General features: G+C 71.3%; 44 protein-coding genes and 2 rRNA genes (2 of these 46 running past the window's edge). 14 read left to right on the top strand and 32 right to left on the bottom strand.

The window, feature by feature from the left end; all coding sequences use genetic code 11:
* From OHB04_RS18215 to OHB04_RS18225, 3 genes are all read right to left on the bottom strand, one after another.
* Nucleotides 1–1,244 (bottom strand): 23S ribosomal RNA (locus OHB04_RS18215) (it extends 1,880 nt beyond the left edge of the window).
* A 302-nt stretch (nt 1,245–1,546) separates the two neighbouring features.
* Nucleotides 1,547–3,075 (bottom strand): 16S ribosomal RNA (locus tag OHB04_RS18220).
* The 16S and 23S rRNA genes sit together here, the layout of an rRNA operon.
* A 555-nt stretch (nt 3,076–3,630) precedes the next feature.
* Nucleotides 3,631–5,235: a sensor histidine kinase gene (locus OHB04_RS18225; protein ID WP_326807811.1), complete on the bottom strand. Its 1,605-nt coding sequence runs from the start codon at nt 5,233–5,235 to the stop codon at nt 3,631–3,633.
* A gap of 109 nt (nt 5,236–5,344) precedes the next feature.
* On the opposite strand from OHB04_RS18225, the gene OHB04_RS18230 reads away from it, so the two are divergent.
* Nucleotides 5,345–6,055: a DedA family protein gene (locus OHB04_RS18230; RefSeq protein ID WP_326807812.1), complete on the top strand. Its 711-nt coding sequence runs from the start codon at nt 5,345–5,347 to the stop codon at nt 6,053–6,055.
* Nucleotides 6,056–6,143: 88 nt separating this feature from the next.
* Here OHB04_RS18230 and proC read toward each other — a convergent pair whose 3' ends face one another.
* The 3 genes from proC to OHB04_RS18245 form a co-directional block, all read right to left on the bottom strand.
* Entirely contained in the window at nt 6,144–6,947 is an 804-nt protein-coding gene (gene proC / locus OHB04_RS18235) for a pyrroline-5-carboxylate reductase (protein ID WP_326688755.1), read from the bottom strand.
* Nucleotides 6,948–7,106: 159 nt separating this feature from the next.
* Complete coding sequence (locus tag OHB04_RS18240) at nt 7,107–7,901, bottom strand: ABC transporter permease (protein WP_326807813.1); 795 nt, start codon at nt 7,899–7,901, stop codon at nt 7,107–7,109.
* An 11-nt stretch (nt 7,902–7,912) separates the two neighbouring features.
* On the bottom strand, nt 7,913–8,689 hold the full coding sequence (locus OHB04_RS18245; RefSeq protein WP_326807814.1) for an ABC transporter ATP-binding protein: 777 nt from the start codon (nt 8,687–8,689) through the stop codon (nt 7,913–7,915).
* A gap of 302 nt (nt 8,690–8,991) precedes the next feature.
* Between OHB04_RS18245 and OHB04_RS18250 the strand changes: the two genes are divergently transcribed.
* Entirely contained in the window at nt 8,992–10,572 is a 1,581-nt protein-coding gene (locus OHB04_RS18250; protein WP_326807815.1) for a SulP family inorganic anion transporter, read from the top strand.
* A gap of 195 nt (nt 10,573–10,767) precedes the next feature.
* On the opposite strand, the gene OHB04_RS18255 is transcribed toward OHB04_RS18250, so the two are convergent.
* The 3 genes from OHB04_RS18255 to OHB04_RS18265 all read right to left on the bottom strand — a co-directional run bounded on the left by OHB04_RS18255 (nt 10,768) and on the right by OHB04_RS18265 (nt 13,755).
* A complete protein-coding gene (locus OHB04_RS18255; protein WP_326688759.1) occupies nt 10,768–12,933 on the bottom strand; it encodes an MMPL family transporter in 2,166 nt (721 codons plus the stop codon).
* 181 nt (nt 12,934–13,114) lie between these two features.
* The gene (locus OHB04_RS18260; RefSeq protein ID WP_326688760.1) at nt 13,115–13,405 is read right to left on the bottom strand and encodes a hypothetical protein; all 291 of its coding nucleotides are present in this window, start codon (nt 13,403–13,405) and stop codon (nt 13,115–13,117) included.
* A complete protein-coding gene (locus tag OHB04_RS18265; RefSeq protein WP_326688761.1) occupies nt 13,402–13,755 on the bottom strand; it encodes an ArsR/SmtB family transcription factor in 354 nt (117 codons plus the stop codon). Before OHB04_RS18265 ends, OHB04_RS18260 begins: the two co-directional genes overlap by 4 nt.
* 230 nt (nt 13,756–13,985) lie before the next feature.
* Here OHB04_RS18265 and OHB04_RS18270 point away from each other — a divergent pair, with 230 nt between their 5' ends.
* Nucleotides 13,986–14,546: an NmrA family NAD(P)-binding protein gene (locus OHB04_RS18270; RefSeq protein WP_326807816.1), complete on the top strand. Its 561-nt coding sequence runs from the start codon at nt 13,986–13,988 to the stop codon at nt 14,544–14,546.
* Between the two features lie 257 nt (nt 14,547–14,803).
* Here OHB04_RS18270 and OHB04_RS18275 read toward each other — a convergent pair whose 3' ends face one another.
* The 5 genes from OHB04_RS18275 to OHB04_RS18295 all read right to left on the bottom strand — a co-directional run bounded on the left by OHB04_RS18275 (nt 14,804) and on the right by OHB04_RS18295 (nt 20,080).
* The gene (locus tag OHB04_RS18275; protein ID WP_326688763.1) at nt 14,804–15,337 is read right to left on the bottom strand and encodes a hypothetical protein; all 534 of its coding nucleotides are present in this window, start codon (nt 15,335–15,337) and stop codon (nt 14,804–14,806) included.
* Nucleotides 15,338–15,444: 107 nt separating this feature from the next.
* Nucleotides 15,445–17,298 (bottom strand): dihydroxy-acid dehydratase, encoded by a 1,854-nt coding sequence (gene ilvD, locus OHB04_RS18280; protein ID WP_326807817.1) that lies wholly within the window; start codon nt 17,296–17,298, stop codon nt 15,445–15,447.
* A gap of 142 nt (nt 17,299–17,440) precedes the next feature.
* Nucleotides 17,441–18,163: a TetR/AcrR family transcriptional regulator gene (locus OHB04_RS18285; protein ID WP_326807818.1), complete on the bottom strand. Its 723-nt coding sequence runs from the start codon at nt 18,161–18,163 to the stop codon at nt 17,441–17,443.
* Nucleotides 18,160–19,038: a sugar phosphate isomerase/epimerase family protein gene (locus tag OHB04_RS18290; protein WP_326692796.1), complete on the bottom strand. Its 879-nt coding sequence runs from the start codon at nt 19,036–19,038 to the stop codon at nt 18,160–18,162. Before OHB04_RS18290 ends, OHB04_RS18285 begins: the two co-directional genes overlap by 4 nt.
* 109 nt (nt 19,039–19,147) lie before the next feature.
* Complete coding sequence (locus OHB04_RS18295; protein WP_326688766.1) at nt 19,148–20,080, bottom strand: Ppx/GppA phosphatase family protein; 933 nt, start codon at nt 20,078–20,080, stop codon at nt 19,148–19,150.
* A 139-nt stretch (nt 20,081–20,219) separates the two neighbouring features.
* Between OHB04_RS18295 and OHB04_RS18300 the strand changes: the two genes are divergently transcribed.
* Complete coding sequence (locus tag OHB04_RS18300; RefSeq protein ID WP_326688767.1) at nt 20,220–21,035, top strand: hypothetical protein; 816 nt, start codon at nt 20,220–20,222, stop codon at nt 21,033–21,035.
* 40 nt (nt 21,036–21,075) lie between these two features.
* On the opposite strand, the gene OHB04_RS18305 is transcribed toward OHB04_RS18300, so the two are convergent.
* Nucleotides 21,076–22,956, bottom strand: coding sequence for a hypothetical protein (locus OHB04_RS18305; RefSeq protein WP_326809468.1), 1,881 nt, complete (start codon nt 22,954–22,956; stop codon nt 21,076–21,078).
* 209 nt (nt 22,957–23,165) lie between these two features.
* On the opposite strand from OHB04_RS18305, the gene radA reads away from it, so the two are divergent.
* The gene (gene radA / locus OHB04_RS18310; protein WP_326688768.1) at nt 23,166–24,554 is read left to right on the top strand and encodes a DNA repair protein RadA; all 1,389 of its coding nucleotides are present in this window, start codon (nt 23,166–23,168) and stop codon (nt 24,552–24,554) included.
* Between the two features lie 325 nt (nt 24,555–24,879).
* Nucleotides 24,880–26,001 carry a DNA integrity scanning diadenylate cyclase DisA gene (gene disA / locus OHB04_RS18315; protein ID WP_326688769.1) on the top strand — a complete coding sequence of 374 codons (1,122 nt, stop codon included), beginning with the start codon at nt 24,880–24,882 and terminating at the stop codon, nt 25,999–26,001.
* Nucleotides 26,002–26,104: 103 nt separating this feature from the next.
* Here the strand turns inward: disA and OHB04_RS18320 are convergent, their stop codons facing one another.
* Nucleotides 26,105–26,974, bottom strand: coding sequence for a hypothetical protein (locus OHB04_RS18320; protein ID WP_326688770.1), 870 nt, complete (start codon nt 26,972–26,974; stop codon nt 26,105–26,107).
* Nucleotides 26,975–27,200: 226 nt separating this feature from the next.
* Here OHB04_RS18320 and OHB04_RS18325 point away from each other — a divergent pair, with 226 nt between their 5' ends.
* Nucleotides 27,201–28,172 (top strand): A/G-specific adenine glycosylase, encoded by a 972-nt coding sequence (locus OHB04_RS18325; protein ID WP_326688771.1) that lies wholly within the window; start codon nt 27,201–27,203, stop codon nt 28,170–28,172.
* A gap of 129 nt (nt 28,173–28,301) precedes the next feature.
* Here OHB04_RS18325 and OHB04_RS18330 read toward each other — a convergent pair whose 3' ends face one another.
* On the bottom strand, nt 28,302–30,194 hold the full coding sequence (locus OHB04_RS18330; protein WP_326807819.1) for an MDR family MFS transporter: 1,893 nt from the start codon (nt 30,192–30,194) through the stop codon (nt 28,302–28,304).
* A 114-nt stretch (nt 30,195–30,308) separates the two neighbouring features.
* Here OHB04_RS18330 and OHB04_RS18335 point away from each other — a divergent pair, with 114 nt between their 5' ends.
* Nucleotides 30,309–30,878 carry a TetR/AcrR family transcriptional regulator gene (locus tag OHB04_RS18335; protein WP_326688773.1) on the top strand — a complete coding sequence of 190 codons (570 nt, stop codon included), beginning with the start codon at nt 30,309–30,311 and terminating at the stop codon, nt 30,876–30,878.
* 179 nt (nt 30,879–31,057) lie between these two features.
* On the opposite strand, the gene OHB04_RS18340 is transcribed toward OHB04_RS18335, so the two are convergent.
* Nucleotides 31,058–31,771, bottom strand: a complete 714-nt coding sequence (locus OHB04_RS18340; RefSeq protein ID WP_326688774.1) for a M23 family metallopeptidase — start codon at nt 31,769–31,771, stop codon at nt 31,058–31,060.
* Between the two features lie 349 nt (nt 31,772–32,120).
* On the opposite strand from OHB04_RS18340, the gene OHB04_RS18345 reads away from it, so the two are divergent.
* The 5 genes from OHB04_RS18345 to OHB04_RS18365 all read left to right on the top strand — a co-directional run bounded on the left by OHB04_RS18345 (nt 32,121) and on the right by OHB04_RS18365 (nt 42,508).
* The gene (locus OHB04_RS18345; RefSeq protein WP_326807820.1) at nt 32,121–34,673 is read left to right on the top strand and encodes an NACHT domain-containing protein; all 2,553 of its coding nucleotides are present in this window, start codon (nt 32,121–32,123) and stop codon (nt 34,671–34,673) included.
* Between the two features lie 78 nt (nt 34,674–34,751).
* Nucleotides 34,752–35,975 carry a helix-turn-helix domain-containing protein gene (locus OHB04_RS18350; protein ID WP_326807821.1) on the top strand — a complete coding sequence of 408 codons (1,224 nt, stop codon included), beginning with the start codon at nt 34,752–34,754 and terminating at the stop codon, nt 35,973–35,975.
* Nucleotides 35,976–36,440: 465 nt separating this feature from the next.
* Complete coding sequence (locus tag OHB04_RS18355) at nt 36,441–36,569, top strand: hypothetical protein (protein ID WP_326807822.1); 129 nt, start codon at nt 36,441–36,443, stop codon at nt 36,567–36,569.
* A gap of 74 nt (nt 36,570–36,643) precedes the next feature.
* The gene (locus OHB04_RS18360) at nt 36,644–39,823 is read left to right on the top strand and encodes an NACHT domain-containing protein (RefSeq protein WP_326807823.1); all 3,180 of its coding nucleotides are present in this window, start codon (nt 36,644–36,646) and stop codon (nt 39,821–39,823) included.
* Nucleotides 39,824–39,913: 90 nt separating this feature from the next.
* Entirely contained in the window at nt 39,914–42,508 is a 2,595-nt protein-coding gene (locus tag OHB04_RS18365) for an NACHT domain-containing protein (protein WP_326688779.1), read from the top strand.
* Between the two features lie 105 nt (nt 42,509–42,613).
* On the opposite strand, the gene OHB04_RS18370 is transcribed toward OHB04_RS18365, so the two are convergent.
* The 12 genes from OHB04_RS18370 to OHB04_RS18425 form a co-directional block, all read right to left on the bottom strand.
* Nucleotides 42,614–45,139 (bottom strand): ATP-dependent Clp protease ATP-binding subunit, encoded by a 2,526-nt coding sequence (locus tag OHB04_RS18370; RefSeq protein ID WP_326688780.1) that lies wholly within the window; start codon nt 45,137–45,139, stop codon nt 42,614–42,616.
* Between the two features lie 642 nt (nt 45,140–45,781).
* Nucleotides 45,782–46,120 (bottom strand): histone-like nucleoid-structuring protein Lsr2, encoded by a 339-nt coding sequence (locus OHB04_RS18375; RefSeq protein ID WP_326688781.1) that lies wholly within the window; start codon nt 46,118–46,120, stop codon nt 45,782–45,784.
* Between the two features lie 159 nt (nt 46,121–46,279).
* On the bottom strand, nt 46,280–46,804 hold the full coding sequence (locus tag OHB04_RS18380; RefSeq protein WP_326688782.1) for an amino-acid N-acetyltransferase: 525 nt from the start codon (nt 46,802–46,804) through the stop codon (nt 46,280–46,282).
* A 9-nt stretch (nt 46,805–46,813) separates the two neighbouring features.
* Nucleotides 46,814–47,224: a BlaI/MecI/CopY family transcriptional regulator gene (locus OHB04_RS18385; protein ID WP_326688783.1), complete on the bottom strand. Its 411-nt coding sequence runs from the start codon at nt 47,222–47,224 to the stop codon at nt 46,814–46,816.
* Between the two features lie 81 nt (nt 47,225–47,305).
* The gene (locus OHB04_RS18390; RefSeq protein WP_326688784.1) at nt 47,306–47,476 is read right to left on the bottom strand and encodes a hypothetical protein; all 171 of its coding nucleotides are present in this window, start codon (nt 47,474–47,476) and stop codon (nt 47,306–47,308) included.
* 45 nt (nt 47,477–47,521) lie between these two features.
* On the bottom strand, nt 47,522–48,250 hold the full coding sequence (locus tag OHB04_RS18395) for a hypothetical protein (RefSeq protein ID WP_326807824.1): 729 nt from the start codon (nt 48,248–48,250) through the stop codon (nt 47,522–47,524).
* A gap of 161 nt (nt 48,251–48,411) precedes the next feature.
* Entirely contained in the window at nt 48,412–49,209 is a 798-nt protein-coding gene (locus OHB04_RS18400) for a type III pantothenate kinase (RefSeq protein ID WP_326688786.1), read from the bottom strand.
* Nucleotides 49,209–50,216, bottom strand: a complete 1,008-nt coding sequence (nadC, locus tag OHB04_RS18405) for a carboxylating nicotinate-nucleotide diphosphorylase (protein ID WP_326688787.1) — start codon at nt 50,214–50,216, stop codon at nt 49,209–49,211. The genes OHB04_RS18400 and nadC overlap by 1 nt, the downstream gene beginning before the upstream one ends.
* Nucleotides 50,213–51,985, bottom strand: a complete 1,773-nt coding sequence (locus OHB04_RS18410) for an L-aspartate oxidase (RefSeq protein ID WP_326807825.1) — start codon at nt 51,983–51,985, stop codon at nt 50,213–50,215. The genes nadC and OHB04_RS18410 overlap by 4 nt, the downstream gene beginning before the upstream one ends.
* Entirely contained in the window at nt 51,982–52,857 is an 876-nt protein-coding gene (gene panC / locus OHB04_RS18415; RefSeq protein WP_326688789.1) for a pantoate--beta-alanine ligase, read from the bottom strand. Before panC ends, OHB04_RS18410 begins: the two co-directional genes overlap by 4 nt.
* Nucleotides 52,854–53,984, bottom strand: coding sequence for a Rossmann-like and DUF2520 domain-containing protein (locus OHB04_RS18420; protein ID WP_326807826.1), 1,131 nt, complete (start codon nt 53,982–53,984; stop codon nt 52,854–52,856). Before OHB04_RS18420 ends, panC begins: the two co-directional genes overlap by 4 nt.
* 66 nt (nt 53,985–54,050) lie before the next feature.
* Nucleotides 54,051–54,296 carry a hypothetical protein gene (locus OHB04_RS18425; RefSeq protein ID WP_326807827.1) on the bottom strand — a complete coding sequence of 82 codons (246 nt, stop codon included), beginning with the start codon at nt 54,294–54,296 and terminating at the stop codon, nt 54,051–54,053.
* Nucleotides 54,297–54,427: 131 nt separating this feature from the next.
* Between OHB04_RS18425 and OHB04_RS18430 the strand changes: the two genes are divergently transcribed.
* Nucleotides 54,428–55,549 (top strand): DUF5937 family protein, encoded by a 1,122-nt coding sequence (locus tag OHB04_RS18430; RefSeq protein WP_326807828.1) that lies wholly within the window; start codon nt 54,428–54,430, stop codon nt 55,547–55,549.
* Nucleotides 55,550–55,698: 149 nt separating this feature from the next.
* Here OHB04_RS18430 and OHB04_RS18435 read toward each other — a convergent pair whose 3' ends face one another.
* On the bottom strand, nt 55,699–56,382 hold the full coding sequence (locus OHB04_RS18435; protein ID WP_326688793.1) for a response regulator transcription factor: 684 nt from the start codon (nt 56,380–56,382) through the stop codon (nt 55,699–55,701).
* Nucleotides 56,383–56,535: 153 nt separating this feature from the next.
* A protein-coding gene (locus OHB04_RS18440) for a sensor histidine kinase (protein WP_326688794.1) crosses the window boundary here: on the bottom strand, nt 56,536–57,671 show its 3' portion. It continues 97 nt past the right edge of the window; 1,136 of the gene's 1,233 nt are visible here — the last part of the coding sequence; the start codon falls outside the window, past its right edge; its stop codon occupies nt 56,536–56,538.

Here is a 57,671-nt window from a genome sequence, read left to right on the forward strand (position 1 = left end):
AGCCCCGCTACATTATCGGCGCGGAATCACTTGACCAGTGAGCTATTACGCACTCTTTCAAGGATGGCTGCTTCTAAGCCAACCTCCTGGTTGTCTCTGCGACTCCACATCCTTTCCCACTTAGCACACGCTTAGGGGCCTTAGTCGATGCTCTGGGCTGTTTCCCTCTCGACCATGGAGCTTATCCCCCACAGTCTCACTGCCGCGCTCTCACTTACCGGCATTCGGAGTTTGGCTAAGGTCAGTAACCCGGTAGGGCCCATCGCCTATCCAGTGCTCTACCTCCGGCAAGAAACACACGACGCTGCACCTAAATGCATTTCGGGGAGAACCAGCTATCACGGAGTTTGATTGGCCTTTCACCCCTAACCACAGGTCATCCCCCAGGTTTTCAACCCTGGTGGGTTCGGGCCTCCACGACCTCTTACAGCCGCTTCACCCTGCCCATGGCTAGATCACTCCGCTTCGGGTCTTGAACACGCTACTCAACGCCCTATTCGGACTCGCTTTCGCTACGGCTCCCCCACACGGGTTAACCTCGCAACATGCCGCAAACTCGCAGGCTCATTCTTCAAAAGGCACGCAGTCACGACACCAAGTGCAAGCACTTGATGCGACGCTCCCACGGCTTGTAGGCACACGGTTTCAGGTACTATTTCACTCCGCTCCCGCGGTACTTTTCACCATTCCCTCACGGTACTATCCGCTATCGGTCACCAGGGAATATTTAGGCTTGACGGGTGGTCCCGCCAGATTCACACAGGATTTCTCGGGCCCCATGCTACTTGGGTGGCTCTCAAGTGAGCCGCAATGATTTCAGCTACGGGGGTCTTACCCTCTACGCCGGGCCTTTCGCATGCCCTTCGCCTACCACTACGGTTTCTGACTCACCGACCGGCCGGCAGACCGATCAAGAAAGCTCCCACAACCCCGCATGCGCAACCCCTGCCGGGTCTCACACACATACGGTTTAGCCTCCTCCGGTTTCGCTCACCACTACTCCCGGAATCACGGTTGTTTTCTCTTCCTACGGGTACTGAGATGTTTCACTTCCCCGCGTTCCCTCCACACCGCCTATACATTCAGCGGCGGGTGACAGCCCATGACGACTGCCGGGTTTCCCCATTCGGACACCCCCGGATCACAGCTCGGTTGACAGCTCCCCGGGGCCTATCGCGGCCTCCCACGTCCTTCATCGGTTCCTGGTGCCAAGGCATCCACCGTGCGCCCTTAAAAACTTGGCCACAGATGCTCGCGTCCACTGTGCAGTTCTCAAACAACAACCAGCCACCCACCACCCCGCCACATACGGACGAGTTCACCGGGACCGGCACCGAAGACCCAGCCAAGCGGCCATGCCCTCAGACACCCAACAGCGCGCCCGGCACGACTCCCCCACCCACACCTTCCACACTCCGAAGAGCAGTACCAGCGCAAACAGTTGAACCGTGCCGAATAGTCAACGTTCCACCCATGAGCAACCACCGTCAGACACTCGCTGACGTTGTAGCCCCTGACTGCCTTGCGGCAGCAAGATGCTCCTTAGAAAGGAGGTGATCCAGCCGCACCTTCCGGTACGGCTACCTTGTTACGACTTCGTCCCAATCGCCAGTCCCACCTTCGACGATTCCCTCCCCACAAGGGGGTTGGGCCACCGGCTTCGGGTGTTACCGACTTTCGTGACGTGACGGGCGGTGTGTACAAGGCCCGGGAACGTATTCACCGCAGCAATGCTGATCTGCGATTACTAGCAACTCCGACTTCATGGGGTCGAGTTGCAGACCCCAATCCGAACTGAGACCGGCTTTTTGAGATTCGCTCCACCTCACGGCTTCGCAGCTCATTGTACCGGCCATTGTAGCACGTGTGCAGCCCAAGACATAAGGGGCATGATGACTTGACGTCGTCCCCACCTTCCTCCGAGTTGACCCCGGCAGTCTCCTGTGAGTCCCCGTCACCCCGAAAGGCACGCTGGCAACACAGAATGAGGGTTGCGCTCGTTGCGGGACTTAACCCAACATCTCACGACACGAGCTGACGACAGCCATGCACCACCTGTACACCGACCCAAAGGGGGACCCTGTCTCCAGGGTTTTCCGGCATATGTCAAGCCTTGGTAAGGTTCTTCGCGTTGCGTCGAATTAAGCCACATGCTCCGCTGCTTGTGCGGGCCCCCGTCAATTCCTTTGAGTTTTAGCCTTGCGGCCGTACTCCCCAGGCGGGGAACTTAATGCGTTAGCTGCGGCACCGACGACGTGGAATGTCGCCAACACCTAGTTCCCAACGTTTACGGCATGGACTACCAGGGTATCTAATCCTGTTCGCTCCCCATGCTTTCGCTCCTCAGCGTCAGTATCGGCCCAGAGATCCGCCTTCGCCACCGGTGTTCCTCCTGATATCTGCGCATTTCACCGCTACACCAGGAATTCCGATCTCCCCTACCGAACTCTAGCCTGCCCGTATCGAATGCAGACCCGGGGTTAAGCCCCGGGCTTTCACATCCGACGTGACAAGCCGCCTACGAGCTCTTTACGCCCAATAATTCCGGACAACGCTCGCACCCTACGTATTACCGCGGCTGCTGGCACGTAGTTAGCCGGTGCTTCTTCTGCAGGTACCGTCACTCTCGCTTCTTCCCTGCTGAAAGAGGTTTACAACCCGAAGGCCGTCATCCCTCACGCGGCGTCGCTGCATCAGGCTTTCGCCCATTGTGCAATATTCCCCACTGCTGCCTCCCGTAGGAGTCTGGGCCGTGTCTCAGTCCCAGTGTGGCCGGTCGCCCTCTCAGGCCGGCTACCCGTCGTCGCCTTGGTAGGCCATCACCCCACCAACAAGCTGATAGGCCGCGGGCTCATCCTGCACCGCCGGAGCTTTCCACACCCTTCCCATGCGGGAGGATGTCATATCCGGTATTAGACCCCGTTTCCAGGGCTTGTCCCAGAGTGCAGGGCAGATTGCCCACGTGTTACTCACCCGTTCGCCACTAATCCACCCCGAAAGGCTTCATCGTTCGACTTGCATGTGTTAAGCACGCCGCCAGCGTTCGTCCTGAGCCAGGATCAAACTCTCCGTGAATGTTTACTCGGCCAGCAGACGAATCCACCACCGGTACAACACCACGAGAGCGGAACCAGGAGAGGAATAATCCCCCGGTTCACAGCGTCCTCGCTGTGTGTTTCTTCAAAGGAACCTCAACCCACCGGAAACCCGGTAGGTCGGGGTATCAACATATCTGGCGTTGACTTTTGGCACGCTGTTGAGTTCTCAAGGAACGGACGCTTCCTTCGAAACCATTTCACCGGTTTCTCCGGGCGCTGCCCTTTCGGTGTTTCCGACTCTATCAGATCTTTTCCGGTCCTTTTCCGGGCCGTTTCCGATTCTGATTCCCCTGTCGGCGGGGCGCCTTCCGGCTGACCGCTACTTTAGAGGATTTCCCTCCCGGGCTCAAAATCGAGCCTTCCGCAAAAGAATTCGGCATGCCGAAGAGACCCCTGCGAGGGGAGATCACACTGAAGTAGTGGATTCCGCCGGAGTGGCGGGAGAGCCGCCGGAGAACCGTTAAGGCTCCCTGGCAACCCGTGAGACCTTACGGACCGGTGTCTCACGTGTCAACTTGGCGTCAAGGGGGCGTCAACCGTCGTCCGGAGTCGGGGTCACGCGGTCCTTGTGGGAGAGCCTGCCGTCGGTGAAACAGAGTCTGTAGAGGGGCGAGTTGGTGAAGGTGGCGGTGCGGTAGAAGCGGCACTCGTCCGTGTCTGCGGGGTCTGCCGGGGCGCCCGGGGGTGCCTCGTCGTCGAACTCGTAGCCGGGGAGGCGGGGGGCGATGGCGGGGGTCGGGTCGCTGGTGTGGAGCTCGTCGTAAGTGGCCTTCTTCAGGACGGACTGGTGGGACGTGTAGACCTCGAAGCCGTAGACCAGGAGGAACAAGGCCGCGCCGGCTGCGACGGGGATCCAGATGGCGTCCGCCATCCCCCGGCGTACGCGTTGGCGGGCCTGGGTCAGTTCTCGCTGCGAGATGCCGGCGGTCTCGTCGGGCTGGGCCTGTGGGTGTGCGGCTGTGGGGCCTGGGGTCAGGGGGAGGCGGGCCGTCACGCGGAAGCCCGTGGGGGTGGGGTGGGCCTGGAAGGTGCCGCCTGCCAGGCGTACGCGCTCGTCGAGGCCGATGAGGCCGGTGCCCGCGCCGGTTCCGGAGCCGTTGCCGGAGGCCGCGGGGATGGGGGGCGTGGGCGTGCCCGTCGTCTCCGTGCTGGTGTCGGCGACCGCCACCGTCACCTCGTCGGACTCTGTGGTGAGGGTGACGGTCACCGTGTTGCCGGGGGCGTGCTTGGCGGCATTGGTGATGGCTTCCTGGATGACGCGGTGGACGGCGCTCGCCGTGAGCGGAGGGAGCGGTGGCGGGTCAGGGGTGCCGTGGCGGTGCAGGTGAACGGGGATGCCGGAGGCTGTCGCGCGTTCCACCAGGTCCGTCACGGAGGTGGGTGCGGTCTCGGCGGCGTCCTGGCGGAGGACGCCGAGGATCTCGCGGAGTCGTTCGGTGGCGTCCGCCGCGGCTTGGCGCAGTTCGGCGGCCGAGCCCCGGGCCGCGTCGTCCATTCCCGGTGCGACCTGGAGGGCAGCCGCGCGAACGGCGATGAGGCTGAGGTCGTGGCCGAGGGAGTCGTGCATGTCGCCGGCGATGCGGGAGCGCTCGCGCAGCCTCGTGCGGTCGGCGATCAGCTGCTGTTCGCGCTCCATACGGGCGGCCAGTTCCCAGCCGGTGCGCTGGAGTTCGGCCTGCTGGCGGCGGAAGCGGCCGAGGAGCCAGGGCAGGACGGCGGCGAAGAGGACCGTCGCGACCAGCGTGAACCAGCCCCACAGGTCGGCGCCCGGCAAGGTCAGCGCGAGGAGGAGCCCGGTGGCGCACAGCCCGGCGACGGCCAGCAGCGCGGGGCGGGTGTCCGGGCTTCTGCGGCCGAGGAGGTGGCTGAGGACCGCGAGTGCGGGCGTGAAGGTTTCGGTGAGCAGGTCGGGGGTGAGCGCGAGGCCCAGCGCGGTGGGGACGGCGAGGACCGCGAGCGGGGCGCGGCGGGCCCAGTACGCGGCTGCCGCGAGCAGGGGTGCGGCGGTCAGGCGCAGCCATGGCGGGGCCTCGTCGGACAGGGCGAGGGGTGCGGCCAGAAGCAGCCACAGGAGCAGGGCGGCCAGGGCTTCGCGGGTGCGGGGGCGGTCGTCCAGTAGGCGGCTGAACCTGGTCACGGCGGTCAATGTACGCGGTGCGGTCCGTCGGGACACCTGACGAAAGTGATGGCCGGACGGTGGCGATGGTGCACTGCGGGTGAGGGGGCGCGCTGCCTACGTTCCGGGGATGAACGACGCGATAGTGCATGCGGTCGAGGGCTTTGTGAGCACGCCGTGGGTCTTTGTGGCGCTTTTCGGGATCGCCGCGCTCGACGGGTTCTTCCCGGTGGTGCCGAGCGAGACGCTGGTGATCACCCTGGGGGTGTTCGCGGCCTCGGGGGGTGAGCCGGCGCTGGTGCCGGTGATCGTGGTGGCGGCTGCCGGGGCCTTTGTGGGGGACCACATCTCGTACGCGATCGGGCGGCGGTCCGGGGCCCGGATCTTCGCGCGGCTGAAGGAGGGCAGCCGGGCGCGGCGGGCGTACGAGCGGGTGGGGCGGATGCTGGTGGAGCGGGGCGGGCTGGTGCTGGTGGTGGCGCGCTACATCCCCGGCGGGCGGACCACGGCCACGCTCACCACCGGGGCCACGGGGTTTCCGCGGCGTTCGTTCACGCGGTACGACGCCGTGGCGGTGGTGAGCTGGGCGGTGTACTCGGCCTGTCTGGGCTATGCGGGCGGGGCGGCGTTCGAGGAGACTCCGCTGTACGGGGTGGCGCTGGGGCTGGCCCTGGCGTTCACGATCACGCTGGCGCACGAGGGCGTCAGGAGCGTGCGGCTGCGGATGCGGTCGGGAGCCGGGGCGGGGACGGACGGGGCGGGAACGGACGGAACGGACGGAACGGGGGCGAGCGGGGCTTCGGGGGAGGAGGCCGTCGCCCGTAGCGGCTCCCCGCGTTAGCCCTCGGCCGCTTCCTCGTCCGGTCCTTCGTCCGGTCCTTCGTCCGGTCCTTCGTTCGCCCCCGCTTCGGTGCCCCGCCGGGGCCTCGTCAGCCGCCCAGTTCGCGGCTGCGGTCGCGGGCTGCCTCGATCGCGTCGATGAAGGCCGCGCGGACGCGGTGGTTCTCCAGCTCGCGGATGGCGTTGATGGTGGTGCCGCCGGGTGAGGTGACGTTCTCGCGGAGGGTGACGGGGTGTTCGCCGCTGTCGCGGAGCATCGTGGCGGCGCCGACGGCGGCCTGGACGATCAGTTCGTGGGCCTTGTCCCTGGGGAGGCCGAGCTGGATGCCCGCGTCGGTCATGGCCTCGACCAGGAAGAAGAAGTAGGCGGGCCCCGAGCCGGAGAGCGCGGTCGCGGCGTCCTGCTGGCTCTCGGGGAGGTGGAGGGTCTTGCCGACTCCCCCGAAGATCTCCTCCGCGAGGGCGAGATGGGCCTCGGTGGCGTGGGTGCCGGGAGAGATGACGGACATGGCCTCGTCGACGAGCGCGGGGGTGTTGGCCATGACGCGGATGACGGGGGTTCCCTCGATGAGCCGCTGCTCGATGAAGCGGGTGGTGATGCCCGCGGCACCGCTGATGACCAGGCGGCCGGCGGGGACGTGCGGCACCAGCTCGTCCAGGAGGGCTGCCATGTCCTGGGGCTTGGGGGTGAGGATGAGGGTGTCGGCGGTCTTGGCGGCCTCGGCGTTGGTGACCGCCTCGACGCCGTAGCGCTCGCGCAGTTCGGCGGCGCGCTCGGGGCGGCGTGCGGTGACCAGGAGGTGGGAGGGGGACCAGCCGCCCCTGAGCATGCCGGAGAGCAGAGCCTCGCCGATCTTGCCGGTGCCGAGGACGGCGACTTTCTGGGTGGTCATGGGGTGGTTCACCTCGTGCGCGTGAAGTTGGCCGTTGTGCTGGTGGCTGCCCATCCTCCCACCAGGGGCTCGTCACGAGGATCGGTGTCTCATGAGGGCCCGCATGTCTCACAGATGCCGCCGTCTCACACAGGCCCGCGTCTCACACAGGCCCGCGTCTCATGCCGTGCGGCGGCGGAGGGTGGCGGCGCCGAGGGTGAGGACGAGGAGGGCGCTGCCGGCGACGACGGCGAGGTCGCGGTAGAAGTCGCCGGTGGCGTCGGCGTGGTGGAGGACTTCGGTCATGCCGTCCACGGCGTAGGACATGGGCAGCACGTTGGAGAGGCCCTCCAGGACGGGCTGCATGCTGCTGCGGGGCGCGAACAGGCCGCAGAGCAGGATCTGCGGAAAGATGATCGCGGGCATGAACTGGACGACCTGGAACTCGGAGGCGGCGAACGCCGAGACGAACAGGCCGAGCGCGGTGCCCAGCAGCGCGTCGAGCAGGGCGATCAGGAGCAGCAGCCAGGGCGAGCCGGCGATGCTGAGGTCCAGGAGCCAGATGGCGACGCCGGTGGCGAGGGACGCCTGGACGACGGCCAGGACCCCGAAGGCCAGGGCATAGCCCAGGATCAGGTCGGCCTTGCCCAGCGGCATGGACAGCAGTCGCTCCAGAGTGCCGGAGGTGCGCTCGCGCAAGGTGGCGATGGAGGTGACCAGGAACATCGTCACCAGCGGAAAGATGCCCAGCAGGGAGGCGCCGATGCTGTCGAAGGAGCGCGGGTCGCCGTCGAAGACGTAGTACAGCAGGACGAGCAGCAGCACCGGGACGAGCAGCAGCAGCGCGATGGTGCGGGGGTCGTGGCTGAGCTGGCGCAGGACCCGGCGGGCGGTGGCGAGCGTGCGGGCCGGGCTGATGAGGGGCGGGGTGGTGGGTGCGGCTTCGGGCCGGGGCTGGGGGGTCGTAGCGGTCATGGCGGGCCTCGTCAGCTGGGTGCGGTGGGCTGGGAGCGTGCGGAGTCGACCAGTTCGAGGAAGGCGTCCTCGATGGTCTCGGTACCGGTGCGGTCGCGGAGTGCCTGCGGGGTACCGGCCGCGAGCAGGGCGCCCTCCCGCAGGAGGAGCAGGTGTTCGCAGCGGTCTGCCTCGTCCATGACGTGCGAGGAGATCAGCAGCGTGCTGCCGCGCGCGGCCAGGCGGTGGAAGAGGTCCCACAGGTCGCGGCGCAGGACGGGGTCGAGGCCGACGGTGGGCTCGTCCAGCACCAGCAGCTCGGGGGTGCCCAGGAGCGCGACGGCCAGGGAGACGCGGGAGCGCTGGCCGCCGGAGAGGTTGCCGGCCAGGTCGTCGGCGTGCGAGGTGAGGTCCACGTCGGTGAGGGCCTGGGTGACGGCGGCCGGGCGCTGGGCGCGGGGGATGCCGAGGACCGCGGAGTAGTAGTCGAGGTTCTGCCGGGCGGACAGGTCGGCGTAGACGGACGGGGCCTGGGTGACGTAGCCGACGCGGGAGCGCAGCGGGGCGGAGCCCGCGGGCCTGCCGAGCACGTCGAGGGTGCCGGTGACCTTGGCCTGGGTGCCGACGAGAGCGCGGATCAGCGTGGACTTGCCGCTGCCCGAGGGGCCGAGCAGGCCGGTGACGGTGCGGGGGGCCACGTCGAAGGAGAGGTCGTCGAGCACGGTGCGGCTGCCGCGGACGACGGTGAGGCCGTCGGCGTGGACGGCTGGGGCGCGGAGGTCAGGGGCGACCGGAGGAGAGTTATTCATCGTGTGATGAATTATGAATCCGGCAGCGACGGAGCGTCAAGAGACTGGGCGCGTCCGTGAGGGCCGGCGCCAGGGCGCGCCCCTGGGGCTTCAGCGCGGGCGAGGGGCGCTCGTGGGTGGGGCGTACGCGAGGAGTCCAGGTGCCGGGGTGTGCCTCAGCGCCGGTGCGGACGGCTACTACGCGCCGTATAACCGCCCGACTCCCGCTGGACAGAATGGAGTTCGCTGTCCAGGGCCTCGCGGAAGGGGCCACACACGGTGGCCGACACGGCTCCGCGGAAGGCAGCCACGGAAGGAGATCCATGCGTTCCCCATCCGGATCCATATCCCTCGAACGGACGACCCTGCGCACCACCCTCCGCTCCGACCTCCTCGCCTCGCTCGTCGTCTTCCTGGTGGCGCTGCCGCTGTGCGTGGGGGTCGCCGTCGCGTCCGGGGTGCCGCCGGAGCTGGGGCTGGTGACGGGGATCGTCGGCGGTCTGGTGGCCGGGCTGCTGCCGGGGAGCAGCCTCCAGGTGAGCGGTCCCGCCGCGGGACTGACAGTGCTGGTCTACGAAGCCGTACAGACGCACGGGCTGCCGGTGCTCGGCGTACTGGTACTGGCCGCGGGGCTGCTCCAGCTGGCGATGGGGGCGCTGCGGCTGGGGCGGTGGTTCCGGGCGATCTCGGTCGCCGTGGTCCAGGGGATGCTGGCGGGCATCGGGCTCGTCCTCGTCACGGGCCAGGCGTACGGGCTGGCGGACCTGACGGCGCCGGGTGACGCGCTGGGCAAACTGCGTGGGCTGCCCGGACTGGTGCGGGAGGTCCTCGGCTCGGCGGAGACCCTCGTCGCGCTGGCTGTCGGCGCCGGGACGGTGCTGGTGCTGGCGGTGTGGCCGCGCGTGCGCGCGGTCGCGCGGCTGGTGCCCGCGCCGCTGGTCGCGGTGGGGCTGGCGGCCGGGATCGTGGGTGTGTGCGAGCTGCCGGTGGCGCGGATCGAGGTACGGGGGCTCATGGGCGCGCTCCAGCCGCCGGGCGGCACCGACTTCGCGCGGCTGGCCGAGGTGGGGGTGCTGGGCACGGTGGTGGCCTTCACGCTGATCGCCTCGGCGGAGTCCCTGTTCAGCGCGGCGGCCGTCGACCGTATGCATGACGGCGCCCGTACGGACTACGACAAGGAGCTGATGGCGCAGGGCACGGGGAACGCGGTGTGCGGGGTGCTGGGCGCGCTGCCGATGACGGCCGTGATCGTCCGCAGCTCGGCGAACGTCCAGGCCGGGGCGCGGACCAAGCTGTCGCGGGTGCTGCACGGCGTGTGGCTGCTGGTGTTCGTGGTGCTGCTGCCGCAGGTGCTCGGGCTGATCCCGGTGGCCGCGCTGGCGGGGGTGCTGGTGTACGCGGGCTGGCGGCTGATCCCCTGGCGGGAGTTCGCCGGGCTGTGGCGCGAACACCGGGGCGAGGCCGTGGTGCTGACGGTCACCGCTGTCGCCGTCGTCCTGACGAACCTCTTCGAGGGGGTGCTGCTCGGGCTGCTGCTGGCCGTGGTCAAGAGCGCGTGGGAGACCTCGCACGTGCACCTGGAGATCGAGGAGCCTGTCGGCGACGGGGAGCAGCGGGACGGGGAGCGCTGGGACGGTGGAACCCCGGCCGAGGCGCCGGCCGGGGCCCCGCTGCGGGTCCGGGTCGTGGGGAACGCGACGTTCCTGCGGCTGCCCAAGCTCTTGGACCAGCTGGCCGAACTGCCCCACGACCGCCCCGTGGTGCTCGATCTGTCGGGGCTGCGCCACCTGGACAGGGCGTGCCGTACCGCGCTGGAGGGGTGGGCCGCGGAGGCCAAGTGCGCCGGGAGGGCCGGGGCCGACCTGGCCGGGGCCGACCTGGCGGAGGGCGTCGTGGGGAAGTGAGCGGCGGCGCCCGGCATGTGAACGGCGCGGCGCGGCACCCGGCGGGGGAACGGCGCGGTGCGCCTGGCAAATGAACGGCGCGGTGCCGGACCCGCCGCCCGTCGCGGCAGGTCCGGCACCGTCGGACGCGTGCCCCGTCGTCCCGCCGTGGCGGCGGGACGACGGGAGGGGGCGCCGGACGACGGGAGGGCGCCGTCAGACCTTCTGAAGCTCCTTTTCCTCTCCCGCCCGGACTGCCGCGGCGTCGTCGTGCCGGGACCCGGCGGTCCGGCCCAGCCTGCTCGGCCACCAGATGCGGGCTCCGATGTCCAGGGCGAGGGAGGGGACCAGCACCGTGCGGACCAGGAAGGTGTCCAGCAGGACGCCGATGCCGACCAGCACGCCCATCTGCGCCATGGTCACCAGCGGCATGGAGGCGAACACGGCGAAGGTCGCCGCCAGCACGATCCCGGCCGAGGTGATCACGCCGCCGGTCGAGGTCAGGCCGGCCAGGACGCCCTTGGTGTGGCCCTGACGCACGGCCTCCTCACGGACGCGGGTCATCAGGAAGATGTTGTAGTCGATGCCCAGCGCCACCAGGAAGACGAAGCCCAGCAGCGGGATGGAGTGGTCGACCCCGGCGAAGCCCAGCACATGGGTGAAGAGGAGGTTCGAGGCACCCAGCGCGCCGAAGTAGGACAGCACCACCGTCGCCAGCAGCAGCAGCGGGGCGAGCAGGGAGCGCAGCAGCCAGACCAGGACGAGCAGGACCACGGCGAGCACGATCGGGATGACCGTCCTCAGATCGCTGTCGGCCGCGCGTGCGGTGTCCAGCGACTCCGCCGTCGTACCGCCCACCAGCGCGTCCGCGCCGTCGACCCGGTGGACCGCGTCGCGCAGGCCGTCGACGGTGTCCTTGGCCGCGTCGCTGTCCGGGGCGTGCTCGAGGACGACCGACAGCGAGGTCAGGGCGCCGTCGGAGGTGCGGTCGTCCACCCGGACGGACTCGACGCCCGCCACGTCCGAGGCCGCCTTCCGGGTCTCGTCCCGCGCGTCGCTCTTCACCACGATCGTGGCCGGGTCGGAGGAGCCGGAGGGGTAGTGCGCGGCGAGCTTCTCCTGCGCGACGACGGACTCGGGCTTGTCCTGGTACATCTCCTCCTGGGTGAGGCCCATGGAGATGCCGGCCGCGCTGAGCGCCAGCACGGCCGTCACACCGATCGACATCAGCCAGGACCAGCGCGGACGGCGCTCGAGCAGGGCGCCGATACGGGACCAGACGGTGCGGGCCGTACGCGGCTGGGCGCCGTAGCGGGGGACGAAGGGCCAGAAGACCCAGCGTCCGGTGGCCACCAGCAGCGCGGGCAGCACGGTGATCATCGCGAGCAGCGCGCAGACCACGCCGACGGCGCCGACCAGGCCCAGCGAGCGTGAGGAGTTGATGTCGGCGAAGGCCAGGCAGGCCAGGCCGATGGCGATGGTGCCCGCCGAGGCGACGATGGCCGGGCCCGAGCGGCGCAGCGCGATCCGCATGGCCTCGTGCCGGTCCTCGTGGCGGTGCAGTTCCTCGCGGTAGCGGGCGATCAGCAGCAGGGCGTAGTCGGTGCCGACGCCGAAGACGAGCACCATGAGGATGCCGCTGCTCTGCGGATCGACGGGCAGGGAGGCGTACTTGGCCAGCGCGTACGTGGCGACCTGCGTGAGGACGGCGGCGAAGCCGACGGACAGGACCGGGAAGAGCCACAGCAGCGGGCTGCGGTAGGTGATCAGGAGCAGGAGGGTGACGACGGCGCCGGTGGCCAGCATCAGGGTCGAGTCCAGGTTGTCGAAGACCTTGATGCTGTCGATGAGGGAGCCGGCCGGTCCGCCGACCTCGACGTCGAGTCCGGGTGGCGCGTTGGCCGCCGCGACGGTGCGGATCTCCTCCAGGGTGTCGCTGAGCCCCTCGTCACCGGAGGCGAGCGGGACGACGACCATCAGGGCCTTGCCGTCCTTCGCGGGCACGGGGCCGCCGATCTGCTCGCCCTTGGCGGCGTGCTCGGCGAAGTCCGCGCGGTCGGCGCGGGCCTTGGCGGCGTCGGCCTTGGTCGTACGCGCTTCGTCGCGGGAGTAGACGGCGACCGCCGGCATGATCTCGTCCTTGCCGCGGAACTTCTCCAGCTCGGTGTTGACCTGCGCGGATTCCGCGCCGCGCGGCAGGAAGGCGTTGGAGCCGCTGTCCTCCACCTCGCCGAGCTTCCCGGCCAGCGGGCCGAGAGCCAGAGCGAGGAGCAGCCAGACAGCGAGGATCAGCCATTTGGTGCGGGTTCCGCCGGGGGCCGTGGCCAGGCGGCGCAGTGAGCGGGGGAACCGCCCGGCCGGAGGCTGGGGGAGGGCAGGCATGGGTAATCTCCTGTGGTGTGGGTGCGGGTCGCGCGAGGGGTTCGCGGAAATGGTTCGCGCTCATGAGTACGGCCGGGAGTTGCCGCTCCCGGCCGTACGAGCGCCGGTGACGCCGGTGGTCGTACGGGGCGCCGGTGACGCCGGTTGTCGTACGGGCGTCGGTGGTCGGCGGATCGGGGTGTTACTCGACTTCGCGCATCATCTTCTCCATCGACGCGATCGACTGGCGTGCCTGCGTCAGTTCCTCGATGCTGCGACGGTGCAACTCCACGTTGTCCTCCAGGAGTTGCGCGTACTTCTCGGCCAGGCGCTGGTATTGCTGCTCGCGGGCCGCCAGCATCCGGGAGCGCCAAGTGGCGGCGAGCTGCCAGACGATGACGATGAGCAGGACGAAGAGCCCGCCGGTGCCGAGCGCTGCCGCCCAGACTCCCGCCGCGTCGGTGTCGCCTGCGGCGACCAGCTGCTCGTTCACTGGGCTTCCTCTTTCTCGTCTTGACGGGCCGCGTCCTGGTCCGTGAGGCCGGCCGCCGCGTGGGCGATGGCCTCCGGGGTCAGCACGTAGGCGAACGGCGTCACCTCGAAGAACTTCATTGCCTTGCCGCTGTCCGACAGCTCCAGCGACCCCACGACGAGGCCGGCGGCCTCCAGGCGCTGGAGGTGCATATGGAGCAGCGGACGGCTCATTCCGATCTCGCGGGCGAGCCTGCTGACGTAGTTGCGGCCCTGGGAGAGTGCCGCGACGATCCGCATACGGTGCGGGTTGCCCAGCGCCGCGAGGACCTTCAGCAGTTCGTCTCCTGTCGGGGTCTCGATCGCGCTCACCGCGACCCCTCTCTCTTTGGTGTGTAAGAAGAATCTGACACGTGACTGACCTGGCTGTCGAGGCGAGTCGGCCCATGTCCGGGATAGCTCAGGGATCCCCCTGAGCCGTGTGCGGGAGGCCCCTGACACGGCTGCGCGCCGGGGCCAGGACCGCGCCCGCCAAGTGGTCGCGGAACCAACGGTGCCCCGGGTCGGCCGAGTTGCGCGGGTGCCAGGCCATACCGAGGTCGATGGGCGTCAGGTCGAGGGGAGCCGGTGACGCCGGCCTGGTGACCGCGTCGCTGGCGATGGACGACCTGATCGCCGCCTCCGGTGTCGCCTACGGGGCGGTGACCTGCCCGTCCTTCATGCACAACCTGCTGCACCAGGTCGGCGCCATCAAGGAGAAGGGCATGTTCTTCCTGATGGCCGACCCGGAGCTGAAGTGCCCCACCGTCGCCACCCGCGACATCGCCGCGACCTCCGCGCGGCTCCTGCTCGACGACTCGTGGACGGGATCCGGCGAGGTCGCCTGCCTCGGGCCGGAGGACCTGTCGCCCAGCGAGATGGCGCGAATCCTCTCCGAGGTCCTCGGCAAGGAGGTCGGCTACCGGCAGAACCCGGGCGCGGCCCTCAAGGAGCGCCTCACCGGCTTCGGGACGGCCGACGGGATGGCTCAGGCGATGGTCGCCATGTTCGAGGCCAAGAACCTGGGCATGGACAACGCCGCAGCGCGCACCGCGGAGTCGACGACCCCGACGACCTTCCGGCAGTGGTGCGAGGAGGTCCTCAAGCCGGCCGTGACGGCCTGATTCCGCCACCCCACGGGGAGCCGCTCTGTCGGACCCCCTGCCTCTTGCCGACCCCCACCGCCCCCACCACCGGGCAACCCCGCGCCGGCGAAGTGACGCGGCGCGGGGTTGTCCGGTGGGGGTTGTCCTGTCGGGGGCATCGTTGAGGCCCTGTCCGGGGGGTCCTGTTGGGCGGGGCGTCCTCGCCGTCCCGGGCGGGCGTTCCCGCTGACCCGGGCGGGGCGGGCGCACCCGCCCGAGGAGCCGAAGGGGCTCGCTCAGCCCTTGCGGCTCTTCGCCTTCTTGGCCTTGCCGCCGCCCTTGCTCTTGCCCTTGCCCGCCGGATTCCGCGTCCGCGCGGTGCGCAGGCGCTCGTGCCGGGTGCGGGCCTCCTCGTACTCGGTACGGCGCAGCTTCTCACCGGGCGCCTCCACACAGGTGCGCAGCGCGTAGGCGAGCAGGACGCCGATGAATCCGATGATCCGGATGCTGTGCATCGACGCCTCGACGCCCTCTTCGCGCGCGTCGGGACGGCGGCCGTAGAAGGTGAGGGTGCGGGAGAAGGCGAGCGCACTGCACAGCGCGAAGGCGACGACCAGGAGGATCGTCGCCCAGCTGCCGATGTCGGCGAGCGCCACACCCTGGTACGCGAAGCGCAGCACGAACGCTCCGGCGACCGCCGCCAGCAGCGCCGCGAGGGCGAGGCCGGCGCGGCGCACGGCGTAGCCACCGGAGTGGTCGACCCAGGTGGTGCCGTAGAAGCGGATCGGCTCGGGTTCGGGTTCGCTGGGGGTGTTCGGGCTCTCTCGCACGTTCCGATTATGACGCGCCCCCGGGGCCCGCCGACGCGGGCGCCCGGGGGCGGCTGTCCACACAGGCGAGAGGCTGCGCTCCCTGCCCGGTCGGTGCTCCGTGCCGGTCAGCGCTCCAGCAGCGTCACGTCGCGCACCGCGCCCCGGTCGGCGCTGGTGGCCATGGCCGCGTAGGCGCGCAGCGCGGTGGAGACCTTGCGCTCACGGGCCACCGGGGCGAACCGGCCGCCGAGGGCCTCGCGGCGCGCGGCCAGGGTCTCCTCGGGCACGTCCAGGCGCATCTGGCGGTTGGGGATGTCGATGACGACGCTGTCGCCGTCCTCGACCAGCGCGATGGTGCCGCCGGAGGCCGCCTCGGGGGACATGTGGCCGATGGACAGGCCGGACGTCCCGCCGGAGAACCGGCCGTCGGTGATCAGCGCGCACGCCTTGCCCAGGCCCCGGCCCTTGAGGAACGAGGTGGGGTAGAGCATCTCCTGCATGCCGGGGCCGCCCTTGGGGCCCTCGTAGCGGATGACGACGACGTCGCCCTCCTTGACCGTCTTGTCGAGGATCTTCTGCACGGCCTCCTCCTGCGACTCGCACACCACGGCGGGTCCGGTGAAGGTCAGGATCGACTCGTCGACGCCGGCGGTCTTCACGACGCACCCGTTCTCGGCGAGGTTGCCGTACAGCACGGCCAGGCCGCCCTGCGTGGAGTAGGCGTGCTCGACGTCGCGGATGCAGCCGCCCGCCGCGTCGGTGTCCAGGGACTCCCAGCGCTCGGACTGCGAGAACGCCTCGGCCGAGCGGACGCAGCCGGGCGCGGCGTGGAATTGCTCCAGCGCCTCGGCCGACGGCGAGCCGCCGCGGATGTCCCAGGTCTTGATCCACTCGGCCATGGAGTCGGCGTGGACGGTGTGCACGTCCTCGTTCAGCAGCCCGCCGCGGTACAGCTCGCCCAGGATGGCGGGGATGCCGCCGGCTCGGTGCACGTCCTCCATGTAGTACGTGCCCCCCGGCGCGACGTTCGGGGCGACCTTGGCCAGGCAGGGCAGCTTGCGCGAGAGGGCGTCGATGTCCTTCATGGTGAAGTCCAGCTCCGCCTCCTCCGCCGCCGCCAGCAGGTGCAGGATCGTGTTGGTGGAGCCGCCCATGGCGATGTCGAGGGCCATGGCGTTCTCGAACGCGGCCCGCGAGCCCACATTGCGGGGCAGGACGGTCTCGTCGTCCTGCTCGTAGTGGCGCTTGGCGATGTCGACGACCGTACGGCCCGCCGTCTCGTACAGCTCCTTGCGGGCCGTGTGGGTGGCCAGCACCGAGCCGTTGCCGGGCAGGGCCAGGCCGAGGGCCTCGGTCAGGCAGTTCATCGAGTTCGCGGTGAACATGCCGGAACAGGAGCCGCAGGTCGGACAGGCGTTCTCCTCGATGCGGAGGATGTCCTCGTCGGAGACCTTGTCGTTGGCGGCCTCGGACATCGCGTCGACCAGGTCCAGCTTGCGGACCGTGCCGTTGACCAGCGTCGCCCGGCCGGCCTCCATGGGCCCGCCGGAGACGAAGACGGTGGGGATGTTGAGCCGCATGGCGGCCATCAGCATCCCCGGCGTGATCTTGTCGCAGTTGGAGATGCAGATCAGCGCGTCCGCGCAGTGCGCCTCGGTCATGTACTCGACCGAGTCGGCGATCAGGTCGCGGGAGGGCAGCGAGTAGAGCATGCCGCCGTGGCCCATCGCGATGCCGTCGTCGACCGCGATGGTGTTGAACTCGCGCGGGATGCCGCCCGCCGTCTTGATCGCCTCGCTGACGATGCGGCCCACGGGCTGGAGGTGTGTGTGCCCCGGCACGAACTCGGTGAAGCTGTTGGCCACCGCGATGATCGGCTTGCCGAAGTCCTCGCGCGCTACGCCCGACGCCTGCATAAGGGCTCGGGCCCCTGCCATGTTGCGGCCGTGGGTGACGGTGCGGGACCTCAGCTCGGGCATGACTGCCCCTCCCTTGGTGCGTGCGGCTGTGCTCCGGTGGACGGCCGCTGCTGTACGTAGAAGGTTCCGAGGGTACGCCTCGCGCTCAAGATCCGGACACGGGGTCCGGATCCTGGACGAAACCGCCGTGCGGACGGGGCCTTCAGATTCCGTCGTACGGACGGGGCCCCGTCAGATGGTGCTGCACGACGGGAGCCAGCCTTGCGACCAGCTCCGCCACCGGCTCCGAGGCCACCGGCTCGATCCGGATGACGTAGCGCAGCAGCATGGCGCCCACCATCTGCGCCGCCGCCAGCGTCACCCGCAGCTCGGCGTCCGGGCTCTCCAGCCGGCCCGCGACGCGGGAGAGCAGGTCGCGGGTCAGCAGGCGGCGGAAGACCGCGGCGGCGTGCTCGTTGTTCACCGCCGAGCGCACGATGGCCAGCATCGGGTCGCGGGTGGCCGGGTCCTCCCAGATGCGGAAGAACACTCCCACGACCCGCTCCCCCAGCTCCTCGCGGCTGCCGGCCGCGTCGAGCGCGTCGGGCACCGCGACGGCCGGGGCGAAGGCGGCCTCGATGGCAGCGGCGAACACCTGTTCCTTCGTGCCGAAGTAGTGGTGCACCAGCGCCGCGTCCACCCCGGCGCCGCGCGCGATGGCCCTTACGGACACCTTGTCGTAGCCGCGCTCCGCGAACTCACCCCGCGCCGAGGCCAGGATCCGCTCCCGCGCCCCGGGCCCCTCCGCCTCGCTCTGCCGAGCCGGACGGCCACGCCTACGGGTCCCTTGCGCGGCGGGCTCGCGGGGGTCAGGCCCCGCGGCGGACTCACTACGGACGGGCTCCTGCGCGGCGGGCTCGCGGGTGCCGGGCTCGTCCTGGCTCACGCGTCTCTCCGGCCGAGGCCGTGGGGCCCGCCGTGGCCGAGGCCGTGGGCCCCGCCGTGACCGCCGCCGTGGCCCGGCGCCGTGGGGGCCTTCGCCAGGTGCAGCCGGGTGTACGCCAGGGCCTCGGCCAGGTCCTCCTCGCGTTCGGCCGCCGACATGGCACGCCGCGTGTTGACCTCCACGACCACGTGCCCGTCGAACCCGCGCCGCCCCAGCATCTCCAGCACCTCCGCGCACGGCTGCGAGCCCCGCCCCGGGACCAGGTGCTCGTCCTTGCCCGAGCCGGAGCCGTCGGCGATGTGGACGTGGCCGAGCCGGTCGCTCATCCGCTCCACCATGGCCAGGGTGTCGGTGCGGGACGTCGCGGTGTGCGAGAGGTCGATGGTGAAGTGCCGGTAGTCGTTCTGGGTGGGGTCCCAGTCGGGCGCGTAGGCGAGCATCTCGCGGTCGCGGTAGCGCCACGGGTACATGTTCTCGACGGCGAAGCGCACCTCCGTCTCCTCGGCCATGCGCCACACCCCGCGCTCGAAGTCGCGCGCGTACGAGCGCTGCCAGCGGAAGGGCGGGTGCACCACGACCGTGGAGGCACCGAGCGTCTCCGCCGCCGTCCGGGCGCGCACGAGCTTGGTCCACGGATCCGTCGACCAGACACGCTGCGTGATGAGGAGACACGGTGCGTGGATGGCGAGGATGGGGACGCCATGGAAGTCGGAGAGCCTGCGCAGCGCCTCCACATCCTGGCTGACCGGGTCGGTCCAGACCATGACCTCGACGCCGTCGTAGCCCAGTCGTCCGGCGATCTCGAAGGCCGCCGCCGTCGACTCCGGATACACGGACGCCGTCGACAGCGCTACCTTCGCGTTGGGAACACGCACGGTTTCCTTGCCCACCCCAGCCACCTTAAGACGCCTGGCGCCGTGCTTCCCCCGGACCCCGCTCCCCGGCCCGGCGCCGAGCCCCGCCGCGTCCCCTCCGAAAGGCGGCTCACGCGGCCCGCAGGCGGTCCAGGCGACGCAGAATAATGCCCTCCCGCAGGGCCCAGGGGCAGATCTCCAGCCCCTCCACGCCGAACAGGTCCATGACGCCCTCCGCGACCAGCGCGCCCGCCACCAGCTGGTGGGCGCGTCCCTCGGAGACGCCCGGCAGCGCGGCCCGCTCCTCGGCCGGCATCGCCGCCAGCTTCGGCACCCACTCCTCCAGCGACTCCCTGGTCAGCTCGCGCTGCACATACAGGCCCTCGCCCGAGCGGGGGGCGCCCGCGATCCGCGCGAGCTGCTTGAAGGTCTTGGAGGTGCCGACCACGTGATCCGGCGGGCTGAAACGGTTGAACTCCCCCACCGTCCGGGCGATTTCGGCCCGCACATGCCGCCGCAGCGCCCGTACGTCCCCCTGGTCCGGCGGGTCGTCCGGCAGCCAGCCCGAGGTGAGCCGGCCGGCGCCCAGCGGCAGCGAGACCGCGGCGTCCGGCTCCTCGTCCAGGCCGTAGGCCACCTCCAGCGAGCCGCCGCCGATGTCCAGCACCAGCAGCCGTCCCGCCGACCAGCCGAACCAGCGGCGCACCGCGAGGAACGTCAGCCGCGCCTCGTCCGCGCCGGAGAGCACCTCCAGCTTGACGCCGGTCTCCTCCGCGAGGCGGGCCAGCACGTGCTCGGCGTTGCTCGCCTCGCGCACGGCGGACGTCGCGAAGGGCAGCAGGGCCTCGACGCCCTTGTCCTCGGAGACCTCCAGCGCGTGGGCGAGCGTGGCGGCGATCTGGCCGATACCCTCCTCGCCGATCGCGCCCTCGGCGTCGAGGAGTTCGGCGAGCTTCAGCGTCGCCTTGTGCGAATACGCGGGCAGCGGTCGCGCACCGGGATGCGCGTCCACCACGAGCAGATGGACCGTGTTCGAGCCCACGTCCAGGACACCGAGTCTCATACACAGAACGCTAGCTCGCTTTACGGCGGCCGTGGGCGCGAGGGAGGAGCGGCCGACGGGGGTGCGGGAGCAGCGGCCGACGGGGGTGGGGCAGGAGCGGCGGACGGGGGTACGGGTCCGGGGCCCGTACGCTGGACGCGTGGGTAAGACGAAAGCGGCGAAGCGTAAGAAGCAGGACGGCTCGGAGGAGGCTCCGGCACCCCGGGCCCGCGATGAGGAGGTCGGTCTCGACTTCACCCGCGCCTGGGTGGAATTCCCCGACCCCGCCGACGACGAACAGGTCTTCCGCTGCGACCTGACGTGGCTGACCTCCCGCTGGAACTGCATCTTCGGACAGGGCTGCCAGGGCATCACCGAGGGGCGCCCCTCCGACGGGTGCTGCACCCTGGGGGCGCACTTCTCCGACGAGGACGACGAGAAGCGCGTCGCCGGGCATGTGGCGAGGCTCACCCCGGAGACCTGGCAGTTCCACGACGTGGGCACCGGGCCGCGCGGCTGGGCCGAGGTCAACGACGAGGGCGAGCGGCAGACGCGGCGCTGGAAGGGCGCGTGCATCTTCAACAACCGCGCCGGGTTCGAGGGCGGCGCCGGGTGCGCCCTGCACACCCTCGCGCTGCGCGAGGGCCGGGAGCCCCTGGAGACCAAGCCGGACGTGTGCTGGCAGGTGCCGGTGCGGCGTACGTACGAGTGGGTCGAGCGGCCCGACGGCGAAGAGGTGCTGTACGTCTCGATCGGCGAGTACGACCGGCGCGGGTGGGGCTCCGGGGGGCACGACCTGCACTGGTGGTGCACGTCGGCGCCTTCGGCGCACGGGGCGGGTAAGGCGGTGTACGAGTCGTACCGGCCCGAGCTGATCGAGCTCATGGGCGAGGCCGGTTATGAACAGCTCGCGCGGCTTTGTGAGCAGCGGCTCGCCTCGCAACTGCCGCTGGTGGCCCCGCATCCCGCGGATTAGCTGTCGGCCCTCGCCTTGATGCTGTCGGCCCTCGCCTTGATCAGGACGGGGACGGGGCCGGGGTGTGGGTCTCCGTGGGGCTGGGCGTGGGCGTGGGCGTCGGCGTCGGCGTCGGGGTGGGGTCCGGGGGCGGGGTCGAGGGCGGGGACGTCGGTGGGCGGGAAGGGGAGCCCGTCAGCGTGATGACCGCTCTCGCCGGGTCGACCTGTACGTGCGCCGTCCACGCGGAGGCGGGCTCGCGGGTGTGGTCCACCATGACGCGGACCGCCGCGCTCTCCCCGGGCCGCAGCATCCCGCCCGCACGGCTGAGGACCAGCCACGGCGCGTCCGGCGACGCCGACCAGCGCACGGGGGCGCCGCCGGTGGCGGTGAGCGTGATGAGGGAGCCGTCACCCAGCGGCTGGGCCTCGACCGTGAGGCGGCCGGGCCCCTTGCCCGGGGTGCGGGTGCCGCCGCCGGGGTACTCGACCTCGACGCCGACGCCGACGCCTGTGCCGGGCGAGCTCGAACGTCTGCCCTGGCCAAGGGATTTGGCGCCGGATCTGTCGACGCGGCCCGCCTTCTCGAACGGTGGGCTGTCCAGGCTGTCGAGCCCGGTGCCGCCCGAATCCCCGTTCTTCTCCCGGTTCTTCTCCTCGGTGGCGGAGGCGGAACGGTCCGCCTGGGGCTCGGCGGTGACCGGGGTGCCGCGGTAGGCGGCCCAGAGCGCGAGGACGGGCGCCGCCAGCACCGTGGCGACGACGGTGGTCATCAGGGCCCTGCTGCGCAGCCGGTCGCGGCGCGCCGCGCGGTCCCTGTCGTCGAGCGGGAAGCCCGCGCGGTCGAAGCGCGGGGCACGCTGGGCCCGTGCCCGGCGGGCCAGCGCGGCGGCGGCGTGCACCGCGGGGGCGGGCGCCTCCAGCATGGCGAGCGCCGCGACGGCCGGCGCGGTGCCGGGCCAGGAGACCCCGGCCATGGCGCGCTCGGCGGCACGGCGGCACTGCGCGCACTCGTCCACGTGCCGCACCAGCTCGCGGCGCAGGGCGGTGCCGAGCAGCAGACGGTCGTCGCCCGCGAGGCGGGAGACGGCGGGGCAGCCGCCGGACTCGACGACGCACAGGGCCGCACGGGTGCGCTCGACCTCGCATGCCGCGTGGGAGAGGAGGTCCTCCATGACCTCGGGGGCGAGCGAGAGCACGCGCGCGATCTCCTTGGCCGGGAGCCCGTGGCGTACGGACAGCTCCAGGGCCTCACGCTGCTCGGGCGAGGTACCGGCGGCCTCGGGCCAGGCGAGCGCGGCCAGTTCGCGTCGCCGCCGCGCGCGATCCGCCTCGCTGAGCGGCGGGGCGGTGAAGGCGGAGGAGGGCGCGGCGGGGATGGTCCGAGCCTGGTCCGGCGCTGGTGAGGACGACGCAGGCGAGCCGGACGACGCAGGCGAGCCGGACGGGGCAGACGAGCCGGATGAGCTGGACGACGCAGAGGAAGAGGGCCGGGCGGCGGGACCCTTCGCGAAGGGGCCGCCGCTACGTTTCTGCCGCTGGGCCGGGCCGCGTTCCCCCGGACCGGAGCCTCCCGCCGGCCCGCGCCCCTCGGCGACCACCGCGCGCTCCCTGGCCTTCTGCTCGACCAGCCGTCGTGAACAGGCCCAGCGCGCCAGGGCGTAGAGCCACGGGCGGTGCGCCTCGGGCGCGGCGGGCGCCCGGCCGCGCGAGCGCTGACGCCCGGCGAGGGCGAGCGCCTCGCCGACGGCCGCGATCGCGGCCTCGTGCTCGCACATCACCGACAGGCAGTACGTGAACAGGCCGTCCAGATACGGCTCGTCGCACCGGGCGCCGCCCTCGGCTTCCGGGGCGCACTCGGCTTCGCGGGGCGTCGACCGGTTCACCGAACGCGCTGGAAGTGCGCCGGTGGAGTTCGTGGGGTGCTCGCGCCTGCTCGTCATCACCCGGCGACGGTAGGCGGATGATGGCGCTTTACTGGACCCGCTGGCACGGGATTACTTCCTTTGGGTGATGTTCTCCTTCAAAAGGGGACATGCGGCTCGGGTTTGACGACAGCGGAGGCGGTATAGGGCGCGCAGAGGGCGCATACGCCTGGGGCGGCCGACGGCGCGCGGCCGGGCTGTCGGTACGCGCCTATACGGTGGCCGTCATGGCAACCCGTAAGACGTCCGCGAAGGACCGCCCCACCTATCGCTGCACCGAGTGCGGCTGGCAGACGGCCAAGTGGCTCGGCCGCTGCCCGGAGTGCCATGCCTGGGGCACCGTCGAGGAGGCAGGCGGCGCGCCCGCCGTGCGGACCACGGCGCCGGGAAGAGTATCCGTCTCCGCGCTGCCCATCGGCCAGGTCGACGGCAAGCAGGCCACCGCGCGGGAGACCTCGGTGCCGGAGCTGGACCGGGTGCTGGGCGGCGGCCTGGTGCCCGGCGCCGTGGTATTGCTCGCCGGTGAGCCGGGCGTCGGGAAGTCGACGCTGCTGCTGGATGTGGCCGCCAAGGCGGCGAGCGCCGACCACCGCACGCTGTATGTGACCGGCGAGGAGTCGGCCGGGCAGGTGCGGCTGCGCGCCGACCGGATCGGGGCGCTCAGCGACCACCTCTACCTCACGGCCGAGACCGACCTGTCTGCCGTGCTCGGACACCTGGACGAGGTCAAGCCCTCGCTGCTGGTGCTCGATTCGGTGCAGACGGTGGCCTCGCCGGAGATCGACGGGGCGCCCGGCGGCGTCGCCCAGGTCCGCGAGGTGGCGGGCGCGCTGATCCGCGCGTCCAAGGAGCGCGGCATGTCGACGATCCTGGTCGGCCACGTCACCAAGGACGGCTCCATCGCGGGCCCGCGCCTGCTGGAGCACCTGGTGGACGTGGTGCTCCAGTTCGAGGGCGACAGGCACGCCCGGCTGCGCCTGGTGCGCGGGGTGAAGAACCGCTACGGGACGACGGACGAGGTCGGCTGCTTCGAGCTGCACGACGAGGGCATCACGGGCCTGGCCGACCCCTCGGGCCTCTTCCTCACCCGCCGCGCCGAACCGGTGCCCGGCACCTGTCTGACGGTGACGCTGGAGGGGCGCCGTCCGCTGGTGGCCGAGGTGCAGGCGCTCACGGTCGACAGCCAGATCCCCTCCCCCCGCAGGACCACCTCGGGGCTGGAGACGTCCCGGGTGTCGATGATGCTGGCGGTGCTGGAGCAGCGCGGCCGGATCAGCGCCCTGGGCAAGCGCGACATCTACAGCGCGACGGTCGGCGGGGTGAAGCTCTCCGAGCCCGCCGCCGACCTGGCGGTGGCGCTCGCCCTTGCCAGCGCCGCCAGTGACACGCCGCTGCCCAAGAACCTGGTGGCGATAGGGGAGGTCGGCCTCGCGGGCGAGGTCCGCCGGGTCACGGGTGTCCAGCGGCGGCTGTCGGAGGCGGCCAGGCTCGGCTTCACCCACGCGCTGGTGCCCTCCGATCCGGGCCGGATCCCCGAGGGCATGCGGGTGCTGGAGGTCGCCGACATCGGAGAGGCCCTCCGCGTCCTTCCGGCCCGCCCGGCCCGCACCGGCTGAGCCCGCGCACACCACCCCGCCCGCCCGGTGTCCGGGGGCGCCCGCACGCCGCCCCGGGCCCTGCCCGTGGGGCGTCGGCCCTGCCCGTGGCGGCGCCCGCACCGCCCTGTTCCATGCCCCTTGGGGCGCCCGTAAGCCGTGCCGCCGCATACGGTGGGTGAGGCGCGGCGGGGCCCTCGCGGGGGCGCCGGTAGACTTTGCCCCGGTCTCGACCGGCCGCGCGCCCCACGGGGGCCGTGCACGGCGCCACGGGGGAAGCGGTTACGGCGTCCGTCGACGTGGTCGAGGAAATGCCGACAGGCACCCGCACGACCGAAGGAGTGCAGTGGCAGCCAACGACCGGGCAGCGGTCCCCGGCAGGGCCGAGGGGGCGTCCGGCCTGATGCGCGCGACACTGAGCGCGGTCGCACCGGGCACAGCCCTGCGCGACGGGCTGGAGCGCGTCCTGCGGGGGAACACCGGCGGCCTCATGGTCCTCGGCATGGACAGGACGGTCGAAGCGCTGTGCACCGGCGGCTTCGTCCTCGACGTGGACTTCAGCGCGACCCGGCTGCGCGAGCTGTGCAAGCTGGACGGCGCGCTCATCCTCGACGGGGACATCTCCAAGATCGTCCGGGCCGGTGTGCAGCTCGTCCCCGACGCCTCCATCGAGACCGAGGAGACGGGCACCCGGCACCGCACCGCCCAGCGCGTCTCTATCCAGACCGGCTTCCCGGTCGTCTCCGTCAGCCAGTCCATGCGGCTGATCGCCCTCTACGTCGAGGGCCAGCGCCGCGTCCTGGAGGACTCGGCGGCGATCCTCTCCCGTGCCAACCAGGCGCTGGCCACCCTGGAGCGCTACAAGCTGCGGCTCGACGAGGTCGCCGGCACGCTCTCCGCGCTGGAGATCGAGGACCTGGTGACCGTCCGGGACGTCACGGCCGTCGCCCAGCGCCTGGAGATGGTGCGCAGGATCGCCACGGAGATCGCCGAGTACGTCGTGGAGCTGGGCACCGACGGACGGCTGCTCTCGCTCCAGCTCGACGAGCTGATCGCCGGGGTGGAGCCCGAGCGCGAGCTGGTCGTGCGGGACTACGCGCCGCAGGCGGGCGGTTCGGGCCGCCGCGTGCGCACCGTGCCCGAGGCGCTCAGCGAACTGGACCGGCTCACCCACACCGAGTTGCTCGAACTGCCCACGGTGGCACGGGCACTGGGCTACAGCGGGGCCCCCGAGACGCTGGATTCCGCCGTCTCGCCGCGCGGCTTCCGGCTGCTGGCGAAGGTGCCGAGGCTGCCGGGGACCGTCATCGACCGGCTGGTGGACCACTTCGGCGGGCTTCAGAAGCTGCTCGCCGCGAGCGTGGACGACCTCCAGGCGGTGGACGGCGTCGGCGAGGCCCGTGCCCGCTCGGTCCGCGAGGGCCTCTCGCGGCTGGCCGAGTCCTCGATCCTTGAGCGCTACGTCTAGGCGTGACGTTTACCCACCCATCCGGAGCGCCACCTCCGAGCGGCCCCGGGCCGGCCGCACCATGAGGTGGGCGGGCCGTGTCAAGGGCTGGGGCCTCGGCGGGCTACTTGACGATCTTGAAGGACGTGTGGACCTTCTTCAGGCCCTTGACCTTGACCTCGATCTCGTAGGTGCCGGGCTTCGGCGACTCGAAGGTGGGGGTGCCGCAGTTGGCGGCGCTCGCCTTGCGGAACCAGGTGAGGGTGTGGACCGAGTCACCGTTCGCGGGGACCTGGCGCAGCATCGGCTTCTTGTCCGGCGGACAGTCGTCGGAGGCCCAGAACTTGGCGTCGTCGGAGTTGGTGATCGTGACGATCGTCGCGGTACGCCCCAGGTCGATCTTGCAGTCGCTGTCCCGCTCGTTGACGGCCTTCAGCTCGAACTTCGGCTTCTCGCCGGGCCCGTACTCCTTCTCGACGCTGCGCAGCTTCAGCTTCACGTCGGACTTCTCGCAGCTCGCGAGGCTCGGGGGCGCCGGAAGAGCGGCATTCCCGCCGCCGCCCGCACCGCCCGCGCCGCCGGACCCGCCCGCGCCCGAACCTCCGTCGGCCGCGCCGGTACCTGTGCCGGTGCCGGGGCCCGCGCCCCAGCCGGTGCCGCCCGTCGAGGACTGGTCGTCGGCTCCCGAACCGGATGAGGAACCCGATCCGCCGGAGCCGCCCGAGCCCTCGGAGCCGCCGTCCTCCTCGTCACGCCCGCCGGGGCGCTGACTGTTGACGGGGCCCGAATCCGTGGGGCCCGGAGTGATCGTACTGGCGGGGCCGTTGCCCTTGCCGCCCTTGCCCTCGTTCCGGGAGCTGTTGTCGCCGTCACCGGAGAACAGCGCCCAGACGACGACCAAGGCCAGCAGCGCCAGGACGACAAGGGCAACTGCCCTCCGTCGCCAGTAGATGGAGGAGGGAAGCGGCCCGATCGGATTGCGCAGAGATCCCACGCGGAAACCTTACGAGACATCAGGGGCACCACAGACCCGTACCCGCCGCAGCGAACGCGAATTGTTGTGATGAGCGCCAGTCGGCACTCACTCTGAGGCACGGCTCATGACGGTACGTAAGGGCGCAAATCCGCTTCGCGCGTTTTGCGGTGAACGCCGAGCACAAGCTTTCGTGCCGCGTGTGCGTTTTTCGGATGAGGAGTGCCGTGCCAGGATCGGTCGTGCCATGACTGCGACCACCGAGACCTCCCCAGCCGCTTCGGCCGGCGCCGCATCCGAGCGCACCGCCGACGCAGAAGCCGTCGATCCCGCGCTGCGCGAGACCGCGCGCGCCCTCCACTCCCCCGTCGTCGACTGGTTCGCCGCACACGCCCGCGACCTCCCCTGGCGCCGCCCGGAAGCGGGCGCGTGGGGCGTCATGGTCAGCGAGTTCATGCTTCAGCAGACTCCCGTCAACCGCGTACTGCCGGTGTACGAGGAGTGGATGGAGCGCTGGCCGCGACCCGCCGACCTGGCCGCCGAGGCACCCGGCGAAGCCGTACGCGCGTGGGGCCGCCTCGGCTACCCGCGCCGCGCGCTGCGGCTGCACGGCGCCGCAAAAGCCATAGCTGAACGACACAAGGGCGAGGTGCCCGTCGAGCACGCCCAGTTGCTCGCGCTGCCCGGGGTCGGGGAGTACACGGCGGCTGCCGTGGTCTCCTTCGCCTACGGCAAACGGCACGCGGTGCTCGACACCAATGTGCGCCGTGTCTTCGCCCGGGCCGTCAGCGGGCAGCAGTATCCGCCCAACGCGACCACGGCCGCCGAACGGAAGCTCGCCCGCACGCTGTTGCCCGAGGACGAGGCCACGGCCTCGCGCTGGGCGGCGGCGACGATGGAGCTGGGCGCGCTCGTATGCACCGCGCGCAGCCCCGAGTGCACACGCTGCCCGATCGCGGCGCAGTGCGCCTGGCAGCTGGCGGGCGCCCCCGAACACCAGGGCCCCGCCCGGCGCACCCAGTCCTACGCGGGCACCGACCGCCAGGTCCGGGGCCGGCTGCTCGCCGTTCTGCGCGCAGCGAAGGACCCGGTGCCGCAGTCCGACCTGGACCAGGTGTGGCACGAGCCGGTTCAGCGCGCCCGAGCACTTGACGGCCTGGTGTCCGACGGCCTGGTGGAGCCCCTGGACGGCAACCGCTACCGGCTGCCGCTGACCTAGTGCCCCGCATATCCCCCGGGTGCGCGCCCTGGCGCGTGTCCTGCGCCTGACCTCATTTCGTCAGGCGCAGGACACGCGGCCGGGGTACGCAGCTGGGGCGGTCACGCGCCGGGGGGTAGTGCGCCGGGGTCAGGCCCTGACGCTGGTGCGATCGTCCGCCACGGGCCCGGTGGCCTCCTCGTCGGCGGCGCCCCTGGGCGCGTCCGTCGCCGCGAGCTCCTCGGCGGAGGACACGGATATGTCCTGCACCGCATCCGGGTCCTGCCCGGCATCCGGCTGGCCCTTCTGCGCCTCGGCGTCCTTCAAGGGGACTTCCTTGATGAACCACGCCGCGAGGAAGGCGATCAGGGCTATCCCCCCGGCCAGCAGGAAGACACCGTTGATACCGCTGGCGACCGCGTGCTCGTACGCCTCGCGCACCTTCGCGGGGAGCTTGGCGAGGGAGTCCGCGTCGAGCTGAGCGCCGCCCTCGGTGAGCTTGGCCATGGACCCGCCGCCCTGCTGGCCGCCCGCCGCTGCCGCGCTCTCCTTCATCGAGTCCTCCACCTTCCCGGAGAAGACCGTGCCCATCAGGGCCACACCGAACGAGCCGCCGATGGTGCGGAAGAGCGTGGTGGTGGAGGAGGCGACGCCCATGTCCTTCAGCTCCACGCTGTTCTGCGCTATCAGCATGGTGAGCTGCATCAGGAAGCCCATGCCCGCACCGAGCACCGCCATGTAGAGCCCCGAGGTGAGGCGGGCGGTGCCCACGTCCATCTGGGCGAGCAGGAAGAGACCGGCGGGGATGAGCGCGCCGCCGATGATGGGGTAGGCGCGGTACTTCCCCGTCTTGGTGGTGGCACGGCCGGTGACCACGGAGACGATCATCATCGGCAGCAGCACCGGGAGCAGCAGCAGCCCGGAGTTGGTGGCCGAGGCGCCCTGGACGCTCTGCTGGAAGAGCGGCAGGAAGGTCATCGCGCCGAACATCACAAAGCCGAGCAGGAAGCCGATGACCGTGACCAGCGAGAAGTTGAGGTTGCGGAAGACACCCAGCGGCAGGATCGGCTCGGCGACCCGGCGCTCCACGAGGGGGAAGGCGACCAGCGCGGCCACCGCCAGGACGGAGATCCCGATGATGGTGCCCGATCCCCAGGCGTACTCCGTGCCGCCCCAGCTGGTGACGAGGACGGCCGCGGTGATGCCTGTGGTCAGCAGCGCGGCGCCGAGATAGTCGATACGGCCCTTGGTGCGCTTCTTGGGCAGGTGCAGCACGCTCGTGATCATGGCGAGGGCTATGGCACCCAGCGGCAGGTTGATGTAGAACGCCCAGCGCCAGCCGAGGTGATCGGTGAGGGTGCCGCCGACGAGGGGGCCGCCGATCATGGCCAGCGACATCACGCCCGCCATCATGCCCATGTACTTGCCCCGCTCACGGGGCGCGATCAGGTCGCCCATGATCGCCATGGCGCCGACCATCAGGCCTCCGGCGCCCAGCCCCTGGAGGGCGCGGAAGCCGATGAGCTGGCTCATGGTCTGCGCGGCGCCCGAGGTCATCGAGCCGGCGAGGAAGAGGACGATCGAGGTGAGGAAGACGCCCTTGCGCCCGAACATGTCGCCGAGCTTGCCCCACAGCGGGGTCGAGGCCGCTGTGGTCAGGGTGTAGGCCGTCACGACCCAGGACAGGTGCTCCAGGCCGCCGAGCTCGCCGACGATGGTGGGCATCGCGGTGCCCACGATCATGTTGTCGAGCATCGCGAGGAGGACGGCGATCATCAGGGAGAAGAGAACGAGGCGCACGCTGCGCGGCTTGGGCCCGGCACCCGCGCCGCCATCCCCCGCCGTGCCTCCGGTGCTGTCTTTGCCCTCAGCACCGCCCTCGACTCCCGTGGCGGATCCCGCCGCCGCGCCCGGCTCGGCCCCCGGTCCGTCCTCGGTCCTGGTCTCCGCCTTGGCGTCTGCTTGACCTGTGCTCAACTCGCTCTTGCCTCTGGCACCCCCCATGCCCGCCTTTGCCCCGTTTTTCTCGCCACTCGCACTCATGCGCGGCCACTCCCCTTTTGCTTGCCACTTACTTGCCGCACGGCTAGTTCAGTACGATGGACAAGCTAAGGCGGCCACTAGCCGGTCGTCAAGTAAGTTTTGAAGGGATCGGCCATGAGCAGGGGCAACACCCGTCAGCGCATTCAGGACGTCGCCCTGAAGCTGTTCGCTGAGCAGGGCTACGAGAAGACCTCGCTCAGAGAGATCGCCGAGCAGCTGGGCGTCACCAAAGCCGCGTTGTACTACCACTTCAAAACGAAGGAGGACCTGGTCAGCAGCATCTTCCAGGACCTCGCGGTGCGGCCGGCCGACGAGCTGATCGCCTGGGCCGAGGAGCAGCGTCCGACCACGCTGGAGACGAAGCTGGAGATCCTGCGCCGCTACAGCGCCAACTTGAGCCAGGCCGTACCGCTCTTCCGCTTCATGCACGAGAACCAGGCGGCGCTGCGCGAGCTGTCCATCGGCGACCAGATGAAGGCCCGGATCTTCCGGCTCCTCGAACTGATCAAGGACTCGGACGCCCCCCTCTCGGACCAGGTCAGATGCTCCTCGGCACTGTTCACCATGCACTCGACGCTCTTCGTCCTTGACGAGGCGGAGGCCGACCCCGAGGAGAAGCGCAAGGCAGCCCTGGAGGTCGCCCAGGAGCTGGTCACCTCGGCGCACCGGGGCAGCGGGAGCTGAGCGGCGGCCCCGTCCGCACGCACGAGAGCCGGACCCCGTCCGCGCTCACGAGAGCCGGACCCCGTCCGCACGCACACAAGCGGGCCGCGCATACACGAAAGAGCGCCCGTCCACGGTGGACGGGCGCTCTTCCCAGCGCTCAGCGCTCAGCGCTCAGCGGCGCGGTGGCGGGCCGTGCCTCAGAGGCTCACACCCAGCGAGCGCATCGCGCCCTTGGGGTCGACGGCCGAGCCGTAGTCGGCGCTCTTACGCACCTCGAAGTGCAGGTGCGGCCCGGAGGAGTTACCGGTGTTGCCGGACTTGCCGATCGCCTGGCCGGTCTTCACCTGCTGGCCGGGCTTCACGCCGATCTGCGACAGGTGCGCGTACTGCGAGAACTCGCCGTTGCTGTGCCGGATCACTATCGCGTTGCCGTACGCGGAGCCGTCGCCCGCGCCGTTGCCGCCCGCCTTCACGACGGTGCCCTTGTGCACGGACTTGACCGGGGTGCCGATCTTCACGGCGAAGTCCTGGCCCGAGTGGTTGTGGGACCAGCGTCCGCCGGCCTTGCCGAAGGAGGCGCTCAGCTCGTACTTGACCGAGACGGGCTTGACCCAGGCCAGCTGCGCCCGCTTGGCGTCCCGGGCCGCCTTCTCGGCGGCGCGCTGCTTTGCCTTCTGGGCGGCGTCCGCCGCCTTGTGCTGCTGGTCGGCCTGGTGACGCGCGGAGTCGGCGAGCGTGCCCGCCAGGCTCGACGAGAAGACGTCACCCTTGGCCTTGCCTGCCACGCCGGCCTCGTCCGACTTTCCGGCCGCCGTCGCCGCGCCCGCCCCCAGGGCCATCGACGCGCCGAGCCCGGCGACAAGTACCGCCGCCATGGTCGCGGCGCTGTTGGTGGTCCTAGACCTCGTCATAGGGGTGCTACCTCCGGATGGGGGTGTGGGATCCACGCCCTGAGTGGACGCACGACCTTGGTAACCCGCCAGAAAAAGGACATCAAGGGACCCAATTACTAAAGACCCCCGTAGTAGGCGGAGCGACCTGCGTCACTCGGCGCCCCGTGGTGGCGCCCAGCCCCGGCCCGTCCGCACCCCGAGCCCCTCACGGCTCCTATGCCGGGTAGTACACCCCTCTTCCCCTGTGCCTCACCTCACCCGGAGGCCCCGCCGAGTGTGGTCGCGCTCATATGACGCCGCTCACCTTGTCCGCTCACCTTGCGCCGATCCCCGGCACACATCGCCGCCGGTCACCTACGATCCGCGCATGGAGCCGTCGACCCTCGCAGCGCGCCTGGCCTCCAGTGCGGTAGCGCCCCTGGTCAGAAAGCTGTTCGTGGCCGAGGGACCGGGCGCGGGGCTGGTGGCGGAGCCCGTACGGATATCGGCGCGGCTCTCCTTCACCGGCGAGCGGCGCACCCTGTCCGAGCGGGAGCTGCGCAAGCTCGCCGAGGAGCTGGTGGCCCGCTCCGTACACGCGGCGGGGCCGCACGAGGAAGCGGACGCGGTCACCCGCGCCGAGCTGGCCGACGCGCTGGTCACGGCCCTGCACAGCCTCGGCGACCTGGACATGGACGACGTACAGGCCGTGCGGCTGGGCCCCGAGGGGCTGGCGGCCCGGCTCGCCACACCCCGGGGGCTGTCCGAGGCCGCCGAGGCGCGCTTCCGGCCGCTGCTGCACACCGCCTGCCTGCACATCCTGCACTTCTTCACCCAGCGCTCCACCTTCGTCGCGCGCACCGTCACCGAGCAGGCCCGCGCCCTGGACCACCTCATCGCCGCCACCGACCTCCTCATCGAGCGCCTCCCCTCGCGCACCGCCGAGGACGCCCGCTTCGAGGAGCGCTACGCGCAGCACATCGCCCGCAAGCACGGCGAGCTGGTCATCTACGGCCTGGACCTGCACCACGGGCGGGAGTGGCGGCTCGATTCGACATACATCTCCCTGGAGGCCACCTCTCTGGAGGCCGCGCAGGAGGCGGGCCCGCCGCTGCCGGCGGACCGGGCCCTGGCCGGGCGCGAGCGGGTGCTGCTGCGCGGCGGGGCCGGAAGCGGCAAGACCACGCTCATCCAGTGGCTGGCGGTGGCCACGGCCCGGCAGGAGTACGACGAGCACCTCGCCCACCTCCTCGGGCGCGTCCCTTTCGTGCTGCCGCTGCGGCGCGTGGTGCGCGAGGGGCTGCCGCCCACCCCCGACCGCTTTCTGCACGCCGTGGGCAGCTCCCTGGCCGGATCCCAGCCGCCCGGCTGGGCGGACAGGGTGCTCGGCGCCGGACGCGGGCTGCTGCTGGTCGACGGGGTGGACGAGCTCCCCGAGCGGGAGCGGGAGGCGGTACGGCGCTGGCTGCGGGAGCTGGCCGCCGACTTCCCCGGCAACCTGTGGCTGGTGACCGCGCGCCCCTCCGCCGTACGCGAGGACTGGCTGGGCCCCGAGGGGTTCGCCGAGCTGTCGCTGGCACCGATGTCGCGCGCCGACGCCGCCGCGTTCATCCGCCGCTGGCACTGCGCGGCCGACGCGGACCCGGGCGCCGCCGAGGCGCTGCTGGCCGCGATCCGCTCCAGCGGCGACCTGCGGCGGCTGGCGGTGAATCCGCTGATGTGCGGACTGCTGTGCGCGCTGAACCGGGAGCGGCGCGGCGCGCTGCCGTACGGGCGCCGGGAGCTGTACGACGCGGCGCTGTCGATGCTGCTGGAGCGGCGGGACACGGAACGCGGCATCGCGGCCCCGGACGATCTGCGGCTCTCCAAGGAGACCCGGATCCAGATCCTCCAGAAGCTCGCCCACTGGCTGATCCGCAACGACCGCGCCGAGATGAACCGGGCCGACGCGGTGGCGCAGGTCGGCAGGGCACTGGCCGTCATGCCGCAGCTGCGCGCCGAGCCCGAGACGGTCTTCCGGCACCTGCTGGAGCGCTCCGGCCTGCTGAACGAGCCCGCCGAGGGCCGGGTCGCCTTCGTCCACCGCACGTTCCAGGACTACCTGGGCGCGAAGGCCGTCGTGGAGGAGGGCGACTTCCCTCTCCTGCTGGACAACGCGCGCCGCGCCCAGTGGGAGGACGTGGTGCGGATGGCCGTGGCGCTGGGGCGGCCCGCCGAGCGCGAGCGGATCCTGACGGGGCTGACCGAGCCGGACGAGAGCGGCGAGGTGGGGCTGGAGGAGCTGGTGCTGGCCGCGTCCTGTCTCGAACACGCGGTGGAGATCTCCCCCGCGGTCCACGAACGGATCCTCACGCTGACCTCCCGGCTGCTGCCGCCCGCGACCCGGGAGCGCGCGCGGACGGTGGGCCGTGCGGGGCCCGTGGTCCTGGGGCTGCTGCCGGGCCCCGAGGACGTGTCGGAACTGACGGCGGAGCACGCAGAAAACATCGTCATCACCGCCACCCGCGTCGCCACCGACGCGGCCCTCCCCCTCCTGTCCCGCTACGCGGCACACCCCGGCCTGGGCGTACGCCGTCAACTCGCCTGGGCCTGGCGCAGGTTCGACACCGACGCGTACGCCGAGCAGGTCATCTCGCGCCTCGCGGAGACGGACCTCTATTTCACCGCCCACACCACCGCGCACCTGCGCGCCCTGAAGGCCCTGGGCGGCCGGGCGCGCGTCCAGCTCGTGGGGGAGTTCGACATCGGGGAGCTGACGGAACTGCTCGTACCCGAAAGGCTGACCCACCTGTGGCTCACCGGCCCCGAGCCGTCCGACGGCGCGTGGCTGTCGGCCTTCCCGCGGCTGAGCACGTTGGTGCTGCCCGAGGACGCCCCGGAGCACCGGCCGGGTACGGTGCCCGGTCACCTCACCGTCGTACGTGGTCAACTCCCCGGCTGAAGATCCTCCTTCGCGCAACATCAGGTCCGTACCACCCGGGTACTTTGCAGGTGTCTCTCACGGAACGGGATCACCACCATGCCCCAGCCCGATGACGCCCACATCGGAGCGCGGATCGCCGCCCACCGCAAAATGGCGGGCTACACCCAGCACGGTCTCTCCGCGCACGCCCATCTCTCGCTCGGCTGCGTCCGCAAGGTGGAGCGCGGCGAGCGGCTGCCGACCGCCGGGGTACTGACCGCCGTCGCGCGTGCCCTGCGCACCACGGTCGAGGACCTGAGCGGCCAGCCCTACCGGCGTGAGCCGCGCGACGACCGGGTGCACGCGCCGATCACCGCCGTACGCGCCGCGCTGCGCCACTGGGATCTGCCCGGCGACTGGTTCCAGCTGCCCCGTCCGCTGCCCGTGCTGAAGGCGGAGCTGCGGATGGCCTCCACCTACCGCCTGGCGGGGCGCCTGACGCAGCTGGGCACCGGGCTGGCCGGGCTGCTGGAGGAGCTGACGGCCGCCGTACACCTGCGCGAGAACGCGGCCGAGCGCCGGCAGGCGGCCCGGCTGCTGGCGCTCGCCTACGACCTGACGCACACCCTCGCCTACCGCCTCGGCTACCCCGACCTGCGCGGCCAGGTCGAGGACCGGCTGCGGTGGGCGGCCGGTCTGGCGGGGGACCCGCTGCTGGTGGCGCTCGCGGACTACAAGCGGGTCGAGGCGTTCAAGTCGGCACACGAGTACGACGCGGGGCTGCGCGCGATGGCGGTGGCCCGCGAACGCCTGAGCGAGGCAGCCCCGGCGGCCGACGACGCGGCCTTCGTGACCGTGCTGGGCGGGATGCGGCTGCGCGAGGTGACGATAGCGGCCAGGATGTACGACGCCGAGGCCACCGCGCACCATCTGGAGGAGGCCGGGGCGCTCCTCGGCCGGCTGCCGACCGGGGAGGACCGCAGGCACCACACCCTGGTGTTCGGCTCCGGCAACCTGGCGATCCACGAGATCCAGGCCCGGCTCGAACTCCAGCACATGTCCGAGGCCGAGCGCCTCATCCGCACCACGCGCCTGCCCGGCACCCTCCCGCCCACCAGGGTGAGCGCCTGGCACATCAACGCGGCCCGCGTGCACCTCGCGGCGGGCAAGCGCGAGCGTGCCCTGCGCGAACTCCAGCACGCGCGGCGGGCATCCCCGCAGATCACCCGCTACAAGCCGATGGCGCGGGACACGGCCCTGCTGCTGATGATGAAGTACCGCCGCACGACAGAGGAAGTGCGCTCCCTCAACACCTGGTTCGGCCTGGAGCCGTCTGCGTGACGGGGCCGGGATGTCCGGCGCGTCCGGGAGATCCGGAGGGCCAGGAACACCCGGAGCGCCCGGAGCGCCCGTCAAGCGGGGCACGCGCGAAAAGTACCCCGCCTTGGGGTACTTCCGCCCTTCCCACGGCGGAAGGCTTGGAGCCAGCAAGTGCCCCGTGTCCCGCGCCGCAGACGGGCGGCGGCGGGCCGCCGGGCGAGGCACCAGCCGCCGCAGGAGCACGACCATGCGTCAGGCCGTCCATCGGCTCCAGGTCCCGGCGTCCCCTCCGGGCGGCGCCGCATGATGACGATCAGCGTGTACCGCGTACGCCCGGACGGCACCCGCGTCCGCGTACTGCCCCGCACCACCGTGGCGCCCAGGGACCCCGAAAGACCGCCACCGCCGCTCTCGTTCCCGCCCTGCCGCTGTGCGCGCTGCCTGCCCCTGCCTCACGACGGAGGATCGCCCGCGCCGTCCCGGCCGATGCCACCGACCCCGGTCCTGGCCAAGGGGACGGCCAAGGATCTGGCCAGGAAAGCGGCCAGGGACATGGCCAAGGAGTCCGCCAAGGAGGCCGCTTCCGCCCGGGCCGTCATCGACGCGGAGACCTGATCGTTCTACGCTGCTCGCCGTAAGCGACCCCGTACTGCGGGGAGTTGGCCGAGCCGGGTGGCGGGGGTAAGCGGATGGATGCCGGGGTGGTGGGGGCGCGGATCGCCTCCGGCGTGGTGGCGCCGCTGGTCAAGAAGCTGTTCGTGGCGGAGGGAGCCGGGGCCGGGCTGGTGGAGGCCCCCGTCCGGATCTCGGGCCTCGTCTCCTTCACCGGGGAGAAGCGCACCCTCACCGAGCGGGACCTGGAGAAGCTCGCGGCGGAGCTGGTACGCCGCGCCGTACGGGACATCGGGCCGCACGAGGCGCCCTCTCCCGGCGAGACGGAGCGGGCCGTCCAGCGGCTCGCCCTCACCCTGCACGCGCTCGGCGACATCGGCCTGAGCGACGTGGAGGCCGTCCACCTGGGCCACACCGACTTCGCCCGCGCCCTGCACGCCCAGGCCACCACGAGCCACCCGCGCCCCCACCCCTCGCACCTGGACCCCACCCCGGCGGAGGACACGCTCTACCACCGGGTACTGGACACCGCCTGCCTGCACATCCTGCACTTCTTCACCCAGCGCTCCACCTTTGTCGCCCGCACCCTGGTCGAGCAGAGCCGCCGGCTGGGCGAGCTGATCACCCTCGTCGACGTCCTCATCGAGCGCATCCCCTCCCAGTCGGCGCGGGACGCGGAGTTCGAGCAGAGCTACGCGCGCTACATCGCCAACAAGCACTGCAAGCTGACCATCTACGGCATCGACCTCCAGCAGGCCAGCGAGTGGCCGCTGGATACCGCCTACCTCAGCCTGGAGGCGGCCCCGTCCGTCGAGCGGCCCGGCACCGACGACCCCGCCTGGCAGGCCGCCGCCGAGCCGCAGCCCGTCGACCAGGCGCTCTCCGGCCACCACCGGGTCCTGCTGCGCGGCATCGCGGGCTCCGGCAAGACGACGCTGGTGCAGTGGCTCGCCGTCACCACGGCGCGCCAGGCCGAGCTGACCGGACGGCTCGCACACCTGATCGGCCGGATCCCGTTCGTGCTGCCGCTGCGCAGCCTCACCCGTGGCGGGGCCGAACTGCCGGTGCCCGCCGAGTTCCTGGCCGCCGTCGGCTGCCCGCTGACCGGCTCCCAGCCGCCCGGCTGGGCGGACCGGGTGCTGGCGGCCGGGCGCGGGGTACTGCTGGTCGACGGCATCGACGAGGTACCCGAGGAGGAGCGGGAGCGCACCCGCCGCTGGCTGCGCGACCTGATCGCGGCGTTCTCCGGCAACCTGGTCCTCGTCACCTCCCGTCCCTCCGCCGTACGCGAGGACTGGCTGGGCCGCGAGGAGTTCACCGAGCTGTCCCTGTCCCCGATGCGCCCCGCCGACGTGGAGGTGTTCATCCACCGCTGGCACACGGCCGCCGAGGCCGGCGGCGAACTGGAGGAGGCGCTGCGCGACGCCGTACGCGCCAAGCCGGACCTGGGCAGGCTCGCCACCAACCCGCTGATGTGCGGCCTGATCTGCGCCCTCCACCGCGAGCGGCGCGGCTTCCTGCCGCGCGGGCGCAAGGCCCTCTACGACGCGGCGCTCAGCATGCTCCTGGAGCGCCGCGACCGCGAACGCGCGATGCACACCCAGCCCGGCGCGATCGAGCTGGACGAGGAGTCCCAGGTCGAGCTGCTCCAGAAGCTGGCGTACTGGCTGATCCGCAACGGCCGCTCCGAGATGGAGCACGCCGACGCGCTCGACCTGCTCGGCCGCGTCCTGCCCTCGATGCCGTACGCCGCGGGACAGGGCCCGGCGGAAGAGATTTTCCGCCACCTCCTCGTCCGCTCGGGGCTGCTGCGCGAGCCGGCGCACGGGGCTGTGGAATTCGTCCACCGCACCTTCCAGGACTACCTGGGCGCCAAGGCAGCCGTGGAGGAGCGCGACTTCGACCTGCTGGCCCGGCACGCGCACCTGGACCAGTGGGAGGACGTGATCCGCATGGCCGTCGCCCACGCACGCGCCGACGAACGGGCCCGTCTGCTGCGCCGCCTGGTCGAGCGCGGCGACACCGAACCCGAGGTCCGCACCCGCCTCCACCTGCTGGCGATGGCGTGCCTGGAGCACGCGACAAAGCTGGACCCCTCGGTGCGCGCCGATGTGGAGACCCGCGCCCAGGCCCTCATCCCGCCGCGCAGCCTGGACGAGGCGAAGGCGCTGGTCCAGGTGGGGCCGGTGGTGCTGGAGTTGCTGCCAGGGCCGGAGGGACTGGAGACGGACGAGGCACAGGCAGTGGCGCACACGGCGGCCCAGCTGGGCACGGACGCGGCGCTCGTCCACCTCACCCGCTTCCGCTCCCACCCCGACCGGGCGGTGCTCGACCAGCTCGGCGGGCACTGGGACCGCTTCGACACCGACGCGTACGCCGAGGAGATCATCAGCCATCTCAAGCGCAGCCCCGCCGCGCTCATCGTCGTACGCACCCGCGAGGAGCTGGCCCGCTGGAGCGAGCTGGGCGGCAGCGAACGCGTCCGGATGACCGGCGACTTCACGCTGGAGGAGATCCTGGACGCCGCCCCGGTGGGGAAGCTCAAGATGCTGGGCATCGCCCGCAACCCGGTGCTGACCGACCTGAGCCTTCTGTGGGCCTTCCCGAACCTTGAGGAACTGCACTTCTTCGACTGCCCGCACATCCGGGACCTGTCCCCGCTGGAATTGCTGCCGCTGAGGGCGCTGGCGCTGGAGGAAGTGCCCGAGCTGGCCGAGCTGGGCCGGTTGACCGAGCTGGAGCTGCTGTACATCAAGGAGGGGGTCCCGTGGCCCGGCTGGGACGGACTGCCGCCCGCGCCGCGCCTGGAGACCCTGCACATGCCGCACGATGTGCCGGACCTGTCGGGCCTCTCGGCGTTCCCGAAACTGCGGAGCCTGAGCTTCGACTTCAACACGTCGGGGTTCACGGTGCTGGAGGAGGACGACTGGCAGGCCCTCGCCGAACACCCCGGGATCAAGTTCCTGTCCATTGACGGGTGGGCGCTCACGGAGTCGGAAAGGCCGCCCCGGCCCCTCACCGGCCTGACCGCGCTGCACCTGGACGCGGACGTCCGGTGCTCTTTGCACCCGGACGACTTCCCGTCGGTGACACACCTCTCCTTGACCGAGCCGCGCGCCGAGACGGATCTGGCGACGTCAGGAACTCTTCCGAGCCTCCGTCACCTCACCCTCTTCCGCCCCGACAAGCGCCTCGACCTCACCCAACTCCCCCCACACATCGAGGTCACCGTCATCCCCCGCCCCCGCAGAGCCTGACGCGAACTCAGGGTGACCGAATCCACACAGGCGGCCTAGGCTGGATCTCGACCAGTCAACCCCCTGCCCCCGTCAGGGAGCCCGCACGCCATGGATCCCGCAGTCCGCCTCGCGTCCACCGTCGCCGATCCCCTCGTCAGCCAGCTCCTCCTACCTGTCGAAGCCACCCCCGACAACGCCCAGACCGAGGACGAACTCCTCGCCCGGCTCGTCTCGTTCAGGGGCGAGTCGCCACCGATGTCCTACGAGTCGCTGCTGTCGCTCGTCGGGGAGCTGGTCGCGCTCACCGCGTCCGGCTACCGGCTGCTGCCGCAGGACGAGGCGCCCGTCGCCGGCGTGCTCTCCCGCACGCTCTGGATCGCCGGGGAGCTGGACACCACCGATGTGCAGGCCGTCCGCCTGGGCCCGCAGGACTTCGCGCGCAAGCTGCGCTCCGCCGTGCCCGGGGCCGACCGGGAGCTGAGCCCGGACGCCGCCTGGTTCCACGACCGGCTGCTGGTCACCGTCTGCCTGCATCTGCTGCACCACCTGATCCGCCGCTCGCCGCGCCTGGCCGAGCGGATGCCCGAACGCGCCCACCGGATTCGCCAGTTGATCGACCTGAACGATGTGGAGGCCGTACGCGGCCGTCCTGAGCCATCCGCCATAGACGCCGAGTTCGAGGTGCGCTACGCCCGTTCGGTGGTCGAGCAGTACAACCGCGTGACCATCTACGGCATCGATCTGCCCAACCCCAACACCCCCGACAGCTGGTCCCTGGACGCCACCTACCTCAGCCTCAGCGCGGAGTTCGACAATCCGGAGGACCGGACCGAGACGGCACCGCCCCGCGCCGACGGCGACAGCGGCGAGCCCGTGCTGCCCGCCGACCGCGCCCTGGGCGGACACGAACGGGTACTCCTGCGCGGCGTGGCGGGCTCCGGCAAGACGACGCTGGTGCAGTGGCTGGCCGTCTCCACGGCACGCGACGCGCTGCCGCCGGAGCTGGCGTCGCTGCGCGGCCGTATCCCGCTGGTGCTGCCCGTGCGCCGCTTCGCCCGCGAGGGCTTCCCACCACCGGATGACTTCCTGCGGGCCATACGCCACCCCCTGGCCGACGAGGCGCCCGACGGCTGGGTCGCCAGGGTGCTCACCGAAGAGCGCGGGCTGCTGCTGGTGGACGGGATCGACGAGGCCCCCGAGTCGGAGCGCACGGCCCTGCGCGGCCAGCTGCGCCGGCTGATGCGCATCTACTCGGGCAACTTCTGCCTGGTCACCGCCCGTCCCTCGGCCGTGGAGCCCAACTGGCTGGCCGACGAGGGCTTCGACGAACTGGCCCTGGCCCCGATGAACCGCGACCAGGTCGCCGCCTTCATCACCGCCTGGCACGCGGCGGCCGGCGACGACGAGGGCAAGGACCACCGCCGCCTGGAGGAGTACCGCGATCGGCTGCTGGCCTCCATCCCGCTCTACCGCGAGCTGCGCGGCCTGGCCACCAACCCGCTGATGTGCGGCCTGATCTGCGCCCTCAACCGCGACAGGTCCGGCTCGCTCCCCCAGGGCCGCAAGGAGCTGTACGAGGCGGCGATGGAGATGCTGCTCCAGCGCCGCGACCCCGAGCGCCGGGTGCTGTACGCCGACGCGGTGAAGCTACAGCGCGGCGCCCGCGAGCGGCTGCTGCGCAAACTGGCCTACCGGATGCTCGTGGACCGCAGGGTCGAGCTGACCATGGACGAGGCGCTGGAGGAGATCGCCCGCCAGCTGCCCGCCATCCCCTCCACATCCGGCCAGGGCGCCCCCGAGGACATCTTCAACCACCTCCTGCTGCGCACCGGGCTGCTGCGCGAACAGTCCGACCGCGCCGTGGAGTTCGTCCACCGGACCGTGCAGGACTACCTCGCGGCGAAGGAGGCCGTCGATCAGGGCGCCTTCGATCTGCTGCTCGCCCACGCGCACGAGGCGGAGTGGGAGGAGGTCATGAGGATGGCCGTCGCGCACGCCCGCCCCGGCGAGTGCGCGAAGCTGCTGGGCGGCCTGCTGGCGCCGGGCCGCACCGGAATGCAGCGCAACCGCCGCCGGCTGCTGGCCGCCGCCTGCCTGGAGCATGTGACGGAGCTGGATCCGGACACCCACGCCCGCATCCGCCGCGAGACGCGCCACATGGTGCGCCCGACGACCGTGGAGGCGGCCCGCAGTCTGGGCTGGGTGGGGCCGATAGTGCTGGAGATGCTGCCCGATCCCTCCCGGGTCACCGACCGCGAGGCGCACCGGCTCGCGGTCACGGTGACCCGCATCAACGACGACGCCGCCATCCACTACCTCGCGCAGCTGCGCAACCGCGCCTCGCTGGAGCTGCGGGCCGAACTCGCGCGCGGCTGGCACAACTTCGACACCGACCGCTACGCCGAGGAGATCATCGGGCACCTCGACCCGGAGGGGCTGTACTTTCCCGTCTCGGACCGCTTCGAACTGGCCGCGCTGCGGAAGCTCGGAGGGAGGTCGCGGGTCCAGATCGTCGGCCAGTTCACACCCGACGAACTCCTGGGCGGGCTCTCCCATGACCAGCTCACCCACCTGTGGCTGGCCTACGACCTCCGCGTCCCCATGGGCTGGCTGGCCGCCTTCCCCCACCTCACGACGCTCCGCGTCAACCCCCGCCTGCCCCGCGTGAACGGTGTCCCGGACGGCATCCGGATCCTCAGCTGACTCCTCAAGCTCCCCCAGCCCCGAAAGAAACCGGAAGGGGAGGGGCAGGGGCCGAAAACAAAGCGGGACCGACCACAAAGGTCGGTCCCGCTCAGGCGTGAAGCGTCAGGCTTCCTTGGAGAGGTTGGGCCCGCCACCCGCGGCGGACTCGACCGGCGGAGCATCCGGCAGAGCCGACTTCTCCTCACCCCGGAAGGTGAAGGTCTTCGACTCGCCCTCCCCCTCGGTGTCCACGACCACGATGTGTCCGGGCCGCAGGTCGCCGAAGAGGATCTTCTCGGAGAGGATGTCCTCGACCTCGCGCTGGATGGTCCGGCGCAGCGGCCGGGCACCCATCACGGGGTCGTAGCCCTTCTTCGCGAGCAGCTCCTTGGCATCGGTGCTCAGCTCGATGCCCATGTCCCGGTCCTTCAGCCGCTCGTCGACCTGGGCGAGCATCAGGTCCACGATGCGGATGATGTCGTCCTGCGTGAGCTGGTGGAAGACCACCGTGTCGTCGACACGGTTGAGGAACTCGGGCCGGAAGTGCTGCTTCAGCTCGTCGTTGACCTTGGCCTTCATCCGGTCGTAGCCGGCCTTGGTGTCGCCCTGTGCGGCGAAGCCGAGGTTGAAGCCCTTGGAGATGTCCCGGGTGCCGAGGTTGGTCGTCATGATGATGACCGTGTTCTTGAAGTCGACGACCCGGCCCTGGGAGTCGGTCAGGCGACCGTCCTCCAGGATCTGCAACAGCGAGTTGAAGATGTCCGGGTGCGCCTTCTCGACCTCGTCGAAGAGGACCACGGAGAACGGCTTGCGCCGCACCTTCTCGGTGAGCTGGCCGCCCTCCTCGTAGCCGACGTATCCGGGCGGGGAGCCGAAGAGCCGCGAGACGGTGTGCTTCTCGCTGAACTCCGACATGTCGAGCGAGATGAGCGCTTCCTCGTCCCCGAACAGGAACTCGGCCAGCGTCTTGCTCAGCTCGGTCTTACCCACACCGGACGGGCCGGCGAAGATGAACGATCCACCGGGGCGCTTGGGGTCCTTCAGACCCGCACGGGTGCGCCGGATCGCCTGGGAGAGCGCCTTGATGGCGTCCTCCTGGCCGATGACGCGCTTGTGCAGCTCGTCCTCCATGCGCAGCAGGCGGGAGGACTCCTCCTCCGTCAGCTTGAAGACCGGGATGCCCGTGGCCGTGGCCAGGACCTCGGCGATCAGCTCCTCGTCCACCTCGGCGACGACATCCATGTCGCCGGCCTTCCACTCCTTCTCGCGCTTGGTCTTCTGCGCGAGAAGCTGCTTCTCGGTGTCCCGGAGGGAGGCGGCCTTCTCGAAGTCCTGCGAGTCGATCGCGGACTCCTTGTCCCGGCGCACGTTCGCGATCTTCTCGTCGAACTCGCGCAGGTCCGGCGGCGCGGTCATCCGGCGGATGCGCATCCGGGAGCCGGCCTCGTCGATCAGGTCGATGGCCTTGTCCGGAAGGAAGCGGTCCGAGATGTAGCGGTCCGCGAGCGTCGCGGCGCCGACCAGGGCGGCGTCCGTGATGGAGACGCGGTGGTGCGCCTCGTAACGGTCGCGCAGACCCTTGAGGATCTCGATGGTGTGCGGCAGCGACGGCTCCGCGACCTGGATGGGCTGGAAGCGGCGCTCAAGAGCGGCGTCCTTCTCCAGGTACTTGCGGTATTCGTCGAGCGTCGTGGCACCGATGGTCTGGAGCTCGCCGCGGGCCAGCATCGGCTTGAGGATGCTCGCCGCGTCGATCGCGCCCTCGGCGGCGCCCGCGCCGACCAGGGTGTGCAGCTCGTCGATGAACAGGATGATGTCGCCGCGCGTGCGGATCTCCTTGAGCACCTTCTTCAGGCGCTCCTCGAAGTCACCGCGGTAGCGCGAGCCGGCGACCAGCGCGCCGAGGTCCAGGGTGTAGAGGTGCTTGTCCTTGAGGGTCTCGGGCACCTCGCCCTTGACGATGGCCTGCGCCAGCCCCTCGACGACGGCGGTCTTGCCGACGCCGGGCTCACCGATGAGCACGGGGTTGTTCTTCGTCCGGCGGGACAGGACCTGCATGACCCGCTCGATCTCCTTCTCGCGCCCGATGACCGGGTCGAGCTTGGACTCACGGGCGGCCTGCGTCAGGTTGCGGCCGAACTGGTCCAGAACGAGCGAGGTGGACGGCGTGCCCTCGGCGGGTCCGCCGGCCGTGGCGGCTTCCTTGCCACCCGAGTATCCAGAAAGCAGCTGGATGACCTGCTGGCGCACCCTGTTCAGGTCGGCGCCCAGCTTCACGAGGACCTGGGCGGCGACGCCCTCGCCCTCGCGGATCAGCCCGAGCAGGATGTGCTCGGTGCCGATGTAGTTGTGGCCGAGCTGAAGTGCCTCGCGGAGCGACAGCTCCAGCACCTTCTTGGCACGGGGCGTGAAGGGAATGTGGCCGGACGGAGCCTGCTGGCCCTGCCCGATGATCTCCTCCACCTGCTGGCGGACAGCCTCAAGCGAGATCCCGAGGCTCTCCAGTGCCTTAGCGGCGACACCCTCACCCTCGTGGATCAGGCCCAGAAGGATGTGCTCGGTGCCGATGTAGTTGTGGTTGAGCATCCGGGCTTCTTCCTGAGCCAGGACGACAACCCGCCGCGCGCGGTCGGTGAACCTCTCGAACATCGTTAATCGCTCCTCAGAGCGGTCAGGCAGTGAGGGGACGCTCCCCTCGCTGTCCTTCCGCAGCTTAGTCCCGCAACGGGGGACCGCTCATTCCAACTGCCGACTGCGGCCCGGTCGACCCGATCGATCATGCGCCTCCTGCCCCGGACAGCCGACAACAGTTCCAACCCGATAGTGCGAGACGATGTTCCCGCAGGCCAGGCGTATTCACCTGGATCCACTACGCCGACGGCGAACGCCCCCGTACCGACACGCCCGCCTCTCGTGCGCACCGCCGCTCCGCACCCCCGTTCCGCCCGCTGTCACCTGGGCTTCCGGCCCGTCAGAGCCTTCTTACCCGCTCAGTACGACAGTCCATGCGGCCTTGGACGGATACGGACCCGCGCATCCGCTGTCGGCGAACAGCCGGACATTCGTCCGGGCCCGCGCTCGCAAATCAAGCACCGTGAGTAGTTACCCTCAACGCAGCGTCACAACATCGGCGTTCGGGCGGGCACCTGGGAGGCCGCCACCTGCCTGCGGCCTCCCGAGCCGGGTGCGCACCCGGGACCCTGCCCCGGGCTCCCTCTCGTGCTGCTGGCGAGTGCGGTGGAAGAGAGGGGCCCACCGCCCCCTGGTCCGGCCCCTCGGGCCCGGAACTGCTCAGCCGTTGGCCTTCTCGTAGGCCTCGCGAATGCTGGCGGGGACCCGGCCCCGGTCATTGACCTCGTAACCCTGCTCCTTGGCCCACGCGCGGATCTTCGCGGTGTCCTGGCTGCTGCTGCCGCCGGAAGCGGCGCGACCGCCCTTTCCACGGGCGGACCTGCCACCGGTACGGCGGCCACTCTTGAGATAGGGCTCCAGCGCACTCCGGAGCTTGTCGGCATTAGAGGTGGTGAGGTCGATCTCGTAGGTCTTCCCGTCGAGCGCGAACGTCACGGTCTCGTCCGCCTCGCCACCGTCGAGGTCATCGACAAGAAGAACCTGAACCTTCTGTGCCACCGCTACTCCCATTCGTCATCGATAACGGATTACTGATACTGCCGACGAAAGCAAACCGCTTTTCCGGGAGAAACACAAACCCTCGGCTGAGTTTGCCCTGCGGCCCGCTGGGATTGGCGGGACCTTTCGGACATAGTGGTGGCAGTTCTGCGGAGGGCTTCAGAGATGCAGCAGCATGCGGCTGTTGCCCAAGGTGTTCGGCTTCACTCGTTCGAGACCCAGGAACTCGGCTACTCCTTCGTCATAGGAACGCAGCAGCTCGCTGTAGACATCGCCGTCGACGGGAGTCTCGCCGATCTCCGTGAAGCCGTGCTTGGTGAAGAAGTCCACTTCGAAGGTGAGGCAGAAAATGCGTCGCACACCGATCCAGCGCGCGGTCCGCAGGAGCTTCTCCAGGAGCAGATGTCCGAGTCCGGTTCCGCGCTGGACGGGATCGACCGCCAGTGTTCTGACCTCGGCGAGGTCTTCCCACATGATGTGCAGTGCTCCGCAGCCGACGACTTCCGCGTCCGCGTCCCGTTCCGCCACCCAGAACTCCTGGATGTCCTCGTAAAGCGTCACTGTGGCTTTGTCGAGGAGGATCCGCTCGCGGGAGTACGCGTCGATGAGCCGGCGCACCGCTGGGACATCGGCCGTGCGTGCCCTGCGGATGGTGACTTCGGATAGCGGTGCGCGTTCTGGCATGAACGGACGCTATCGCTCCTGACCCCCGCCCCCCTCGGCGGGGGCATCGAGATGGACGCCGTTCAGTTGTACGACACGCAAGGCATCACGCAGCACCTCGACCTGTTCCGGCGACATCATGCCGAAGAAGTCCACAAGAGCGGCGGCAGGGTTGTCGCTGGCCGACCACGCCTCGTTCATCAGAGCTGCGGAGTACGCGGCACGGGTGGAGACCGCCGCATATCTATAGGCGCGGCCTTCTTGATCCCTCCGGAGCCAGCCCTTCTGGCGCAGGTTGTCCATTACGGTCATCACCGTCGTGTAGGCGACGGTGCGTTCCTTCTGTAGATCTTCGAGGACTTCCCGCACGGTGACCGGGCGGTTCCAGCGCCATACCCGGGTCATCACGGCATCTTCCAGCTCTCCCAATGGCCTCGGCACGGAAGAATAATAGTGGAAAATGTCCGAATCGAGGGAATTAGGGAGAACAGGGGCCACGTCAGCCCCCGCGCTTCCAGCGGGTCAGCTCCCGCGCTTTTGACTGGTGCCTTCGGCCTTGGCCAGCGCGGCGTCGACGATGCCGTCTTCCTTGGCCTTGTTGGCGCCGCCCTGGCTCTTGACGATCGTCACGATGAGCGCGGTGAACGCCACCGCCATCACGAGCGGTGGGGTGAGCGCGGCGACGTAGTCCATGGCCGTCCTCCTCGGTGAGCAGGCGTCCAGAGTAACCCTGCCCCCTCAGACGGGAACGGGGTCCCTCCGCTTCGCCGACTCCTCGGTGCCGGGCCGCTCCGTCTCCGGGTCCGGCCCCGCGGGCGGGGAGTCCGGCGCCTCCGGCCCCTGCGGGGGCTGAGGAGAGGGGCGCCGGGGCGGGAAGACCTCGGCCGGGGTGGGGACGGGCCGCGAGGGCGCGGGGCCCGGCCGTGCGGGCGCCGGCCTGCCGGGGCCCGGCTTGTTCCCGGGCTCCGCCTCGCGGTCCGGTTCGTCCGCCTCCTCGGCCGCGACGGGGGCCGGAGGGCTCTCGTCCCAGGGGCGGCGGCCACGGGGGACGATCCGCGGTCCGGGGCGTACGGCCCGCTCCGCGAGGCTCTCGCAGCGGTGCAGCAGCGCCCGTCTGCGGGCGCTCTCGCGCTCACCGGCGGCCTCCGCGCACAGCGAGCGCAGCGCGGCCAGGTCGTCGGGTCGTGGGAGGTGTCCGGCGGTGAGGGCGCCTTCCAGCTGGTCGAGATAGCCGGTGGCGGCGCCGGGGAGGGCCTCGCGGTACCGCGCGAGGTCCGCCAGCAGGAAGGCGCGCAGTCTGTCGCCCTCGCGCGCCGCCTCCTCCACGGACCGCGCGAGGCGCAGATACTCCCTGGACCGTTCGGGAGCGGGGTCGGACTGGAGGGCGATGGCGAGGGCGCCGCCGAGCACACGCAGCTCGTCCGCGCTGAACGCCACGCCGCCTCGTGAACCGCAGGGCGTGGGCATGAGGCGAAGATAAGGGGAGTTACGACTAAATGTGCTTATCTACCGGGTACCGGGCGTGGCGCCCAGCTGGTACCCGCCGGTATCCGCCAATACCCGACCGCCCCTTCGGCCCGGGCCACTCCCCGTCCGGCCCCGAACCGCCCCTCCGGGCAGCAGCCCCCTCAGCTCCGGTCGACGTTGCGCTCGTACACCAGGCGCAGGCCGATCAGAGTCAGCCAGGGCTCGTGCTCGTCGATGACGGCGGACTCCCCCAGCACCATGGGTGCCAGGCCGCCGGTGGCGATGACGGTGACGTCGTCGGGGTCGGCCGCCAGTTCGGCCGCCATCCGGTTCACGACCCCGTCGACCTGGCCGGCGAAGCCGTAGACGATGCCCGCCTGCATGGCCTCGACCGTGTTCTTGCCGATGACGCTGCGCGGGCGGGCGATCTCGATCTTGCGCAGCTGCGCGCCGCGTACGCCCAGCGCGTCCACGGAGATCTCGATGCCGGGCGCGATGACGCCGCCGACGTACTCGCCGCGCGCCGAGACCGCGTCGAAGGTGGTGGCGGTGCCGAAGTCGACGACCACACAAGGGCCGCCGTACAGCTCGACGGCGGCCAGCGCGTTGATGATCCGGTCGGCGCCGACCTCTTTCGGGTTGTCCATCAGGATCGGCACACCGGTCTTGACGCCCGGCTCGACCAGCACGGCGGGGATGTCGCCGTAGTAGCGGCGGGTCACCTCACGCAGCTCGTGCAGGACGGAGGGGACGGTGGAGCAGATGGCGATGCCCTCGATGTTGTCGCCCAGCTCCTCGCCCAGGAGGGGGTGCATGCCCATCAACCCCTGGAGCAGCACGGCCAGTTCATCGGCCGTGCGGCGGGCCTCCGTGGAGATGCGCCAGTGCTCGACGATCTCCTGGCCGTCGAACAGGCCCAGCACGGTGTGGGTGTTGCCCACATCGATGGTGAGCAGCATCAGACGGACTCCTCTCGCAGATCCAGGCCGATGTCCAGGATCGGGGAGGAGTGGGTCAGCCCGCCGACGGACAGGAAGTCGACGCCGGTTGCGGCGTATTCGGCCGCGTTCGCCAGGGTGAGGCGCCCCGAGGACTCCAGCCGCGCGCGGCCCGCGACGAGCGTGACCGCCTCTGCGGTGAGCCCCGGGGTGAAGTTGTCGAGCAGGATCAGATCCGCGCCCTGGTCGAGGACCGGCGGGATCTGGTCGAGCCGGTCGACCTCCACCTCGATGGGCAGGTCCGGGAATTCGGCCCGGACGAGGGCGAACGCCTCGGCCACGCCGCCTGCGGCCACCACGTGGTTGTCCTTGATGAGCGCGGCGTCCGACAGCGACATCCGGTGGTTGACCCCGCCGCCGCAGCGCACCGCGAACTTCTCCAGCGCGCGCAGTCCCGGAGTGGTCTTGCGGGTGTCGCGCACCTCGGCCTTCGTGCCCTCCAGCGCGTCCGCCCAGGCGCGCGTCGCGGTCGCGATGCCCGACAGGCGGCACAGCAGGTTGAGCGCGCTGCGCTCGGCCGTGAGCAGGTCGCGGGTGCGGGTGCGGACGGTCAGCAGCTTCTGGCCCGGCTCCACGCGGTCGCCGTCCAGGACGTGCCGTTCGACCTCGAACTCGTCGGTGCACACGACGGACAGCACCGCCTCGGCGACCCGCAGCCCGGCCACCGTGCCCGCCTCCCGGGCGGTGAAGTCGCCCGTGGCGACGGCCTCTTCGGGGACGGTGGCGACGCTGGTGACGTCCACCCCCCGGTCCAGGTCCTCCTCGACGGCCAGGTGTGCGATGTCCTCGACGTGTACGGGGTCGAGCCCGGCGTCGGCCAGGAGCGCCGCCAGGTCGGGGTCGAGGCCGCACTCCAGCGGGTCGAGGCCGGGCTCCTCCGACGAGCAGCCGCAGCCGTCGCCGCAGCCACCGCCCGAGGCGCCCTGGGGGGCCTGGCCGATCTGGAGGAGAGGGAGGTCGTCGGTCACTGTTGCTGCTCCTTGGGCGGGACGGCCTGGGGGCTCTCCGGGCCGGAGGCCGTGGAGGGGAAGGCGGTCGTCTGGGTCGTACGGACGGTGAGGGGTGCGTCGGGCGCGCGGCCGACGATCAGGTGACGGCGCCAGGTGGTGTCGTCGCGGTCGGGGTGGTCCTCGCGCCAGTGGCAGCCGCGCGTCTCCTGGCGTAGTGCCGCGGCTTCGACCAGGACCTGGGCGACCAGATGGAGGTTGGTGGTCTCCCAGGTCTCGACGCCCGGCTCGGCGGGTTTGCCGGCCGGCGCCGCGGCGAGAGCGGCCAGTTGTGCGGCGGCGGTGGCGAGGGAGCGCTGTGAACGGAGCACTCCGGCTCCGTTCGTCATGATGCGCTGGATCTCGGTGCGGGCCCCGGCGGGGAGGAGAGCGCCCGGCCGTCCGCCGGCTGCCGGAAGAACCGGCTCCAGGTTCGGTTCCGCGTTCCGCGGGAGGGGCTGGAGCTGCTCGGCGATCCGTTCCGCGAAGACCAGGCCCTCCAGGAGGCTGTTGGAGGCGAGACGGTTGGCGCCGTGGACTCCCGTGCAGGCGACCTCGCCACAGGCGTAGAGGCCGGGCACGGTGGTGCGGCCGTGCAGGTCGGTGCGGACCCCGCCGCTGGCGTAGTGCGCGGCGGGGGCGACCGGAATCGGCTCGGTGACCGGATCGATGCCGTGCGCGCGGCACGCGGCGAGGATCGTGGGGAAACGGGTCTCCCACATGGCGGCGCCGAAGTGGCGGCCGTCCAGGAACATGTGGTCGGTGCCCTGCTCGGCGGCCCGGCTCATGATCCCCTTGGCGACGATGTCGCGGGGCGCCAGCTCGGCGAGGGGGTGGCGGCCCGCCATGAAGCGCACGCCCGCCGCGTCGACCAGGTGTGCGCCCTCGCCGCGCACCGCCTCGGAGATCAGCGGCTGCTGGCCCTCGGCGTCCGGGCCCAGGTAGAGCACCGTGGGGTGGAACTGGACGAACTCCAGGTCGGAGACCTCGGCCCCGGCGCGCAGCGCGAGGGCGACGCCGTCGCCGGTGGAGACGGCGGGGTTCGTCGTCGCGGCGAACACCTGTCCCATGCCGCCGGTGGCCAGCACCACGGCCGGGGCGTGGACGGCGCCGACGCCGTCGTGCTGGCCCTCGCCCATGACGTGCAGGGTCACTCCGGCCGTGCGGCCCTCGCCGTCCTTGAGGAGGTCGAGGACGAGGGCGTTCTCGACGGTGCGGATGCCCCGCTCGCGTACGGCGGCCACCAGCGCGCGGGAGATCTCGGCACCGGTCGCGTCGCCGCCCGCGTGGGCGATACGGCTGCGGTGGTGGCCGCCCTCGCGGGTGAGCGCGATGTCCCCGGTGGTGGCGGAGGTGTCGAAGGTGGCGCCCGCGCGGATGAGGCGCCGTACGGCGTCGGGGCCCTCGGTGACCAGGGTGTGGACGGCGGCCTCGTCGCACAGCCCGGCGCCCGCCTCCAGGGTGTCGTCGCGGTGCTGTGCGGGGCTGTCGCCCTCGCCGAGGGCCGCGGCTATGCCGCCTTGCGCCCAGCGCGTGGAGCCGTCGTCCAGGCGCGCCTTGGTCACCACGACGGTGCGGGCTCCGGAGGCGGCACAGCGCAGCGCGGCGGTGAGACCGGCCACGCCGGAGCCCACGACGACGACGTCGGCCTCGACGGTCCAGCCGGGCGCGGGCGCCGCCAGGGGTCCCACGGAGCCGCCTGGTCCGGCACCGGATCCGACGCTGGAGCCCGTCGCGGGGCCGGGGCTCATCGCGGGGATCCCGTGGCCGGGAAGCGGAGGGGGACGTTGTCGATCAGCCGAGTGGTGCCCGCACGGGCCGCGACGGCCAGGACCGCCTCGCCCTCCCAGGTCTCACCCTCGATCGCGGTGAAGCTCGCGGGGTCCACGAGTGCCGCGTAGTCCACGTCCAGCCCGCCGGCCTCCTCCAGCACCGCGCGGGCCGCGTGCAGCGTGGCGGCCGGGCCGCGGTCGGCCGCGCGTTCGCCCGCGGCCAGCGCACGGGAGAGCGCCAGCCCGTCTTCGCGCTCGCGCGGGGAGAGGTAGCGGTTACGGCTCGAGAGGGCGAGGCCGTCGTCCTCGCGGACGGTGGGGACGGCGACGATCTCGGTGGGGAAGTTCAGATCGCGCACCATCCGGCGTACGAGCGCAAGCTGCTGAGCGTCCTTCTGACCGAAGAACGCCACGTCGGGCGCCGTGAGATGGAGCATCTTGGCCACGACGGTCAGCACCCCGTCGAAGTGCCCCGGCCGCACGGCGCCCTCCAGCACCGTGCCCATCGGCCCCGCCGCGACCCGCACCTGGGGCTCGCCGCCCGGGTAGACCTCGTCGCCGGACGGCGCGAAGATCACATCGGCGCCCTCCTTGCCCGCGACGAGGAGGTCGGCCTCCAGGGTGCGCGGATAGCGGTCCAGGTCCTCTCCGGCGCCGAACTGGAGAGGGTTGACGAAGACGGTGACGACGACCTGCCCGCCGGGCCCCACCCGCTCCCGTGCCGCGCGGACGAGGGCGGCGTGGCCCTCGTGCAGGGCGCCCATCGTCATGACGACGGCGCGCTCACCGGTGTGCGGGAGGGCGCGCAGCCCCGCCGCGGTGGCGACGACCTGTGGTGTCGCGGGTGTCATGAGTCCGTCTCCTCGCCGCCGGTCCCCTCGCCGTCGCTGTCGCCCTTGCCGTCGCCCCTGCCGTCGCCTTCGCTGTGCGGGCGCGGGCCGTCGTCCTGGGGAGGCGGGCTTCCCTTGGGCGGCCGGCCCTCCTTGGGGGTGCCGGCCGCGAGTACGTCGAGCAGGTCCTCGGCCAGTTCGGGTTTGAGGAGACCGTGTGCCAGCGCCCGGTCGGCGGTCGCGCGGGCCATCGCGAGGTATCCGGCGACGGTCTGCGGGGCGTGCTTGCGCAGCTCGGTCACGTGTGCGGCCACCGTGCCCGCGTCGCCCCTGGCGACCGGCCCTGTCAGCGCCGAGTCGCCCGAGCGCAGCGCGTTGTCCAGGGCGGCGCCCAGGAGCGGGCCGAGCATCCGGTCGGGCGCCTGCACGCCGGAGGCGCGCAACAGGTCCATGGACTGGGTCACCAGCGTGACCAGGTGGTTGGCGCCGATGGCGAGAGCCGCGTGATAGAGCGGACGGGACTCCTCCGCGACCCACTCGGGCTCCCCGCCCATCTCGATGACCAGCGCCTCGGCCGCGAGCCGCAGCTCCTCCGGCGCGGTGACCCCGAACGAGCAGCCCGCCAGGCGCTGGACGTCGACGGGGGTCCCGGTGAAGGTCATCGCCGGGTGCAGCGCGAGCGGCAGCGCTCCGGCGCGCAGCGCGGGCTGGAGGACGCCGGCGCCGAAGCGGCCCGAGGTGTGCACCAGCAGCTGTCCCGGCCGGACGGCCCCGGTCTGCGCCAGCCCGGACACCAGGCCGGGCAGCGCGTCGTCGGGCACGGTCAGCAACACCAGCTCGGAGCGGGCCAGCACCTCGGCCGGGTCCACGAGGGGGACGTCCGGGAGGAGCTCGGCGGCTCTGCGCCGCGAGGCGTCCGAGACGCCGGAGGCCGCGACGGGGCGGTGTCCGGCCAGTCGCAGGGCCGCGGCCAGCGCGGGTCCGACCCTGCCGGTGCCGACGACGCCGACCGAGAGCCGCGCGGGGCGGTCCTCGGCCCGCGCGGCGCCCGAGGGGTCGGGCGCCGGGCCGGATCCGGTCGCGGACGGGCCGGGCCCGTGCGGAAACGGGCCCGGCCCGTCCGCCGGAGAGGGGTGGTGTGCGTTCACGGAGTGGCCTTCCGTATGCGTTCCGGTCCGCTCATTGGTGCCGGTACCGGACGTGACCACGCCATGCTAAGCCCTGCGCGCCGAGCCCCTCGGCGGACGGTGCGCCACGGGCCCGTTCACCGGGGCGGCGGAGGACGGCTCTCCCCCGCGGCCCGCCGAGCGCTCTTTGCCCAGCTCCTTTCTCGCTTCTTTGCGGGCCACCCACCAGGCCCGCAGGATCCTGGCCTCGTGCGTGCCGGGGGCCGGGGGCTCCGGCACGCCGTGACCACGAAGCCGCCAGACGTCCATCGCGTACTGCTCGGAGATGCTCATGCCCTCGACGCTGCGTCCGCTCCGGGCCGGACGCACGCGGATTGACCAGGGACGTCAATCGGCGGGGCCCCGATTGACGGACCCCGTCAATCGGGGCGGTAAGCGCTTGGCCAGGACGGCAGGATGGGGGCATGAGCGTCACCATCCACATCGCCGGGCTGCCTCATGAGCGGATCACCTTCGCGCCGTCTCCCCTGGCGGAGCTCGGCACCGCCCTGCACGCGCTGTCCGAGCCCGCCCACCACCCGGGGGTGCACGGCTGGGCGACGGCCACGAACGCCGGACTCAAGCAGGACCTCGCCGACCGGCTGTGCGAGGCGGAGTTCCTGTGGCGCACCACCTTCTCCGACGTCATGCTGGGCTTCGCCGGACTGCGGGACGCCTCCGCGCAGCCGGGCGAGACGCTCGCGGAGGACCTGGACCTCCTCGACCGGCTCGACGACGAGGAGTTCGTCTCCGCCTCGCTGGAGTTCACCTGCTCCACGCACTACGGCTCGGCCGAGCTGCGCTCCCCGCTGTCCGACCCCGCGCTGCACGAGCGTGCCGTCGAGCTGGCCGCGGCACGCGGCCCGCAGCAGCGGCAGTTCACCGAGTGGCTGCTGGCTGACCCGCCCGCCGTGCGCGCCTGGGTACGGCGCCTGTTCGAGGACTGTGACCAGGCGTTCTTCGCCGACACCTGGAACCGGGTGCGCTTCCAGCTGGCCGCCGACGCCCGGGAGAAGACCGAACTGCTGCGCCGCAGGGGCCTGGCGGCCACCGTGGAGGCGGTCTCGCCCGCGCTGTCCGTGGACGAGGCGTGCACCCGTATCGACGCGGACAAGCTCGCCAGCGCACGGGCCACGGCGGTCGACCCGGCGGTCGGTCCCGGGGTCACCTTCATCCCTTCCGTGTACCAGTGGCCGCACCTGATGGTGCTGCACCGGCACGGCTGGCGGCCCGTCGTCCACTACCCGATCGCGGCGCCCGAGCTGCCGGGACCGCTCTCGGTCGAGCAGTTCGAGCTGCGGATGGAGGCGCTGGCCCACCCGACGCGGATGCGGCTGTGCCGCAACCTCGCCCGCGCTCCGTACACCACCGGCGAGCTGGCCGACCACTACGGGCTCAGCGCGCCGGAGGTCTCCCGGCACCTGGCGGTGCTGAAGAAGGCCGGGCTGATCACCCCACGGCGGCGAGGCCGCTATGTGCAATACCAGCTCGACGTGAAGGTCGTCGCCCGGCTGGGCAGCGACTTCCTGGAGACGGTCCTGCGATGACGCGGCGTCGCTGCGCTGTGCTTTGGGGGTACGGGGTGCGCCGTCGACGGTTCGGTCCCGTCGCCGGGTGCGGGTTGTCCGTGGCCGGTCGCGCGCGCCCGGCGGAGCCGCACATGTCACAGCCCCGCGCCCCTTCGGGGCGCGCCCTCTCAGGCGCCGCCGCCCGCGCGCACCAGGCCCGTCTCGTAGGCGAGGACGACTGCCTGGACGCGGTCGCGCAGGCCTAGCTTGGCGAGTATGCGGCCCACGTGCGTCTTGACCGTCGCCTCGGACAGGACGAGATGGGCGGCGATCTCCCCGTTCGACAACCCCTGCGCGATCAGCGTGAGGACCTCCCGCTCCCTGTCGGTCAGCCGCTCCAGCTCCTTGGCGACCGGCTCGGAGGCGGTGGCGGGCAGCACGGAGGAGAAGCGGTCGATCAGCCTCCGGGTGGTGCTGGGCGCGACCACGGCGTCCCCGCTGTGCACGGCGCGGATGGCCTCCAGCAGATCGGCCGGGGGCACGTCCTTGAGCATGAAGCCGCTGGCCCCGGCCTTGAGCGCGGAGAAGGCGTACTCGTCCAGGTCGAAGGTGGTGAGGATGAGCACCTTGGGGGAGCCGGGGCCGCCCTGGCCGTCCTCGCAGATACGGCGGGTGGCCTCGACCCCGTCGACGTTCGGCATCCGCACGTCCATCAGCACCACGTCGACCGGCGTCTCACGCAGGATGGCGAGGGCCTCCGCGCCGTCGCTCGCCTCGGCCGCGACCTCCATGTCCTGCTGCGCGGTCAGCACCATCCGGAAGCCGGTGCGCAACAGTGCCTGGTCGTCGACGAGCATCACGCGGATCGTCATGCGGGGTCCCTTCTGGGGTACGGCGGGGGCGGGTCTGGGTACGGCGGGGCGGGCTGCGAAGTGCGGTCGGGGGCTGCGGGGATTATCGGCTGCCGGGGGAACTGCGGGGAGTCCGGGAGGGGCTGGCGACTGCTACGGGCCGGGCTGTGAGCGTCAGTCGGCGCCCTTGAGAGGAAGGGCGGCGTTGATGCGGAAACCACCGCCGGGGCGCGGGCCGGCCTCCAGCGCTCCCCCGACCATCCCGACGCGCTCGCGCATCCCGATCAGCCCGTGGCCGAGCCCGTCGGTGCCGCCGTCCTGGTACAGCTCCCGCTGCGCGCCCCGGCCGTCGTCCTCGGCGAGCACGGACAGCTCGTCGTCGCCGTAGCGCAGCAGTACCGAGGCCCCCACGTCGGGGCCGCCGTGCTTGCGGGTGTTGGTGAGCGCCTCCTGGACGATGCGGTACGCCGTCAGCTCGACGCTGCTGGGCAGCGAGCGCGGAGTGCCCTCGATCCGGAAATTCACGGTGAGGCCCGCACCGCGCACCTGCTCGACCAGGTCGGCGACCTGCTCGACGCCCGGCTGCGGGACGTACTCCCCGCCGTCCCGCTTGCCCCCGTCGCCGGTGCGCAGCACGCCCAGCAGGCGGCGCATCTCGGCGAGGGCCTGGCGGCCGGTGCCCGAGATCGTCTCCAGGGCCATGCGGGCCTGGTCGGGTGCGGTGTCGAGCACATAGGCGGCGCCGTCGGCCTGGACGACCATCACGGACACGTTGTGCGCCACCACGTCGTGCAGCTCCCTGGCGATGCGGGCGCGCTCGGCGGCGACGGCGACCTTGGCCTGTGCCTCGCGCTCCTTCTCCAGGCGGGTGGCGCGCTCTTCGAGCTGGGAGTAGTAGGCGCGGCGGGTGCGCAGCGAGTCTCCCAGCACCCAGGCCAGCACGAAGGCCAGCGTCATGAAGAGGGTGCCGAAGACCTGGCCGGTCACTTCCACGTGCTCGTTGGGCCAGCGCGCCGTGTCGATGGCGGGGGCCAGCAGGGAGCCGGCCAGCGCGAAGCGCGAGGCCCAGCGGGTGTGGCGGGAGGCGACGGTGAAGATGATGACCAGGAAGGCCAGGTTCCCCGGGAACGGCTCGACGTCGGTGATCACCTGGGCGAGTCCGGCGCCGGTGGCCAGCAGCAGCATCTTCTCCGGAGCCCGCCGCCGCAGCGCCACCACGACGCACATCGTCAACGCGATGGGGATGGAGGCGATCTGCTCCTTGGGGCCGTAGGGCAGCCCCGAGGTCTCGTCGGGCGCGCTGATGCTGG

Source organism: Streptomyces sp. NBC_01775, assembly GCF_035917675.1.
Taxonomy (GTDB): Bacteria; Actinomycetota; Actinomycetes; order Streptomycetales; family Streptomycetaceae; genus Streptomyces.

Coding starts and splice junctions, on each gene's coding strand:
- OHB04_RS18230 (WP_326807812.1), top strand. CDS start 5,345: ATGAACGACGCGATAGTGCATGCGGTCGAGGGCTTTGTGAGCACGCCG.
- proC (WP_326688755.1), bottom strand. CDS start 6,947: ATGACCACCCAGAAAGTCGCCGTCCTCGGCACCGGCAAGATCGGCGAG.
- OHB04_RS18240 (WP_326807813.1), bottom strand. CDS start 7,901: ATGACCGCTACGACCCCCCAGCCCCGGCCCGAAGCCGCACCCACCACC.
- OHB04_RS18245 (WP_326807814.1), bottom strand. CDS start 8,689: ATGAATAACTCTCCTCCGGTCGCCCCTGACCTCCGCGCCCCAGCCGTC.
- OHB04_RS18250 (WP_326807815.1), top strand. CDS start 8,992: ATGCGTTCCCCATCCGGATCCATATCCCTCGAACGGACGACCCTGCGC.
- OHB04_RS18255 (WP_326688759.1), bottom strand. CDS start 12,933: ATGCCTGCCCTCCCCCAGCCTCCGGCCGGGCGGTTCCCCCGCTCACTG.
- OHB04_RS18270 (WP_326807816.1), top strand. CDS start 13,986: ATGGGCGTCAGGTCGAGGGGAGCCGGTGACGCCGGCCTGGTGACCGCG.
- ilvD (WP_326807817.1), bottom strand. CDS start 17,298: ATGCCCGAGCTGAGGTCCCGCACCGTCACCCACGGCCGCAACATGGCA.
- OHB04_RS18295 (WP_326688766.1), bottom strand. CDS start 20,080: ATGAGACTCGGTGTCCTGGACGTGGGCTCGAACACGGTCCATCTGCTC.
- OHB04_RS18305 (WP_326809468.1), bottom strand. CDS start 22,956: ATGACGAGCAGGCGCGAGCACCCCACGAACTCCACCGGCGCACTTCCA.
- radA (WP_326688768.1), top strand. CDS start 23,166: ATGGCAACCCGTAAGACGTCCGCGAAGGACCGCCCCACCTATCGCTGC.
- OHB04_RS18325 (WP_326688771.1), top strand. CDS start 27,201: ATGACTGCGACCACCGAGACCTCCCCAGCCGCTTCGGCCGGCGCCGCA.
- OHB04_RS18330 (WP_326807819.1), bottom strand. CDS start 30,194: ATGAGTGCGAGTGGCGAGAAAAACGGGGCAAAGGCGGGCATGGGGGGT.
- OHB04_RS18335 (WP_326688773.1), top strand. CDS start 30,309: ATGAGCAGGGGCAACACCCGTCAGCGCATTCAGGACGTCGCCCTGAAG.
- OHB04_RS18340 (WP_326688774.1), bottom strand. CDS start 31,771: ATGACGAGGTCTAGGACCACCAACAGCGCCGCGACCATGGCGGCGGTA.
- OHB04_RS18345 (WP_326807820.1), top strand. CDS start 32,121: ATGGAGCCGTCGACCCTCGCAGCGCGCCTGGCCTCCAGTGCGGTAGCG.
- OHB04_RS18350 (WP_326807821.1), top strand. CDS start 34,752: ATGCCCCAGCCCGATGACGCCCACATCGGAGCGCGGATCGCCGCCCAC.
- OHB04_RS18355 (WP_326807822.1), top strand. CDS start 36,441: ATGCCACCGACCCCGGTCCTGGCCAAGGGGACGGCCAAGGATCTGGCC.
- OHB04_RS18360 (WP_326807823.1), top strand. CDS start 36,644: ATGGATGCCGGGGTGGTGGGGGCGCGGATCGCCTCCGGCGTGGTGGCG.
- OHB04_RS18365 (WP_326688779.1), top strand. CDS start 39,914: ATGGATCCCGCAGTCCGCCTCGCGTCCACCGTCGCCGATCCCCTCGTC.
- OHB04_RS18370 (WP_326688780.1), bottom strand. CDS start 45,139: ATGTTCGAGAGGTTCACCGACCGCGCGCGGCGGGTTGTCGTCCTGGCT.
- OHB04_RS18380 (WP_326688782.1), bottom strand. CDS start 46,804: ATGCCAGAACGCGCACCGCTATCCGAAGTCACCATCCGCAGGGCACGC.
- OHB04_RS18390 (WP_326688784.1), bottom strand. CDS start 47,476: ATGGACTACGTCGCCGCGCTCACCCCACCGCTCGTGATGGCGGTGGCG.
- OHB04_RS18395 (WP_326807824.1), bottom strand. CDS start 48,250: ATGCCCACGCCCTGCGGTTCACGAGGCGGCGTGGCGTTCAGCGCGGAC.
- OHB04_RS18400 (WP_326688786.1), bottom strand. CDS start 49,209: ATGCTGCTCACCATCGATGTGGGCAACACCCACACCGTGCTGGGCCTG.
- OHB04_RS18410 (WP_326807825.1), bottom strand. CDS start 51,985: ATGAGCCCCGGCCCCGCGACGGGCTCCAGCGTCGGATCCGGTGCCGGA.
- panC (WP_326688789.1), bottom strand. CDS start 52,857: ATGACACCCGCGACACCACAGGTCGTCGCCACCGCGGCGGGGCTGCGC.
- OHB04_RS18425 (WP_326807827.1), bottom strand. CDS start 54,296: ATGAGCATCTCCGAGCAGTACGCGATGGACGTCTGGCGGCTTCGTGGT.
- OHB04_RS18430 (WP_326807828.1), top strand. CDS start 54,428: ATGAGCGTCACCATCCACATCGCCGGGCTGCCTCATGAGCGGATCACC.
- OHB04_RS18435 (WP_326688793.1), bottom strand. CDS start 56,382: ATGACGATCCGCGTGATGCTCGTCGACGACCAGGCACTGTTGCGCACC.